Genomic DNA, 57671 nt, shown 5'->3' with positions numbered 1-57671 from the left:
TTATCGTATTGCGGTTTTCGGTCATTTCCACAATATCTATTGAATGCCCGTCATTTGGCTGGGTTTTATCAATAACAGCAATAACCTGATATTGGCTAAAATCAATATTCTTTTCTATCGAAAAGTTCATTTCTTTCATGAATTTATTCCAAGTCTTGGCATCTTTAATAACCAAATGCCTTTGGGCAATACTTTGGTCATTAGGAAAAGAATCTCCTTTGGCTACTAATGCAAATGGAACGTCAGACTGCGGCAATTCATCATTGTCACAGCTCACCAGCAAAAGCAGGATGCTAAAAATTAATAAAATCTGTTTCATGTTTTTGGTTTTAGCTAGGAGAACTTTGGTGTAAAGTCTTATTTCTTAAACAGATATGCTTTTTTATAAATGGTTGCTTAAAGGTAGTCAATTTTTGACGAACTTTTTAATTTATATTGATAACGGGAATTTTTGTTAAAGATTGTAAGGGCAAACGATGAAAAACCAGAAAAATTGTATTTAGGTTAAAAAAGATTACAGTCTCAGGCGTTTATGGAGATCAAACTAGGCGAAAAATAACTCAAAACATTCAATTATTTCCCGCAACTTTGCAAAACAATCTTTTAAATAAAATTCAAATGGAATTCGGTAAAATCATTATTTCAGAAACGGCCGCAAATAGCGAAAACCCTCAAGACGTTGTCAATTCGAATATTTCGGTAATCAATTTAATGCGTGAAGAAAAAATTGACGACGACTTAATTCACGAAGATGCTTTGATGAGCTATTATTTAGACTTTTATGCTTCAAAATATGCCGAAGGGAATTTTTCGAAGTTTGTTCATGATTCGGGTTGGAACAAAGAATTGAACGAATTGATTGAAGAAGGCTTGGCTCTGATTGGGGCAGAAAAGCATTTGGAGTTATTTAAAGAACAATGCCGAAAACTGCGTTTGCAGAGCAATATTAAATTAGGGAAATTTCTAAAAGACAAGTATGAAGCCCCAAACGCTTTTAAAGATTTGCTGAATAATAATGCTTATTTTGAGTTGGATGAAAATCTGGCCGAACTAAATGCCGCATTTTTAAAATCGCATCCCGATACAGAAGTGCTTTCGGTTGAAGAAATGTTTAAAACACTGGAAGAGTTTGTTGGACACGAAATCAAGAGAGATTAAATTTTGTTTTTTCTGCTGAGGTTTGTAAGAAAATTATATATTTGAAATGCCCTAAAATTTCTAACAAATCAAAACCTATGAAAAAAACGATTCTTTTAAGCGGAGTCTTAATGTTTCTGTTTTCCTGCGGGAAAAATGAAAAGGTTCCAAACGAAGCAGAAATTCAGAATCAGGAGCTGTTTTCGCAGACAGAAAAAGATTTTGGACAAAAACAACTGAAAAAACTCATTTTTAAAAATCTGGATGAAATTGAAGATTCAAAAGAAATGAATCTGCAGCTGCTCTCAAAAGTGGCGTCAAATCTCAATGTGAAATATTCAGATATTAAAGTCAACGAGTCAAGTTCAATCAACTATGATGATCAGACGGCATTTTTTGTCCTGACCATGGTAACGCACGATAAAAAAGCATTCAAATCGGGCGATGATGACGAATTGGGAAATTATTATCAGCGCAAATACTTGTTTGTAAATCGTGAAAACGGAAGTGTAATTGCCGAAGAATTTGATGAAAATCTAGGCTATTATGATAATGAAGCCATTCAGTTTTCGAAATCACATATTTTAAAAGACTTGGTTTACCTAAACGAAAATACGCCAGCGATTGCTTTTTATACCGAAGCCAGCGCTAGAAGCAGAATCGTTTTGTATTCGGAAAAGAAATTTACTCTGATTACTCTGGGAGATAAAGAAATTAAAAAGGTTTTGTACGAATATCCTATCCGATTGACCAATGGGGATTCTAACGGAAGCGGGACTTTTCAAATAGAAACTTTAGAAACCGGAATGAGCTTTTCTGACCATAAAACAAACGGCTATTTTGACTTGATCATAACCAAAAACTTCTCGTATGAAGAAGCGGTCGAAAATGATTTGGAAAACGGAATTTCAGAAAAAAGCGATCTCAAAATCAAAAAAGAATTCGAAAAGCTAAAGTATAACGGTAAAGATTATGCTTTTCATAGAGACGACAGGCTTCGTTTTTTGGAGTAAACTTGACAAAACAGAAATAATAGCAGAAGCACTTTTAAGGTGCTTTTGCTGTTTATAAGAGATTTCGGTTTTCCTGAAAAACTTTGTCCTTTTGTTAACAAACATTTCCTTAAATTTGCTTCCGTTATAAAAATACAATAGTTATAAAAATCAAGCTATGTTACAAATCGCATTTATTAGAGACAATCAAGAGAAAGTAATCAAAGCTTTAGCAAAACGAAATATCGATGCTAAAAGCGTTGTGGAAGAGGTGGTTCAATTAGACGAAAATCGTCGTGCTGCACAGGTAGAATTAGACAATACTTTATCAGAATCTAATAAATTGTCCAAAGATATTGGTGAATTGATGAAAGCTGGCGAGAAAGCTAAAGCGGCAATCTTAAAAGAAAAAACAGTTTCACTAAAAGAAAAAAGCAAAGAACTGAGCGAAAAGGCAGAAGCTTTGGCTGTTGAGTTAACCAATAAATTATATACTTTGCCAAACCTTCCGGCAGATATTGTTCCTGAAGGAAAAACTCCAGATGACAATTTGAATGTTTTCCAAGAAGGAGATATTCCTGTTTTACATGAAGGCGCACAGCCGCACTGGGAATTGGTTAAAAAATATGATATTATCGATTTTGAATTGGGTGTAAAAATCACTGGAGCTGGATTTCCTGTTTACAAAGGCAAGGGAGCAAAGCTTCAACGTGCTTTGATCAACTACTTTTTAGATAAAAATACTGCTGCAGGATACAACGAAGTTCAGGTTCCTCATTTGGTAAACGAAGCTTCAGGATACGGAACAGGACAATTGCCAGACAAAGAAGGGCAGATGTACCATGCGGGAGTTGATGATTTATATTTGATCCCGACGGCTGAGGTTCCAGTTACAAACTTATTCCGTGATGTTATTTTGAACGAAAGCGAATTGCCGATCCTGCAAACTGCGTATACGCCATGTTTCCGCCGTGAAGCAGGTTCTTACGGAGCGCACGTTCGCGGATTAAACCGTTTGCACCAATTTGATAAAGTAGAAATCGTTCGCATCGAGCATCCTGATAACTCTTATGCGGCGCTTGACGGAATGGTTGAGCACGTAAAAGATATTTTAAAAGAATTGAAATTGCCTTACAGAGTTTTACGCCTTTGCGGAGGAGATATGGGATTCACATCTGCGTTAACGTATGATTTTGAAGTGTTTTCTACAGCACAAGATCGCTGGTTAGAAATCAGTTCTGTTTCTAACTTTGAAACTTTCCAGGCAAACCGCTTGAAATTACGTTTTAAAGACAAAGAAGGAAAAAATCAGCTGGCGCATACGCTTAACGGAAGTTCTTTGGCGCTTCCTAGAGTTTTGGCCGGAATTATTGAAAATTACCAAACTCCAGAAGGAATCGTAATTCCAGAAGTTTTACGTCCTTACTGTGGATTTGATATTATAAACTAAAAAAAATAGTTTTTAAGATATAAACCTAACAGCCCCGAAGCTTCGGGATAAAATCTGTTAGGTTTTCTTAATTTATAGAAATTAAAAAACGGAGCATGATGAATGGAATTTTAAATTGGAACGTAGATCCGGTTATTTTCTGGATTACAGATAGTTTTCCTCTTAAATATTACGGAGCTCTTTTTGCCTGCGGGCTTCTTTTAGGTTTTTATATTGTTAGAAACATTTATAAAAAAGAAAACCTTTCTTTGGACAATCTCGATTCTTTATTGATTTATGTTATTGTCGGAACTGTTTTGGGTGCCAGACTTGGGCATTGTTTCTTTTATGAGCCCGATTATTTCTTCAAACACCCGATAGAAATTCTTTTGCCAATCCAGAAAATTAAAGGAGCTTACCAGTTCGTGGGCTATCAAGGTTTGGCAAGTCACGGAGGATCGATTGGAGTTATTACAGCAATGATTTTGTACTGCCGTAAATACAAAGTGCAATTTTTAGGGCTTTTAGATAAAATGGCAGTTGCAGTTCCTGTGACGGGGGCATTTATCAGAATGGGGAATTTTATGAATTCTGAAATCTACGGAAAACCAACCAACGGAAATTGGGGAGTAGTTTTTCAGAGAGACGATCTGATTCCGAGACATCCAACACAATTGTATGAAGCTTTTGCTTATGTATTGATTTTCGTGATTCTGTTTTATATGTACAAATCTGAAAAAATCAGAAATGCAAAGGGATTAATCTTTGGAACTTTCTTAACTTTATTATTTACAGCTCGCTTTATAATTGAATTTTTCAAGGAAAATCAAGAAGCTTTTGAAAATGATATGCTGATTAATATGGGACAGATTTTAAGCGTTCCGTTTATATTGATCGGTTTAGGCTTGATCTTTTGGAAATCGAAAAAAGAAGTAGCAATTTAAAGTCTTAAGTTTTTAGTTTAAACTTGGCTAAAAACTTAAAAAAAACTGCAATATGAAAAACATATTGATTTATATAGTTTTGTTATGTTCTGGTTTTGCGTTTGGCCAAAACGAGCAGCTGGCTCAATATTACTATGACAAAGGTGATTTCGAAAAAGCTAAAATCAGTTACGAAGAGCTTTTGCGAAGTGCGCCATCCAATACGCAGTATTTTTTAAGAACCGTCGATTGCTATCAGCAATTGCAGCAATTTGCCAACGCAGAAAAAGCTATTCAAGATCGTTACAACCGCTACAAACAAGGCGTTTTTTTGGTTGAGTTGGGATATAATTTCCAGTTGCAGAAAAACGATTCGAAAGCTAAAAATTATTACGAACAAGCCATCGAGAAAATAAAAGCAAACCCAAATGACGTTTACGGAGTTGCCAGTTCGTTTGAGAAAAAAGTATTGCTGGAATATGCCTTAAAAGCGTATCAGACCGCAATGCAGGTGCAGCCCAATTTTAACTTCAATTTTCAAATCGGAATGCTGTACGGACAATTGGGAAAAACCGATTTGATGATCGATTTATTGTTGACAGAATCTTTTACAAATCCTCAAAACACCAATCTGATCCAGACGCAATTGTCCCGATTCATGAATGGCGAAACAGACAATACAGCTTTTAAAGATGCAATGCGTAAGGCGTTAATTCTGAAAACTCAAAAAGATCAAGATGTTTTCTGGAATCATTACCTAAGCTGGTTTTATGTGCAGCAGAAAGAATTTGGAAAAGCATTTATTCAAGAAAAAGCCATTTACAAGCGTGAGCCAGAATCGTTGATGAGCATTGTCAATTTGAGCCAGTTTGCGATGAATGAAGGAGATAATGATACAGCAGAAGAAATTCTGAACTTCATTCTCCAAAACACAAAAGATTTAGGCTTGCAGATTCAGTCAAACGCCTATTTAATGCAGATTAAAATTGATAAAGCCCAGGAAAAAGATTATCCAATTATCGATCAGGAATTAAAGCAATTGCTGGCAACTTACGAAATCAGTCCTTTTACCTTATCTTTGCAAATCATTCAAGCCCATTTTTTGGCTTTTAATTTAAAAAAGACAGAAGAAGGAAAGGCAGTGGTCAAAAAAGCTTTAGAATTAAATCTAAACGAATATCAAAAAGCCGACGCCAAAATGGAACTGGCCGATATTTTGCTTTTGGAAGAAAAATACAATCAGGCGCTGATTTACTATTCGCAGATTCAATTGGATTTAAAGAATGATGTCATGGCGCACGAAGCAAGTTTGAAAGCAGCAAAGACGAGTTATTACAAAGGCGATTTTGAATGGGCGAATAAACAATTCAAAGAGTTAAAAGCAGCAAACACGCAGTTGATTGCCAACGATGCTCTAGAATATTTTTTACTGATTAATGACAATACTGCCGCAGACTCGACTCAAGTCGCTTTGAAGCAGTTTGCAAAAGGAGATTTTTTAATTTATCAGAATAAAAAACAAGAAGCGATAGCACAGTTTCAGAATATCCTAAAAAACTTTAAAGGTCAGGAAATAGAAGCTGTAACGTTATTGCGTTTAGGAAAAGTTTACGAAAGCCAGAAAGATTTTGCTTCTGCTTTAAGCCAATATCAGCAGATTATTGACAATCACAGCGACGGAATTTATGTGGATGAAGCACTGTTTTTCTCAGCCGAAATTTACAATGACGAGCTAAAAGATGTAGAAAAAGCAAAACCGCTTTATGAAAAGGTAATTTTTAACCATCAAGACAGTATTTACTTTGTTGATGCTAGAAAAAAATACCGCGAGTTAAGAGGGGATAAGAATTTATAAATAAGATTTTTAGATTGTTAGATCTTTAGACTTCTTAGATGAAAAATCGGAAAGTCTAAAAATCTAAGATGTCTAAGGAGTCTAAGAAAGTCCAAAAAAAAATGATTATTTACAACGTTACCACAAACATACACGAAAGCGTTCACGACCAATGGTTAAAATGGATGCAGGAAAAACACATACCAGAAATTCTGGCGACCAATAAATTTTCTTCAGCACGAATTGTAAAAGTTCTCGTTGAAGAAGAAATGGGGGGAATTACTTATTCTGTTCAATATGTTACAGACAGCAAAGAAACGCTTGAGAAGTTTTATATCGAAGACGAACCAGAATTTCATAGAGAAGCTTTAGGTTTATTTGCCGATAAAATGCTTTCTTTCAGAACAGAATTGGAGGTTGTTTCGGAGCACTAATAATTTTTGATTATCAGTTTTCATTAAAAAAAATATGATGGAGATTCGATTTCAAACAAAAGAGGAACGTAATAAACCGCAACAAGAAGATTTTCTAAAACTGTCAAAATTGAAAGATTTTATAGTTTTTTGCGTTTACGTGAAAGGATGTGCAAATTTCCCGTTGAGAAAAATAGAATAAAATAAAGACCAATTTTCTTATTGTAATCGAGAGAAAAGAATAAAACTTTGGGTCTTTGTGCCTTAGTGGCAAAAAAAGTAGTAGAAGCTTAGTGCCTTTGCAACAAAAAGAATACTTTTGCAGCCTCGTGGCAAACAAGAAATGAAATGGAAAAAGTAAAAGCAAAAAAACATTTAGGACAGCACTTTCTTAAAGATGAAAGTATCGCAAAAGCTATTGCAGACACTTTGACCTTTAAAGGATATGATGAGGTTTTAGAAATAGGACCAGGGATGGGTGTGCTAACTAAGTATTTGCTTGAAAAACCAATCAACACGCACGTTATTGAAATCGATACCGAATCGGTAGCGTATCTGGATGCCAATTATCCGAAATTAAAAGACAAGATTATCTCTCAGGATTTCCTGAAGTATAATATAAATGAAGTTTACCACAATAAACAGTTTGCCATAATTGGCAACTTTCCGTACAATATTTCTTCTCAGATTGTTTTTAGGACATTAGAGCTTAGAGACCAGATTCCAGAATTTTCAGGAATGTTTCAAAAGGAAGTAGCCGAACGCATCTGCGAAAAGAAAGGCTCAAAAACGTACGGAATATTATCAGTTTTAGCTCAGGCTTTCTATGATACAGAGTACCTGTTTACGGTTAATGAAAACGTTTTTATTCCTCCGCCCAAGGTGAAGTCGGGTGTGATGAGAATGACCCGAAAGGAAGATTACAGTCTTCCTTGCAGCGAAAAGTTGTTTTTTACAGTTGTAAAAACCGCTTTTCAGCAGAGACGAAAAACATTACGTAACAGTTTGAAAACATTAAATTTATCAGACAATTTGCGAGAAGACACTATCTTTGATAAACGTCCGGAGCAGCTTAGCGTAGATGAATTTATTGAACTAACTCTAAAAATAGAAGCCAATGGAGTTCAAAGTTAGTAAAGAATTTATACATCAGTTAGAGGAGCTAATCAATAAGAAAAACGACAGTGAACTGGAAGTTTTGCTTAATGATCTGCATCATGCCGATATTGCCGAAATTTTAGACGAATTAGATTTCGATGAGGCAACCTACATCTTTAAGGTTCTAGATAGTGATAAAACGGCAGAAATTCTTCTGGAACTGGAAGAAGATCTGCGTGAAAACATCTTAAGCCGCCTTTCGCCAAAAGAAATTGCAGAAGAGCTTGATGAGCTTGAAACCAATGACGCTGCCGACATTATCGCCGAACTTTCGCAGGAAATAAAAGCAGAGGTAATCTCTGAGCTTGTCGACGTTGAACACGCTAAAGACATTGTTGATCTTTTGCGCTACGACGAAAACACTGCTGGTGGTTTGATGGGAAAAGAGCTTGTAAAAGTGAATGAAAATTGGACTGTCTTAACCTGCGTGAAAGAAATGCGAATTCAGGCAGAAAATGTTTCTAGAGTACATTCAATTTACGTAGTAGACGATGAAAACCGATTAAAAGGCAGATTATCGCTTAAAGATTTATTGACTTCTTCGACCAAAACGCAAATTGGCGACGTTTATATCCGAAAATTAAATTTTGTAAAAGTTGATACCGAAGACGTTGAGGTAGCTCGTATCATGCAGAAATACGACTTAGAAGCTATTCCGGTAGTTGATGAGTTAGGCCGATTGGTGGGAAGAATTACCATCGACGATATCGTAGACGTAATCAAGGAAGAAGCTGATAAAGATTACCAGTTAGCAGCCGGTATTACGCAAGACGTTGAATCGAATGACAGTGTTTACGAACTGACAAAAGCGCGCCTGCCTTGGCTTTTGATAGGAATGGTGATCGAAATTGTAGCATCATTTGTTTTAAAAGGAAACGAAAGCACTTTTCAAAAATATTCTACTTTAATCATATTTGTGCCATTGCTTTCTGCTACTGCAGGAAATATTGGGGTTCAAGCTTCGGCAATCGTTGTGCAAGGTTTGGCCAATGGAACTTTAAAAGATTTCAGCCGTGGTTATTTTACCAAAGAAATTACCGTTTCGATGATTTCTGGAAGCATCATTTCGCTGCTTTTATTAGGGTATCATTCTATTATGTATCAGCAGTATTTAGTAGGATTTGCGATTTCAATTTCGATGATTGTGGTAATTCTTTTTGCAGCAACTTTAGGAACTTTAGTCCCGCTTTTCTTGAACAAAAATAAAATCGATCCCGCAATCGCGACCGGCCCGTTTATTACAACGACCAACGACGTATTCGGAATTATGCTCTACTTTGGAGTGGCAAACCTGATTCTTGGATTCTAGATTTTTGCCACAAATTAGCCGTTTGCAGTGATTTAAAATCTCTAAAATCTGCGTAATTTGCAGACGGAAAATGCTGTTTACCAACCAGAAATATTTTAAAGCGAACCAAAATGAAAGTACACATTATTGGAGGAGGAAACCTTGGGGTTTCTATTGCCTTGGGAATTGCTAAATTCTCGAAAAACAACCAAGTTACTGTCACAAGGAGAAACACTGCAAGTATTCAATATTTATCAGAATACGGAATTACGGTTTCTAACGATAATAAACACAACATTCAAGAAGCTGATGTTGTAATCTTAACCATTAAACCTTATCAGGTAGATACGGTTTTGGCCGAAATTCTGCCCGTTATCCAAAACAAAACAATTGCTTCAGCTGTTAGCGGATTGTCTTTGGATATGCTTCAGTCTAAAACTAATTTTGAATACCCTGTAGTGCGCATTATGCCAAATATTGCTGCGCAGTTTGGAGAATCGGCAACTTGTATTTCCTTCCCAGAAAAATACAAAGAAAATGCCTCGCCGGTTGTTGATCTATTTCAAGATTTAGGAACAGCTCCTGTAATCGACGAAAAATTAATGGATGCAGCGACAGTTTTGGGCGCGTGCGGAACGGCGTATGCATTGCGTTACATTCGTGCGTCTATGCAAGCAGGAATCGAAATTGGATTTGATTCTAACACGGCTTTAGCAATTGCGGCTCAAACGGTAAAAGGAGCGGCAAAAATGCTTCTGGAAGAACGAGTGCACCCAGAACAATTAATCGACCGTGTAACAACACCGCAAGGCTGTACAATCGTTGGTTTAAATGAAATGGAGCACAATGGTTTCAGTTCATCATTAATTAAAGGAATCAAAACTTCTTTGAAACAAATCAAAGGTTAGATCTATTAATATTCAATATTTTAAATTACAAATTCCAATTTTATCCTGAGTTTTCGGGAAGATTGGAATTTTTTTTGCAGTTTAACGATTGTCAGTCTGAGCGAAAGTCAGTCCAAACAGGAACAGGCATAATGGCTAATCTGTAATTGCTGGTCATTTTTTGCTAGTTTTTTTATTCAGAGTATATTTTAAATACACAAATCCCAAAAGCCCGGCTAAGAAAGAAGCGATTAGAATCGCGATTTTAGAAAAAACAACAATTTCAGGATTTTTGAAAGCAAGAACCGTAATAAAAATTGACATGGTGAAACCTATTCCGCCCAGCATTCCCGCACCCAGAATGTGCGACCACTTTAAATTTTTAGGCAAAATGCATAAACCTGAGGTGACACCAACAGAAGAAAAAAGTAAAATTCCAAGCGGCTTTCCAACTACAAGACCCAGAATAATTCCGTACGTATTGACATGATCAAGACCTTCGTGCCAGTTTTCGGTAATTGTTATAGCAGTATTGGCTATTGCAAACAAAGGCAGTATAAAAAAAGCAACCGGCTGGTGTAAAAAATGCTGTAATCGATATGATGAAGTTTTTTCTCCACCATCGCCAAACGGAATTACAAATGCCAAAATCACTCCCGTAATGGTTGCATGAACACCAGAATTAAGCATAAAATACCACATTATTGCTCCACCAATAAGATATGGAATCAGATTGTGGATTTTCATTCGGTTTAACACAAATAAAAGACCCCAAATTCCGAGAGCAATTCCAAGATTCAGAAAAGAGATTGATGTGGTGTAAAAAACGGCAATAACAATTATAGCGCCCAAATCGTCAATAACAGCCAAAGCAGTTAAAAACACTTTTAACGAAGTCGGAACTTTGTTTCCGAGAAGCGATAAAATTCCGATTGCAAAAGCAATATCAGTTGCCATAGGAATTCCTGCTCCGTTTTGTGTGGTTGTTCCGTAATTTAAAGCCAAAAAAATTGCGGCCGGAACCAGCATTCCTCCAAAAGCTGCCATAATTGGCAGAGAAGCATTCTTAATATTGGATAATTCACCATGATAAATTTCGCGTTCCAGCTCCAATCCGATCAAAAGGAAGAAAATAGTCATCAATCCGTCATTGATCCAATGCGTTAGAGAATGTCCCGAAATTTCTTTTTCCCAAAAAGCAACATACGGAATATGAAAAGAAGAGTTGGCTAGATAGAGAGATAAAATCGTGACAAAGAGCAAGATAATTCCTCCCGATTTTTCGTTTTCAAAAAAGGCTTTAAAAGTCTTGGTAAGTTTCATTAGGGAAAATTTTCTGGAGATTGATATGATGGATTCTGGAATCCTTATTCTTTCAAAGTTAAAAAAAAATCTCCGCAATAAAAAGTTTAGGAGCAAAGGCGTAAAGATTCAGTGATTCAAAGTTTATTGCAATAAGAAAAACTTTGCGGCTTTGTGACTTTGCGAGATTAAATTAACCGTATTTTTGTTTGTATAAAAATTCAATTAAAAATGAGTGTAAAAATTCTTCATATCGATAGTAATAATCCAATTCTTTGGAATCAATTGGAAGAAGCCGGTTTTGAAAACCACGCCGATTTTAAATCTTCAAAAGAAGAGATAGAAGCAAAAATTCAAGAGTATAATGGTATCGTAATTCGAAGCAGATTCAAGATTGATAAGGCTTTTTTGGATAAAGCAACAAAGTTGCAATTTATTGCAAGGGTTGGCGCAGGCCTTGAAAGTATTGATTGTGAGTATGCTTCTGCAAGGGGAATTCACCTGATTGCCGCTCCTGAGGGAAATCGCAATGCTGTTGCAGAACATTCGCTTGGCGTAATTTTATCTCTCTTTAATAATCTGAATCAAGCTGATGCAGAAGTGAAAGCAGGGCATTGGAATCGTGAAAGCAATCGCGGTCATGAATTGGATTTAAAAACAGTTGGAATCATTGGCTACGGAAACATGGGAAAAGCTTTTGCTAAAAAACTGAGAGGTTTTGACACAGAAGTTTTATGCTATGATATTTTGGACAATGTTGGTGATGAAAATGCGAGACAAGTTTCGTTGGAAGAATTACGCGAAAAAACAGATGTTTTAAGCCTTCACCTTCCTTGGACACCAGAAACGGATAAAATGGTTAACAAAAGCTTTATAAATGCGTTTAAAAAGCCATTTTGGATCATCAATACTTCTCGTGGTAAAAACATCGTTACAGCAGATTTGGTTGAAGCCATGAAAGAGAAAAAAGTGCTAGGAGCAGGTTTGGATGTTTTGGAATATGAAAAACTTTCGTTTGAGACTTTATTCCAGGAAAATAATACGCCAGAAGCGCTTCAATATCTTATGGAGGCCAAAAATGTCTTGCTGACGCCTCATATTGCAGGTTGGACTTTTGAAAGTCATGAGCGTCTGGCACAAGTAATTGTAGATAAAATTAAAGCTGTGTACGGTAAAATCTAGGCTACAGCCTTTAGGATTTAATAACGAGTTTTTTCTTGTAAATTTTATTTAGTGAGATTAGCTTTATTTGTTAATTTTTAATAATATTGTCTCCGAATTTTAAAAGAATGAGTCTAAATAGGTTCTGTTTTTGAAGTTTGGAGAAAACCGAAAATCCTAAGAGTAGGTGTAAGAATAAATTATCCTAAATATGATTGAATGGTATAAAATTGCCATGTTTGAGAACTATGCAAATTTTAGCGGCAGGGCTAGAAGAAGTGAGTATTGGTATTTCCGTCTTGCAACAACATTAATCTTTTTTGTATTTATTTTTTTAGCGGTCATAGCTTCAATACTTGGAGGCGTAACTTTAGGTCTTCCAATTGCAATAGGATTGTTTGTTCTTTATGCGATTGCTTCTATAATCCCTTCGTTAGCAGTAACGGTGCGAAGAATGCATGATTTAGGCAAAAGCGGTTGGAATATTTTAATTTCTTGCATTCCGCTAGTAGGTCCTATCTGGTTTTTGGTTTTATTGGCTACTGAAGGAGAACAGGGAGAAAACTATTACGGTCCAGATCCTAAAAGTACGATTGAAGAAATTGATGAAATAGGAATTAATAATTAACTAAATAATATAAAAAATGGAAACTACAAAACCAGAAAGCTGGAATACTCCTTCTCAGCCAAAACAGGAGAACAAAAAAGTATTAGCAGGACTTATGGGTATTCTTTTTGGATCTTTAGGGATTCATAAATTTGTCTTAGGTTATACTCAAGAAGGAATTATACAAATCGTAATTAGTGTAGTTACTTGCGGAATTGGAAGTATTATCGGATTCATTGAAGGAATTATCTACTTGACAAAATCAGACGAAGAGTTTTACCAAACATACCAAGTTGGTAAAAAAGGCTGGTTCTAAAAGAAAAATATATTTAGATGTTAAATCCCGTTCAGAGATGAATGGGATTTTTTTTGCTTAAAAAGGCATTTTGATGCCATAAAAAAAGCCGTTTCAAATTTTGAAACGGCTTATGCTTTGTATTAATTATTAATCTTCTTTCTCAGATAATTTCTTTTCCAGTTCAATCTGAAACTCTTCAATTACGGGTTTCATCGTGCTTTCTGGAATGTCTGCAATTCGAATGTACATTAAACCATCAATGGCATTGTTGAATAACGGGTCAACGTTGAAAGCGACCACTCGCGCATTCTGCTTGATGTATTTCTTAATTAAAACTGGCAGACGTAAGTTTCCAGGTTCCAATTCGTCAATGATTTTATCAAACTTATTCAAATCAGACTCTGCTTCGTCAAAAATGAAATCTTTATCGGCATCTTTCAGTTTTACTTTGTAAGCCTTTTTCGGGTGTATGTATTGCGCAATATATGGGTCGTAATAGTTAGATTTCATAAACTCAATCATCAATGATTTAGAGAAATCTGAAAACTGATTGCTGATGCTTACGCCTCCAACCAAATATTTGTGTTCAGGATGACGCAAAGTAGTATGGATAATACCTTTCCACAACAAGAATAAAGGCATCGGTTTTTGCTGATATTCTTTCACGATAAAAGCGCGCCCCATTTCGATCGACTTGTGCATCATATCATGCAGTTCTGGTTCGAATCTGAAAAGATCGGTCAGGTAAAAGCCTTCAATTCCGTATTTTGGATAAATTTCAGAACCTAATCCCATACGGTATGCCCCTGCGATCTTTTTAGTTTCATCGTCCCATAAAAACATATGGTGATAGTACTGATCGTATTCGTCAATATCAATAGATTCGTTTGTTCCCTCGCCAACTTCACGGAACGTGATTTCGCGCAAACGGCCTATTTCGTGCAAAATGTTCGGAATTTCTTTTGCACTTGCAAAGAAAACCTCATAGTTTTTGCTCTGTAAAAATCGGCTGTCGCTGTCACGCAATGCTTGAACTTCGTCTATTAGTTTTGACTCGTTTGCAGGAGTAACTATTTTCTTAGGAGCTTTAGGTATTTTTAAGCTCGCTGTATCGATCAGTTTGGTGTCTTTCTCAAACGGATTGGCAAGCATATAGGTTTTCTTTCTTAAGAATTCTGAATATTCTTCAAAAGATTCAATTTCGTTCTGTTCACTTACAGAGATTGGTTTTCCGATACGAACTTTAATTACACGATCTTTCTGCGTAAGCAATTCAGACGGAAGTTTTGCAGTGCGCAAAGTGTCGTCAATCTTAGAAAGCCAGTAGAATAATTTACTGTTTTTGGCATGAAAGTAAATGGGAACAACAGGAACTTTAGCTTTTCTGATCAATTTCAGAGCACCTTCTTCCCAAGGTTTGTCTACTACTAATTTACCGTCTTTGTAAGTCGAAACTTCACCTGCAGGAAAAATTCCTAAAGGCTTGCCGTCACTCAAATGGCGTAAAGTTTCTTTAATGCCAATTACGCTCGATTTTGCATCCTTATGGTTTTCAAAAGGATTAACCGGCATAATGTATTTTTTCATCGGAACAATTCTATGTAATAAGAAATTGGCAATGATTTTGAAATTTGGCTCTCTTTCAAGCATCAGTTTCAAAAGCAAAATTCCGTCAATTCCTCCAAGCGGATGATTAGAAATGGTAATGTACGCACCATCTTTTGGCAGACGCTTTAAATCTTCTTCTGGGATTTCGAACTTAATTTCCATTTCGTCCAAAATTCCATTCAAAAAGTCAAGGTCTTCCAAATGTTTATTGCGATCGTAAATTTTATTAAGGGTCGAGATCTTAAGAACCTTCATAAGAATCCAGCCAGAAAAGGTACCGAAAACTCCGTACTTTTCAACATTTATTGCTTTTGCAACTTCTTTCGCGGTAACTAAACCCATGTACTACTTTTAATTTATTAGAACAGCGAACAAAGATAACAAAAAAGTCTACTTTTCGCTGTTTCCAAGACAAACTTTGCACTTTTTTATTACATTTGGAATCCTAAAAAAATCACTGATGAAAATAATTTCTTATAATGTAAACGGAATTAGAGCGGCAATAAACAAAGGGTTTATCGAGTGGCTGCAACAAGCAAATCCTGATGTAATATGCCTTCAGGAAATAAAAGCGACACAAGATCAAATTCCAGTTGATGATATTACGGCAGCCGGCTATCCGTTTCAATATTACTATCCTGCAACCAAAAAAGGGTACAGTGGAGTAGCGATTCTTTCTAAAACGAAACCGAATAATATTGTTTACGGAACAGGAATTCACCATATGGATTTTGAAGGCAGAAATCTTCGTGCCGATTTTGATGATGTTTCTGTAATGAGTCTGTATCTTCCATCTGGTACAAACATTGAAAGACTGGATCATAAATTCATGTTTATGGATGATTTTCAGAATTACATTAACGAATTGAAACTTACGATTCCAAATCTAATTATCTGCGGAGATTATAATATTTGTCACGAAGCGATAGACATTCATGATCCGGTTCGCAATAAAACCGTTTCTGGTTTTCTTCCGGCAGAACGCGCTTGGCTAGATGCATTTATGAAGTCTGGGTTTATTGATAGTTTCCGTCATTTCAACAAAGAACCGCACCATTATTCTTGGTGGAGTTACCGCGCAGGAGCAAGAGGAAATAATAAAGGCTGGCGTATCGATTACAATTTGGTGAGCAATGTGTTAGAAAGCAGACTAAAAAGAGCTGTTATACTTCCAGACGCTATGCATTCAGATCATTGTCCTATTTTAGTCGAGATCGATTAATTTTTGGTATTGTTCTTGCTGAAAAGTTTTAGTTTCAAAATTGATATTGCCATTGGCAGTGCATTTTAAAAACTTAAAAATTATTAAATGCCTAAAATAAAAACCAATTAAAGAGATGATTAAAAAAGCCTCCATTGGATTATTAGCACTAGCTTTATCCACGACGTCATGTGTTTCTAAGAAAATTTACAATGATTTAGAAACCAAATATTCAGATTTAAAGAAAGAGAACCGTTCTATTGCTGATGAAAATGAAAATTTGAAGAAAGCGAAGAATCAGCTGGAAATCGATCGTGATAAACTGACAAAAGATTTAGCAAATGCTAATGATGATTTGGCAAAACAAAAAGCAGATTTAGCAGCGGCTCAAAATAAATACAAGGTTTTACAAGATTCTTATAATGCATTGGAGAAAAACAGTAATGATGCATTGGAGAAAAACTTGGCTAAAAATCGTGAATTGCTGGCGCAATTGGAAGCAAAAGGTAAAGCTCTTGCAGAGGAGCAGGCTCGTCTAGACAAAACGGCAAACCGTTTGAAAGAACTTGAAGATATGATTGCGGCCAAAGAAGAAGCAATGCGCAAATTGAAAGAAACTTTGTCTAAGGCTTTGACTGGTTTTGAAGGCAAAGGTTTGACAGTAGAACATAAAAACGGAAAAGTATATGTTTCTATGGAAAATAAATTGCTTTTCAATTCAGGAAGCTGGGCTGTAGGGGCAGAAGGAAGAAAAGCAGTTGTGGAACTTGGAAAAGTCCTAGGCGATAATCCAGATCTCTCTGTTTTGATTGAAGGGCATACAGACGATGATCCGTATGCGGGTTCTGGACCAATTGCAAACAACTGGGATTTATCGACTAAAAGAGCAACTGCAATCGTAGCTATTTTAAGCGAAAACCCAAAAATCAATAAACAAAAATTAACCGCAGCGGGACGCAGTGAGTTTTCTCCTCTGGCGAGCAATGCAACTCCAGAAGGAAAAGCTAAAAACCGTAGAATCGAAATTATCTTGACACCAAGATTAGATGAAATCGCGGAGATGCTTAATAGTATAAATTAAGGTTCAAAGTCGCAAAGATACAAAGGCTCAAAGATTTTATTTTTGAGCCTTTTTTTTTCTGCAAGGTTTATAAAACCTTGTAGGTATAAATATTTCATCTCAATATAAAAAAACAAACCTACAAGATTTTAGAAACCTTGTAGGAGAACCAAAAAATCTTGTACTTTTTTTAACCTTTGACAAATTTAAATTTGAAAAATCCCTTTGTACCTTTGTGACTTTGCAACTTTGAACCTATAAAAAAAATGAAATACACTACATTACCTAACACCGATATAAAAGTTAGTAAAATATGCCTCGGGACAATGACTTTCGGGCAGCAAAACACAGAAGCAGAAGGACACGAACAAATGGATTACGCCCTAGAAAGAGGAGTTAATTTTTTTGATACTGCCGAAATGTATTCCGTTCCAGCGAGTGAAGCGACTTACGGAAGCACTGAAAAAATTATCGGGACTTGGTTTAAGAAATCAGGAAACAGAGATAAAGTGGTTTTGGCTTCTAAAATCGCAGGTCCAAATCCGAATTTTGGTTATATGCGCGAAAAACTGGATTTTTCTCCAGCAAGCATTAAATATGCTGTTGAAAACAGTTTAAAAAGGCTTCAAACAGATTATATCGATTTGTATCAAATGCATTGGCCAGAAAGAAAAACCAATAATTTCGGCCAGCGCGCTTTTCATGGACATGATGATGTTTGGGAAGATAATTTCAGAGAAATTCTTGAAACATTCGACGGACTAATCAAAGAAGGCAAAATCAAACACATTGGGGTTTCAAATGAAAATGCTTGGGGAATGATGCGTCTTTTGGAAGAAAGCAAATACAATAATCTGCCAAGAATCAAAACCGTTCAAAATCCGTATTCTTTATTGAATCGTTTGTTTGAAGTGAATTCTGCAGAAGTTTCAAAATATGAAAATGTTGGATTGTTGGGATATTCGCCATTAGCCTTTGGAGTTTTAACGGGCAAATTCTTAACTGGAGAAAGTCATCCGAAAGCGAGAATTAATCTTTTTCCGCAATATAAACGTTACAGCAGTGAACAATGTACGCAAGCGACAAAATTGTATCAGGAAATCGCTAAAAAACACGGTTTAACGCTAACGCAGTTGGCAATGGGATTTGTGTTGCAGCAGCCATTCTTGACAAGTGCCATTATCGGCGCTACAACTATGGAGCAGTTAAAAGAAAATATCGATACGATTGATGTTAGGCTTTCGAAACAGATCTTGGCAGAAATTGATGCGGTTCAGGCTATAATTCCAGATCCTGCGCCTTAAGTTTCTTATTATTAAGACGCTAAGTTTTTTTTGCCACGAAGGCGCTAAGGCACAAAGTTTTTTATCAATAGCCCCTAGCTTTAGCTAGGGGAATAAAATTGACAAAGAAAAGGGCTTTAGCCAAACTAGTAAAGTTTGGCTAAAGCTCTTTTATATTTACGCATATATTCAATCCAGCTAAAGCTGGACGCTATTGAGATTAAAAAACAAAAACTTCGTGCCTTAGCGCCTTCGTAGCAAAACACTTTATAAATCAAATTCATCATCAACAGCCAGAGAATCTGTTTTGATCGCTGTTGAATCTGGGACTTTAATTTTGATTAGCGAACGTGCATTTCCAGAAATGTAAACCGGCAATAAGCCAATTGTATCCTCAGGAACCAAAAGCCCTCTTCTAAACATCAGATTCTTTAAGAATTTTTGGTTTTTAATGGCGTAATCTTTCAAATTGCCTTCATCATTAAACTGATACATGAATTTTCTCGGCTTCGGAATAATGGTTGCTAAGTACAAGCATTCGTCTACATTTAAAGCCGAAGGACTTTTTTGGAAATAGAAGTGGCTTGCTTCTCCGATTCCGTAAACATTTGGTCCCCATTCGATAATGTTGAAATACACTTCCAGCATTCTTTCCTTGCTTACAATTCGGTTGTTTTCTAAAATGTAAACCAATAATATTTCTTCGAGCTTTCGCGAAAGCGTTTTTTCACGAGTTAAAAAGACATTTTTAATCAGCTGCATACTAATTGTACTAGCCCCGCGCGAGAATTTTTTGGTTCTGATATTTTTTAGAATCGATTGTTTGAAAGCTTCATTAATGAATCCGCGGTGTGAGAAGAAAGATGGATCTTCAGTCGTTAAAACGCATTTTCTCAAATAAGGAGAAATCTGATCTAAAGGAGTGTAATTCGGATTTGCATTTCCAACTAAAATAGGTCTTTGCAATACGTTTTGAATAATCGCACGATAAACAAACTCGCCATTTAGCTTATTCAGATCGGCTTCGCCGTATTTGGTGATTCGTAAATCTTCTTTGTTCAGTTTGCTGTCAAAAACAAGAGTGTTTGGCTTGTTTTTATTGAATTTGAAATCCAGTTTGTAATCAAAATTTCCAGTGGCCTGCATTCCTTGAAAATGTGTAAATAATCCGTCTGGAAGCGAAACGATAAAATCCTGCGCTTTCATTTTCGGAATGTTTACTTTCAAAGTATAAACAGTATCTTTTTCAGTATCATAAGAAACGTATGGACGAACTTTGATCTTATTCAATTGCATTGTCGAACTGCTGTCAATAGAGATAAAGCTATCGCCCAATAAAAATCGGTAATCAAAACGTGCATTTTTTATGACCACATCTTTGCTGGCAATTTTTGGGTGATTGATTTTAAGGTTGGCAATTGAAGTGTAGCCGTCAATATGAAGTTCGCTGCCGCTTTTGTCAATATTTTCAAGATTTAATCGAATAGAATCAAAACTGGCTTTAAGGTTATAGCGTTCATCGAGATAAGGCACTCGAATTGCGCCTGTGTCTAGATTGAAAAATCGAATATCGGCTTTTTTATTTCTTGGGTCGGCAAATCCTTTAATGTTCCAGCGCTGGTCAAAATCTTTTGCTCGAACGTGAAGATTTGTCTCTAATTGTTTATTGCTCAAAACCAGTTTGTCTACATCAATAGTGGTTTGTTTTCCGTTGTCATCGATTTTGAATTTGAAATTTTTCAAATCCATATCGGTTGGAACCAAATTCAATACTTTAGAAATAATTCTGTAGGCAAACGAAGCATATTTGCGTTTTTCATTAGATTCTGTTTCTTCTCGATCTCTTTTTAGAAAAGCGTCAAAATTTCGTTTTTTGCCTTTTTTGACTAATTGGATGTAGCCATTATCAATTTTTAAAGTGCCAACCTGAACATCTCCAATAAGCAGATTGCTTAAACTGATGCTGGTTTCTACGTTTTTTACTTTTACGAGCGTGTCAGCGTTTATAGGAGCCAAAACAACATCTGTCAATTTTATGGTCGATAAGCCATCAAACGAAGCCGATTCTACAGAAAAGTTGCTGTTGTATTGCACCGCCATTTTATGGGTTACTTTTGCAATGGCTTGTTTTAAGAGCGAATCGCGAAAGTAGTAAAGCGCGATGCAAAGCAATACTAGTATTATTCCGAGTATTTTTAATGCTTTATATATTTTTTGTTTTGGAATATTCATAGTGTTTGGTTTTTTGCCGCGAATTAAACTAATTTCTCGAATTAAGCTTCGGGCGAATAAAATTCAATAAAAAATAAAAATCGTGCAAATTTGCGTAATTCGTGGCTAATATGAAATCAGCCAAAAAGTATGCTTGCAACATCTTCAATTTTTGCGACAAGTTCAATTTTGATTCCTGTATTTTTTAAAGCAATTTTGTTGTATTTGGAAACAAAGATGGTATCAAAACCTAATTTTTCAGCTTCCTGAATGCGCTGGTCAACGCGATTTACAGGACGAATTTCGCCAGAAAGCCCCACTTCGCCCGCAAAACAGAAACCTTTTCCAACCGGAATATCTTCGTTCGAAGATAAAATTGCGGCAACAACGGCCAAGTCAATAGCAGGATCATCAACAGAAATTCCTCCCGTTACATTTAGGAAGACGTCTTTTGCGCCAAGTCTAAATCCGGCTCTTTTTTCTAAAACAGCCAAAATCATATTTAGCCTTTTGGCGTTGTAACCTGTTGTGCTTCGTTGAGGAGTTCCGTAAACAGCTGTGCTTACAAGAGATTGTATTTCGATCATCAAAGGGCGCATACCCTCTAGCGTTGTGGCAATTGCTGTTCCCGAAAGTTCTTCGTCTTTGTGCGAAATCAGAATTTCTGAAGGATTGCTGACTTCTCTCAAGCCGCTCCCGAGCATTTCATAAATTCCAAGTTCTGATGTAGAACCAAAACGGTTTTTAAGCGAACGCAAAATTCGATAAATATGATTTCTATCGCCTTCAAACTGAAGAACGGTATCAACCATATGTTCTAGAATTTTTGGTCCAGCGATATTTCCGTCTTTGGTAATATGTCCAATCAAGATTACAGGAATGTTGCTTTCTTTGGCAAATTTGATCAATTCTGCGGTTGTTTCGCGAATCTGAGAAATACTTCCCGCAGTAGATTCGATATAATCGGTGTGTAAAGTCTGAATCGAGTCAATAATGACCACTTCAGGCTGAATGGTTTCAATCTGTTTGAAAATGTTCTGCGTTTTGGTTTCGGTAAGAATATAACAGTTGTCACTGTTCGGTGTAATTCTTTCTGCACGCATTTTTATCTGTTTCTGACTTTCTTCTCCAGAAACATATAATGTTTTGTAAGGTAACTTTAATGAAACTTGAAGTAAAAGTGTGCTTTTTCCGATGCCGGGTTCGCCTCCCAAAAGTGTCAATGATCCTGGAACGAGTCCGCCCCCTAAAACACGATTCAATTCGCTGTCGGTAGTATCCATTCGGACTTCTTGGGTAGAATCAATTTCGTTAATTTTTAAAGGCTTTGGAGCTTTGCTTGTTGGAGTAGGCTCGCTTTTCCAAGCTACTTTATCCTGTTTTTGGATAATTTCTTCGGCAATCGTATTCCATTCTTTGCAGGCGTTGCATTGCCCTTGCCATTTGGCATATTGGGTTCCGCAGTTTTGGCAGAAAAAGGAAGTTTTAACTTTTGACATTATTTACTTTTTTTAGCAAGTGTATTCATTTCGTCAATTTTCTCATACATCAAGTCCTTGTTCAAATCTCCAATTGGCTCCATTTGCGAAGCATTCTGGTATTTTTTTGAAGCGTGTTTAGGATCACCCATTTTTTCGTACATCAAGCCCAATTCATATTCGCCTAACATGGCTTTTGGATAATTTACATTTCCAATTTCGGCCATTTTTCCTAGCTCATCGTAGGCGTTTCTTTTTAGAATAAGATTTTCCATTACTTTAAAATCGCTCATTCTAACAGGAATTTGAACCCCTAAAACTTCAGACATTGTAGCGTATTTTTTTTCTAAATATTCAGCATAACCTGTTTGAAGAACTGCAATCTTGTCGTTGTATTCGGCAGAATTTATAGGTCTGTATACTTCAAAAATTTGATACAATGCACTTGGTATAGAATGCAGAACTTCTGTATAATGTGTTGCTCCTTTGAATACATCGTATTTATAATTCACTAACGGATTATTTGCAATTTTAATATTGCTGTTCAATTTATCTATAGGTTCTTTAATTTTCTTAATATCTCCTTCTCCCGCAGAAAGGTAATAGAAAATTGGGCTTTTTATTTTAGCAAACTTCTCCGCAATACGCACTTCCATCTTAGGCGCAAGTTCTGGACTCAAACAGATGTAGGCATTAAAAAGCGGAATTTCTTTATACAAATAAAAATTGGCAAAACTTGCTGTTACATCATGACCTGCAATAAGTCTGAAAGGTGAAGTGCGATATTTTTTTTCGATATAAGGAATTAATTCTGCTCCGATAAATTCAAAAAATTTGGCCCCTTTTTCAAAAGGAAGACCTTCATTTTGATCTATTGTGGTGTCATCATAGCGTTCTTCATCTTTATTTTGATGAATTCCGATGATGATCATTTCTGGAATGTCATCCCAATAAGTTCCATAGCTTACAGCTCCAGAAAACGGATCGAATAAATAATCTCCATCCAATAAATAAAGAACTGGATATTTTTTGTCTTTGTTGGCTTCGTAAGAAGCTGGAAGTCCGATCGTAATTCTACGCTCTTCTCCCAATTTTTCCGATTTAATGTTATCGAACGTTTTTTGGGCAAACGACGAGAACGAAATCAAAAGTAGTAGGTAAACTTTTTTCATGATTGGTGGCATTTCAGTAAATTAAAAAAGTATTGAAAATAGTGTAGCAATATACTATTTTATTTGCTTCTTTGCTAAGTAGGGTAAAAATTGAAGCAGAGCATTTTAGAGTCAAAACCATTTTGGGTTAAGACAAAAGAAAGGCGCTTTGTGCAAAAATAACTTTTGACAAAGACAGTAAATTCTTAAAAAGAAAGAATTGATTTAAGTTAGTGAATTATCGTTTTCATTAGGGAAAATAATCCACGGTTTGAAGGTTTTAGCTTCTTCAAAATCTAAGGTTGCGTAAGAAATAATAATGATGATGTCATCTTTCTGAACTTTTCTTGCTGCAGGGCCGTTTAAAGTGATTTCGCCTGAATTTTTTTCACCTTTAATAGCGTAAGTTTCAAAACGTTCGCCATTATTAATGTTAACAATAGATACCTTTTCGCCTTCAATAATGTTTGAAGCCTCTAGTAGAGTTTCATCAATAGTAATGCTGCCAATATAATTTAAATCAGCTCCCGTTACTTTAACGCGATGAATTTTTGATTTTATAACTTGAATTTGCATGCTGCAAAGTTAGATTAATTAAATGAAATGGTGTCTATCAGTCTTATAGAATTAACAAATACCGCTATAAATGCGCGATATTTTTTATCATTCTCTTTCTGATCGATAGATAAAAGTGTAGATTCGTCAGCAATAACAAAATACTCGAGTTCAAACTCCTTGTTGTCTTTGAAAGAATTTTCTACAAATTCGATTGTTTCTTGCGGACTGTGGTTTTGAAAAATCTCTTTTGCCTCCGTTAAAGTTTTAAAAATAATCGAAGCATCTTTTCTTTCTTGAGAAGTCAAACGTTCATTGCGAGAACTCATGGCAAGCTGATTTTCTTCTCTAAAAATAGGACAGCCAACGATGTTTACCGGCAATTCTGTTTTTTCGACTAATTTTTTAACGATTTGAAGCTGCTGGAAATCTTTTTCTCCAAAATAAGCGTTTGTTGGCGTCACGATTTCAAATAATCGCTTAACAATCGTTCCGACGCCGTTAAAATGACCAGGTCTGAATTTTCCTTCCATCTGGTTTTCTAGTCCATCAAAATCAAAAGTCTGCGAAACGGTATTTCCTTCATAAATATCATCGACAGAAGGTGCATATAAAATGATTTTATCACTTAATGTACGCATTTTCTTAACATCTTCTTCTAGTGTCCTAGGATATTTTGCTAAATCTTCTGGGTTATTAAATTGTGTTGGATTGACAAAAATGCTCACTACGGTGTCATCGTTTTCTTTTAGCGAACGTTGCATTAAAGCCAAATGGCCTTGGTGTAAAGCGCCCATTGTAGGTACAAATCCGATGGTTGAATTTGAGGTTTTGATAGTTTTAAGATAGGCTATCAACGCTGCTTTACTGTAGAAAATATGCATTGAGGTATTATTAAAATTTATGCAAACATAATATATTAGTTATAAACTGCATAAAATTTTGTAATTTTGCGACGTTTTTATTACCAAAATTAAGTAAAATACTATTATGAAAGATAAGAGGATATTATATGTATCATCTGAAGTCGTGCCATATTTGGCTGAAAATGAGGTTTCTTTAATGTCTTATGACGTTCCGAAAATGATTAATGACCAAGGCGGCCAGATAAGAATTTTCATGCCTAGATATGGGAATATCAATGAGAGAAGACACCAATTGCATGAAGTGATTAGACTTTCAGGGATGAATTTGGTAGTGAATGACTTAGATATGCCGTTGATTATTAAAGTAGCATCGATTCCGAAAGAAAGAATCCAGGTTTATTTTATTGATAATGATGAATATTTCAAACGTAAAGCTACTTTTACAGATGAAGAAGGTGCTTTATATCCAGATAATGACGAGAGAGCCATTTTCTTTGCAAAAGGTGTTGTAGAGACCGTTAAAAAATTAAACTGGGTTCCAGATATCATACATGTTCACGGCTGGCTTGCAGCAATGCTTCCAATTTATATGAAGCATTTTTATAAACATGAAGCATTGTTTTCTGAAACTAAAATTATCACTTCTGTTTACGGACAGTCGTTTGATGAAAATTTAGATTTAGAAATGATCAATAAAGTTAAATTTGATGGCGTTCCTCATGAAGCTGTATCAGATTTAGAAACTCCAAATTACGAGAATGTTTTAAAAGCTAGCATTTTACATTCTGATGGTGTAATTATTGCATCAGAAAATGTTTCTCCAAGTTTAACAAAATTTATAGAATCTTCAGGAAAACCTTTTTTACCTTTCGCCGGGAAAGATGGATTTGCAGATGCGTATACAAATTTCTACAGAACATTTGGACTTTAAATTTTAATTTTATTATTAGACATGTATAAAACTTCTTTTTTTAAGAAATCTCTTTTGGCTTTAATGGCTGTTTTTCTATATTCTTGTGACAAAGATTTTAATGCAATTGGTGATGGTTTGGTTGGTGATGATCACTTTGGACTTGAATCTGAAAAATACGATGTTCTAGCTTTTAATCAAGAAGTTACTCCTATTCAGTCAAATAATATGACACCAAATGCGCTTGGTATTTTTAATAATCCGCTTTTTGGAACTACAACGGCAAACTTTGTGACTCAGCTAGGGCTTACGTCATATAGTCCTACAATTGGTGAGGCTCCAGTTGTTGATAGTGTAAAAGTTGAAATTCCTTATTATAGCCATATAACCGCTACTGACAAAGAAGGGAATAATACGTACGAGCTTGATTCTATTTATGGTGATAAAAACGGGAAACTTAAACTAAGCGTTTACGAGTCTGGCATCCAGATGAGATATAGTTATTTTAGTGGTGGTAACCAGTTGCCTCAGTTGTATTATACAGATCAAAATACTGATTTTTTCAACAATAAAGTGGGAAATCGCTTGAATGATGAAAAAGCGGCAGATGGAACTTTTAAAGATGATCAATTCTTTTTTGATGCAAAGGAAGTGGTTATAAAAACTACAGATCCTACTACAAAAGTGGTGACAACAGAAAGAAAAAAACCTCAAATGACGCTGCATCTTAAAAAAGAATTTTTTCAGGATAAAATTTTAAATGCTGCTGCTTCAAAACTTTCTTCAGAAGATGTTTTTCAGGAATATTTTAGGGGGCTGTATTTTAATGTTGAAAAATCAGGGTCTAGCCCAAGCAATATGGCGCTGATAAATTTTAATGAGGGTAAAATTACAGTTTATTATACCGCTAAAACTGCCTCTACTGCAGATGATCCGGAGAATAGGGAAGTGAAACAAATAGTGTTGCCATTAAAAGGTCTTTCTGCAACAACATCAAACACGGCCAATTTCCTTCAAGATGTAAGAAATCCTGATTATGAAAGTGCTATAACCACAAATGTGAATAAAACAGAAGGAGACGAAAAGCTTTATCTAAAAGGAGGGCAAGGATCTTTAGCTGTCGTAAGGCTTTTTAATCAGACGGATGTTTTGAGTTATGATTCTGCTGGTGTACCTGTTAGTGGAGCAAATGGCGTTCCGGACCAATTGGATGAAATTAGAAAGAATGTCGTGCTTAAGAATTGGAAAGTTAACGAAGCAAATTTAGTGTTCTATATTGATGCTGATAAAATGGTTGGCACTGAAGAGCCAAATAGAATCTTTTTATACGATTTGACAAATAACGCCGTTTTATTAGATTATTCTACAGATGCTTCTTCAACTTATGGAGGATTGATTACTGTGGGGTCTGATAAAAGAGGAAAGAGTTATAAAGTTAGAATCACAGGCCATATTCGTAATCTGATTAAGGATGCGACGGCTAAAAATGTTGATTTAGGACTGGTTGTTTCTCAGAGTGCAACAACGCTTACATTTAATGCGTTGAAGAACAAGATTCAAATTAAAGATAATCCAATTGAATATTTTTCTGCAGCACCAAGAACATCAGTTATGAATCCTTTGGGGACAATCTTATTTGGAGGAAAAGCTTCTGTTCCAGAAGATAAAAGATTGAAACTGGAGGTGTACTACACGAAACCAAATTAATAAATATATATGTGTGGAATTGTTGGATATATCGGTCATCGAGAGGCTTATCCTATTGTAATAAAAGGATTAAAGCGTCTTGAGTACAGAGGATATGATAGTGCCGGCGTTATGTTGTATGACGATGAGTCGGGCATTAAAGTTTGCAAAACAAAAGGTAAGGTTTCTGATCTTGAAGCTAAAGCCAATGAAGGTTTTACGACAAACGGAAATATTGGAATTGGACACACGCGTTGGGCAACTCATGGGGTTCCTAATGATGTGAACTCACACCCTCATCTTTCTAATTCTGGAGATTTGGCAATTATCCATAACGGAATTATAGAGAATTATGCGCCTTTAAAAGAGGAGCTTATCAAAAGAGGCTATACTTTTAAATCGGATACAGATACTGAAGTTTTAGTTAATTTAATAGAAGAAGTTCAAAAGAAAGAAAATATTAAGTTAGGTAAAGCTGTTCAGATTGCATTGAATCAAGTTGTTGGGGCGTATGCTATTGCTGTTTTTGATAAAAAAAATCCAAACGAACTTGTAGCAGCTAGATTAGGAAGTCCGTTGGCAATTGGAGTTGGAGAAGGAGAGTATTTTGTTGCTTCTGATGCTTCGCCATTTATTGAATATACTTCTAATGCAGTTTATTTGGAAGATGGCGAAATGGCAAATATCAGACTGCATAAGCCAATTAAAATTAGAAAAATTCAGGATGACTCTTTAGTAGATCCTTATATTCAGGAACTTCAAATGAACTTGGAGCAGATTGAAAAAGGCGGGTATGATCATTTCATGCTTAAAGAAATCTACGAACAGCCAAGTGTAATTAAAGATACGTACAGAGGAAGGCTTCATGCAAATGAAGGCATTGTTCAGATGGCTGGAGTTGAAGACAACCTAGAGAAATTCTTAAATGCAAAAAGAATCCTGATTGTTGCGTGCGGAACATCATGGCACGCAGGTTTAGTGGCAGAATATATCTTCGAGGAATTTACACGTATCCCGGTAGAAGTAGAATATGCTTCTGAGTTTAGGTACAGAAATCCAATTATCAATAAAGATGACGTGGTTATTGCGATTTCACAATCTGGTGAAACTGCAGATACTATGGCGGCTATTAAATTGGCCAAAGAAAACGGAGCGTTTGTATTTGGAGTTTGTAATGTTGTTGGTTCTTCTATTTCTAGAGAAAGTCATGCAGGTGCTTATACACACGCAGGGCCAGAGATCGGGGTGGCTTCTACAAAAGCATTTACTACTCAGATCACTGTTTTAACAATGATTGCTTTGAAATTAGGAAAGGCTAAAGGAACATTATCAAATACAGATTTCCATACGTATCTTCAAGAATTGGAAATTATTCCAGATAAAGTTTCAGAAGCATTAGAAACTAATGATAAGGCAAAAGAAATTGCTGCTGCATTTAAAGATTCGCCAAACTGTCTTTATTTGGGTAGAGGATACAATTTCCCTGTTGCTTTAGAAGGAGCATTGAAATTAAAAGAAATTTCATACATTCATGCAGAAGGTTACCCAGCTGCAGAAATGAAACACGGTCCGATTGCTTTAATTGATGAATTTATGCCAGTTATTGTTATTGCTCCAAAACAAGGGCATTACGATAAAATTGTAAGTAATATTCAGGAAATTAAATCAAGAAGCGGTAAAATTATTGCTGTAGTTACCAAAGGAGATACTCAAGTTCGCGAATTGGCAGATTATGTAATCGAGATTCCAGAAACTTCTGATGCATTATCGCCATTGGTTACAACAATTCCTTTACAATTGCTTTCGTATTACATTGCAGTTATGAGAGGATGTAATGTTGACCAACCTCGTAACTTAGCGAAGTCGGTTACAGTAGAATAGATTCTATTTTAAAATATTAAATATGTTAAATAAGCGAGATTTAGGTCTCGCTTTTTTTTATTGTCAAATTTTTTTTTGAGCATATGTATTTTTATGAATTTTTCAATTTTTTGATAAAAAATTATATGTATGCATAGTAAATTGATTTTTCTTCAGGTTTTATTTGTTTTTATTTTAATAAATTGAATTGATGAATAGTTAAAATATTGTCTAAAAGAGTGATGAATATTAATTTTATTTAACGTTTTTTTATGCATATTAAAATATTTATGTATTTTGGCTATATATACTAACAAAAAAACTAACCCAAAATGAGAGTCTACTTGCTAATTATGTTGTTATTCAGCGGAATATCCTTTGCGCAGAATACAATTACAGGTTCGGTTACAGATAGTAACAAACAATCTATTCCAGGTGCTAATGTTGTTGTTGTAGGAGAAAATACCGGTGCTTCTACAGATTTTGACGGATCGTTTAAATTGACTACCAATACTAAATTGCCTTTTTCTGTAAAGGTTACTGCGGTAGGATTTGAATCTAAAACGGTAAACGTAACAGCGGCAAATCAAAAAGTAAATGTGATTTTAAAAGGTGAAGAAACTAAACTAGATGAAATTGTTGTTTCAGCATCAAGAACGCCAGAGAGAGTTCTAGAATCTCCAGTGACTATTGAACGAATGGGAGTTCAAGAAATCAAAAAAACGGCATCTCCTTCTTTTTATGATGGTTTGGAAAATATGAAAGAGGTTCAGATGAATACGAGTAGTATGTCGTTTAAGTCAATCAATACTAGAGGATTTGCTACGGTTGCCAATACTCGTTTTATGCAGTTGGTGGACGGAATGGATAATGCGTCTCCGTTATTGAACTTTGTTTTAGGAAACATGATTGGGGTGTCAGAGATAGATGTTCAAAGTGTCGAATTGCTTCCAGGAGCATCGTCTGCATTGTATGGAGCTAATGCTTTTAATGGAATTTTATTTATGACAAGTAAAAGTCCGTTTACAAATCAAGGCGTTTCTACTTATTTTAAATATGGAGCAACTTCGCAAGAAGCTGCGGGTACAAATAGTTTTTATGATTTTGGTATTCGATTCGCTCATGCATTTAATAAATATTTTGCTGCCAAAGCAAACTTTACTTATATGCAGGCTACAGATTGGTATGCTACAAATTATGATGATAAAACAAGAGCAGGTATTGACAGGACAAATCCTAGTTATGATGGAATAAATGTTTATGGAGATGAGGCTGCAACAAATATTAAAGGTGTAGGTCAGAAATTAGAAGCAATGGGATTGATTCCAGCAGGAGCCTCAAACCTTTTGCCAAACTCTATGGTTAGTAGAACTGGGTATAATGAAATTGATTTAACAGATAATAAAGCAGCAAATAAAAAAATCGACTTCTCTTTGCATGGAAGACCTTTTGGAGACGAAAGATTGGAAATTATCTGGCAGAGTAAATTTGGTACAGGAAACGCTGTTTATCAAGGAGCAAATAGATATTATTTAAATGACTTTTTTATGCAGCAGCATAAATTAGAGTTTAAGGGGAAAAACTTTTTCTTAAGAGGCTATATGACTGGTGAAGATGGAGGCCACTCTTATGATATGATTTTTACGGGTATCAACGTAAATAGAAAATGGAAAGACGACAATACTTGGTTTGGCCAATACGCAGGAGCATTTATTCAAGGAACGTTAGCGGGTATGACGCCAGCACAGGCTCATGCAGCTGCGAGATCTACTGCTGATACAGGCCGTTTTTTACCTGGTACGCCAGAGTTTAAAAATGCATTTAATGCGGTTATAAGTGATCCAGATGTTTTGACAGGATCAAGATTGGTTGATAATTCTAAAATGTATCACTCAGATGCAAATTATAACTTCAGAGATATTATAAAATTTGCTGAAATTCAAGTGGGAGGTTCTTTTAGAGCGTATGAGTTAAATTCTCACGGAAGAATCTATACAGACGCTAACAGTCAGATCAATTATAATGAATATGGCGCTTATGCACAATTGATGAAGAAATTTTTAGACGACAGATTGAAGTTTACAGGATCTCTTCGTTATGATAAATCTAAAAACTTCGATGGTAATTATTCTCCTCGTTTGTCTCTTGTGTATTCTGCAGGAGAGAAAAGAAATCATAATTTCAGAGGATCTTTCCAAACAGGTTTTAGAAATCCTACAACTCAGGATCAATATATAGGGTTTAATATTGGAAATGCTGTATTGCTTGGTTCTGCTCCAGATAACTTAGTAAGATTTAATGAGACATTTAATCTTAGCGCAGAAGGGCAGTCATACACAGGAAGTCCGACAAAAGTTATGAATGGGAACGATGCTTACGGGAACTCTTACATAGCTAGTTCAGTATCTGCGTTTTCTGCAATGGCGGGAACTGATCCGGTTGCAGCGGCAGCACTGTTAAAAAAATCTAGAGCTAATTATGTTAAGCCAGAAGAAGTGAAGGCTTTTGAGTTAGGGTATCGTTCTGTTTTTGAAGGTACATCAATAGATATTAATGGATACTATAATATTTACAACAACTTTATTGGTAATTTAAATGTAATTTCTCCTTTCTACGGAACTGCTCAGGATAATCCTAATATTGCTGCAGGAACTGGCGATCCAGGTGTTCAGTCAATTAGAGCGCTTCAAAACGGAGAATATAGAACGTATCAATTGTATACAAATTCAGATGTAGAAATACATTCGTTAGGATTTGGAGTTGGACTTTCTAGAAAAATTATTGCTGACTTCGAATTAGGGTTGAATTATAACTATGCCCAGTTTGATTTTGATCAAGAAAAAGACCCAAGTTTTGAGGCTGGATTTAATACGCCAAAACATAGAATTAAAATGTCGATTGGAAATGATAAGCTGTTTAAGAATTTTGGATTTAATGTTAGCGGAAGATGGAACAGCGAATATCTATGGCAAGCTGGTTTTGCTGATGGTATGATTAAATCTGCTACAGTAATTGATGCTCAGGTTAATTACGGAATCCCAAAATTGAAATCGGTTGTAAAATTGGGAGCGGCTAATATCGGCGGTAAAGAATATTATCAGGTAATTGGAGCCGGATTAATCGGACAGCAGTATTTTGCTTCTTGGACTATTAATCCATAATTGATTGTTAACTCTAAGTCAAATTCATTATTTATGTTTCTAAATGCCAAGTTTAGAAGCGGATAATTATAAAAAATATAAATTATGATAAAAAATTTCAAGTGGCTTTTATTGGTTTCGTTAACCTTTATGGCTTGTAATAGTGATGATGATGTGGCTCCGGTAGTAGAGTCATCTGATGGTAAGCCTTTAACTGCTGGAAGTGCTGACTTTTCTAAATATGTTGCTTTAGGAGATTCTTTTGCGGCGGGATTTAGCGATAATGCTTTGTTTATTAAAGGACAGGAAGGCGCTTATCCGAATATTTTAGCGCAGCAATTTGCATTAGTTGGCGGGGGTGACTTTAAAACGCCTTTGGCTAACGATAATATAGGAGGATTGCTGTTGGGAGGAAATGTTATTGCTGGACCGCGTTTGTATTTTAATGGTGCGCCTGTTCCGGTTGAAGGAGTGCCTACAACAGAAGTTACGGCACATTTGTCTGGGTCTTTTAATAATTTAGGAGTGCCAGGAGCAAAAAGTTTTCATTTGCTGGCGCCTGGCTATGGTAACGCAGCAGGTGTTGCAACGGGAACAGCAAATCCTTATTTTGCACGCTTTGCGTCTAGCGCTACAACTACAGTTTTAGCAGATGCTTTAAGTCAGAACCCAACTTTCTTCTCTTTGTGGATTGGAGGAAATGACGAATTAGGCTATGCAACTGCAGGTGGAGATCCGGCAGTAAATCCATTAACGCCTCCTGCAAATTTTGAAGCGGCATACAAAGGTTTGATTGCGCAGCTTGTTACGGGCGGAAGAAAAGGAGTGATAGCAAATTTGCCAAATATTACAACGCTTCCTCATTTTCATGTGATAACTTATAATCAGCTTACTCAGGCAAATTTAACGGTTGGAGGTGTTAGCATGGTTAGTACTTTAAATGCTCAGCTGTATGGTCCTTTGCATAATGCATTAGCTTTTTTGGGACAAGGAGATAGAATTAAATTGTTGTCTGCAACAGGAAACAATCCGTTATTAATTGTAGATGAAACGCTGCCAGACTTATCTGCAAATTTAAAAGCCGTATTAATGGGTGGCGGATTAGATGTTAACACCGCTACAGCAATGGGGATGGTTTTTGGAAGAGCAAGACAGGCGCTTCCTACTGATTTGATTGTTTTAGGAGCTTCTTCAAGAATTGGAAAAGTGCCAACAGTACCAGCTGATGGTGTCGCTTCGCCTTCGCCTTCTCTGTCTCAATTAGGGATTACCTTTCCATTGCCAGACAGATATGTTTTACTGCCATCTGAAGTGGCAGAGATTGAAGTGGCTACTACAGCATACAATGCTGTGATTAAAGCGGCGGCTGAAGCAAATGGCTTGGCAATGGTGGATGCTAAATCGATTATGGATGATTTGAATAAACCAAGTGGAATATCAATGAATAACTTTACATTGAAAGCGACATTTGTTACAGGCGGAATGTTCTCTTTAGATGGAGTCCATCCTTCTCCAAGAGGATATGCTTTTATTGCCAATAAATTTATTCAAGCTATAAATGCTAGGTATGGTTCAAATTTAAAAGGAGTGGATATTGGTAATTATCCAGTTTTATTTCCAGCGAAATTATAATCAAAGCTATTTCCAGTTTTCAAAAAAAAACCGCTCATTTTTAAGAATGTTGCGGTTTTTTTCTTTTACTAAAAAAAATGCCGTTTTTGTTGTTTTTTGGACAAGTTTTATGAATCAAACAAAATCATGCTATTTTTTATGAAAAAAAAATTGATTTTATATTTTAAAAAATTATCTTTGCGCTCTGAAAAAAGAGGTATTTTCGATAAACCTAAATAGCTATTTAATAAATACATAAGTAATGTCAAAAGTAATAGGAAAAGTTGCTCAAATCATTGGACCAGTAGTAGACGTAGTTTTCAACGGTAAAGATGTTGAACTTCCAAAAATTTATGATTCACTAGAAGTCACTAAAAAAGACGGGACTATCTTAGTTCTAGAAGTACAATCTCATATTGGTGAAAACACTGTTCGTACAATCTCTATGGACTCTACAGACGGTTTGTCTAGAGGATATGAGGTAGTTGGAACTGGAAGTCCAATCCAAATGCCAATCGGTCCAGACGTATATGGAAGATTATTTAATGTTGTTGGAGATGCAATTGATGGTTTAGGTGATTTGCCAAAATCTGGAGAGAACGGTTTACCAATCCACAGACCAGCACCAAAATTTGAAGATTTATCAACTTCATCTGAAGTTTTATTTACAGGTATCAAAGTAATCGATTTGATCGAGCCTTACGCAAAAGGAGGTAAAATTGGATTGTTCGGTGGTGCTGGAGTAGGTAAAACTGTATTGATTCAGGAGTTGATCAACAATATCGCAAAAGGTCACGGTGGACTTTCAGTATTCGCAGGAGTAGGTGAAAGAACACGTGAAGGAAATGACTTGCTTCGTGAGATGTTAGAGTCAGGAATTATTAAATACGGTGAAGATTTCATGCACTCTATGGAAAATGGAGGATGGGATTTATCTAAAGTAGATATGCCAGGAATGAGAGAGTCTAAAGCTACTTTCGTTTTCGGACAAATGAATGAGCCACCTGGAGCTCGTGCACGTGTAGCACTTTCAGGATTATCTATCGCTGAGTATTTCCGTGATGGAGCAGGATCTGACCAAGGAAAAGATGTATTATTCTTCGTTGATAACATCTTCCGTTTTACACAAGCAGGTTCTGAGGTATCGGCACTTTTAGGTCGTATGCCATCTGCAGTAGGTTACCAACCAACTTTGGCAACAGAGATGGGTGCTATGCAAGAGCGTATTACATCTACAAACAAAGGATCTATTACATCTGTACAAGCGGTTTACGTACCTGCGGATGACTTAACTGACCCTGCGCCAGCTACAACTTTCGCGCACTTAGATGCAACAACTGTATTGTCTCGTAAAATTGCTGAGTTAGGTATCTATCCTGCGGTTGACCCGTTAGATTCTACTTCAAGAATTTTAACTCCACACATCTTAGGAGATGAGCACTACAACTGTGCACAAAGAGTAAAAGAAATTCTTCAAAAATACAAACAATTACAAGATATCATCGCGATCCTTGGTATGGAGGAGTTATCTGAAGAAGATAAACTTGCAGTAGCAAGAGCACGTCGTGTACAACGTTTCTTGTCTCAGCCATTCCACGTAGCAGAGCAATTTACAGGTATCCCAGGTGTATTAGTTGATATTAAAGATACTATCAAAGGATTTAACATGATCATCGATGGTGAGTTAGATCACCTTCCAGAAGCAGCTTTCAACTTGAAAGGTTCTATTCAAGATGCAATCGAAGCTGGAGAGAAAATGTTAGCTGAAGCTTAATATAAATTATGAATTATGGGTTATAAATTATGAGTTTCTGCTCACTTATAACTCATAACTGATAACTCATAACTCAAAAAAAATGATTTTAGAAATAGTATCACCAGAAGCGAAATTATTTTCAGGAGAGGTAACATCAGTTAGCTTACCGGGAGTTAATGGAAGCTTTCAGATTTTAAATCATCACGCCCCAATTGTTTCTATTTTAGAAGAAGGAACAATTAAAATTGCAGCTCCAAGCTTCAGTTTTTCTAAAGAGGCTGCTGATAAGTTTACGAGAGTTAACGACCAAACTTATACTTTAGAGATTAAGTCAGGAACAATCGAAATGAAAAACAATAAGATAATTGTATTAGTTGACTAAAACAATTTCAAAATAAGCCAAAAAAGCCAGACAGTATTGTCTGGCTTTTTTGTTTTTTAGATTGACGATTTCCCATTATTTTATGATTCCCCAGAAACCACTCGAAACATAAGCATTTACTGTAGATGCTGAGATAATTATCCAAGAGATAATTCCGAAAGCACTTACGGAAAAAGCTTTTAATAACTGAAGTTTGGTGCTTTTATTTATAAACTTGTAATAAAAGAGCGTAAAATAAAAGAGTTGAAACAGTAGAAAAAACAAAGCCTGATAATTGGTCGACAGATGGAATGATAATGAAATCGGCAAGATTAATAGCGCATTGACTAAAATGCAAAAACCAAGCATATACATGCCCGCAACAAGATGTTCTGTATAATTGTAGTTCTCTTTTTTGTAAAACAGCCAAAAAAAGAATGCTGTGAGAGGCAAAGCCATCATTGCCATTAAATTGGAATATTTTCTCATGAAATGAGTCATTTTTTCTTTTCTCTCATAAAGATGCGCGATTTTTTCTTTTTGAATAGGGTCAGAAATAGCACTAAGTTCTTGATTTTCTTTTTGAATGTCAATTGGAGGTGTTTCTTTGGGTATATTGGAAATGAAAACAAAGACAGCAGCAATTAACAAGAAAAAATTAAGAGGAGGAAAGTATTTTTTTCTTTTGCCATTGATGTATTCCTTAGCAACAACTCCACTTTTTAAAGTCAAACTTTTGATGAGTTGAAAAATGCCTTTGTCAGCATGTGTAAAATAATGAATTGCTTCATGAAAAATCTCGTGCGGACTTATGCGATGCAGATTAACTTTTTGACTGCACTCAGGACAATAATTAAAATTTGGGTAATTGTGTGTTTCACAATTTTTACAAATGATCTCCATTTTTTTTCTTTTTTAATGCAATATACAAATTAGTGAGAATCAGTTTATAATTTAAAAATTAGAGATATTAATGTTTTAATTAACAATACTATTCATGCTAAGGTGAGATAATCCAGAAGAATTTTAAAATAACCTGAAAGGCATACAGTGTTGTCTGCCTTTTTTTATTTTATTACTTTTGAAGTATTAAAATCTCTTTATAAAATATTTGGTCAATAGTAAAAGCTCAGTAAGCTTTTGCAGTTTTGCTTCATGATTAGCTAATGAAGCACAATTTTTTATGTCAAATTTTATAAAGAATATACAATGAAAAATATATCAAAAGTTGCCGTTCTTGGCGGCGGAGGAAGAACTGGGAAATATCTTGTAAACCAGTTATTAGAAAACGGATTTAGTGTAAAACTTTTAGTAAGGAATCCAGATAATTTTACAATCCAAAATTCAAAAATAGAAATCATTAAAGGCGATGCGGTTAATGAAGAATCTATAAAGTTATTGCTTGCAGACTGTCAAGCGGTAATCAGTACTATTGGTCAGAGACCTGGAGAACCAATGGTGGCAAGTCGGGCAACAGAGAATGTTCTGAAGGCTATGAATGAATATGGAATTCAAAGGTATATTCTTCTTGCAGGACTGAATATCGATACTCCATTTGATAAAAAAAGTCCAAAAGCAATGATGGCAACCAACTGGATGAAAACTAACTTTCCCGAAATCCAAAAAGACAGACAATTTACGTACGATCTTCTGAGCGAGAGCAAGGTGGATTGGACGCAGGTTCGTGTGCCTTTAATCATTTTTTCTGATGAAAGTGCTGAAATTTCGGTAAACCTTGAAGATTGTTTAGGAGAGAAAATCACAGCACTGGATATCTCCAAGTTTCTAGTAAAAGAAATGGTAGAGTCAAATTACATTAGACAATCACCTTTTATAAGTGCTATTTGAGTTTAGAAAAACAGCGGATTACTTGAATCCGCTGTTTATTTTATTTGCCTAACTTTGCTTTTATGGAACTGCCAGAAAATCTTAATCGGAAAATAGAAAGCTGTAAACAGGCAAAGCTGTTTAGAAAACTTCCTGTGTTTAATAATCTGATTGATTTTTCTTCTAATGATTATATCGGATTTTCTAAGTCAGAAACATTGTATAAACATACTCATGCTTATCTGCTGGAAAACGAGATTTTTCAAAATGGAGCCACAGGTTCCAGATTAACCACGGGAAATCATTTGCTTTATCCAATTGCAGAAAGTTTTATCGCTCAATTTCATGAAGCAGAAGCGGCTTTAATTTTCAATTCGGGCTACAATGCCAATTTGGGGTTTTTTAGCGCTGTACCGCAAGAAAATGATGTTGTTTTGCATGATGAATTATGCCATGCTTCCATAAAAGATGGCATTGCCATGTCTAAGGCCAAATCATTTCCTTTTATTCACAACGATTTTGAAGATTTGGAAAATCATATTCTTAAATTTCCAAATTCTACAATTTACATCGTGACCGAAACGGTTTTTTCTATGGATGGCGACAGTCCCAATTTAGAAGAATTGGCGCAGCTTTCAGAAAAATACAACTGTTATTTAGTTATTGATGAAGCTCACACGGTGGGTGTCTTTGGAGAAAAAGGAGAGGGCTTAACTCAGCATTTGCAATTGCATCATAAATTTTTTGCCCGAATCGTAACTTTTGGGAAAGCTCTAGGATGCCAAGGCGCAGCCATATTGGGAAGTGTCGAGCTAAAGGATTATCTAATCAATTTTTCCCGAAGTTTGATTTACACTACAGCATTGCCTCCTCATGCTATCGCTTCGATTTTTATGGCTTATCAGCAGCTGGAAATTGAAAAAGAAGCTATTGAAAAGCTTCGAGAGAATATCATTTTCTTTAATCAGCAGAAAAATTTACTGGGTTTAAAACCAATGTTTGTCCATAGTAAATCTCCAATACATTCTGCTATTGTTCCAGGAAATGAAAATGTAAAAGAATTGTCCGAACAGTTGCAAAGTAAAGGATTTGACGTACAGTCTATTCTTTCTCCAATTGTTCCAGAAGGTCAGGAACGTCTTCGTTTCTGTATTCATAGTTATAATTCACAAGAAGAAATTAATCAGGTTTTAGAATTGGTTAGAGACTTTGTTTTTTAGATTTGATTTTCTTCAAAATTCAAATTTCAAAAAATAAGCAAAGTTTTTTGTAACGTTTTGTTTATTTGATTACTTACAAGCTGTAACCAAATTTATTAAACCATGAAAACCAGATTTCAATTTATATGTGCCGTAGTTGCATTTTTCTTTTTTGTTTGCAATGATATTTCGGCACAGACAAAAACTTCAAAACTAGAAAACAGTCTTCTTTGGGAAGTTTCGGGAAACGGATTAAAGAAACCTTCTTATTTGTACGGAACGATTCATATGATTTGTGCCAAAGATTATTTTTTATCAGAGAAAGCCAAAACTGCTTTTGAAAAATCGGATAAATTAATTTTAGAAATCAATTTTACAGATCCGAACGAAATGAGCCAAATGCAGCAATTGGCCATGGGAAAAGAGCCTTTGAGCAAAAAGCTGACTCCAGAACAGCTTGCAAAATTAGATGTGATTTTAAAAAAGAGTACCGGAATGTCGGTGCAGCAGGTCGACAGTTTTAGTCTTTTGACTGTTTTGAGTTTGATTTCGATGAAAAGCTTTGGGTGTTTAGATTTGAAGTTCTATGAAATGGAATTTTCAGATGCGGCCAAAAAAAGAAATATTCCCATTGTTGGATTAGAAACTGTTAAATCTCAGTTTGAAATTCTTGAAAAAGCGTATACAAATGATGAAATGCTGGGGCTTTTGGAAGAATCGACTCCAGAAGAAGCGGTGCAATTGGTTGATGCATATAAAAGTGAAAATATTGAAGCGATGTATGCCTTTAGTACAGATAAACGATTTACAAGCGAGAAAACTAAAAAGCAGATTGTTGACGATAGAAATTTAGATTGGGTAAAGCAAGTGCCTGAGTTAACAAAGCAAAATAGTGTTTTTATGGCCGTAGGAGCAGCACATTTAGGAGGTGAGTTCGGAATTATTAATTTATTGAGAAAAGAAGGATATACTGTAAAACCTGTAATGAACTAAAGCTGCCTTGAAAGAGAAAGAACAAGAGTTTTTAAACCGTATAGAAAACCATAAAGGAATTTTGCATAAAGTTTCTAAGATGTACATGGACAATTCTGATGATCAGCAAGATTTGTTTCAGGAGATTGTATGCCAGCTTTGGAAGTCGTATGAGTCTTTTCGAAATGAAAGCCAGTTTTCAACATGGATGTACCGGGTTGCGGTAAATACAGCAATTGTTTTTTTGAGGAAAGAAAAACGGAAGGTAGACAAATATGAAATACCTTCAGAAAATGTGAAAGATGATGAAGGTGATTCTCAAATAAAAGAAAGTCAGCTAGACCATTTTTATAAAGCGGTGCAAAAACTCGAAAAAATAGATAAGGCTATAATTTTTTATCAGTTGGAAGGTTTCTCTCATAAAGAAATAGGGGAGAATCTTGGAATTTCTGAGGGGAATGCCAGGGTAAAATTGAATAGGGCCAAAGAAAAATTAAAAGAAATTATTAAAAATCAGGGATATGGATTTTAACGATATACAAAACGCTTGGAACAACGAAAAAACTCAAGATGTTGTTCTGCCAACAAATTTAGAAAAGATTCAATCTGCCAATACGCCATTAGACAAAATCAGAAAAAACCTTAGGAATGAATTTGTGTATCAAATTGTATCGATGCTTTTTATCGGAACGATTCCGTTGATTTGCCATTTTAACGAGCAGATGTTTTTTTTGTATTATTTAATTTACAGTTTGTTTTTAGGAGTTTGCATTTATTATTTAGCGAAATTATATTTCTTTTTTAAAAGGCTAAATGCAACAACTTTAAGAACAAAAGATAGTTTGTATGAGACTTATTTTGATATTAGGCTGAATATGGAATTATACAAAACATTTGGGTTTTCGCTAACGCCTTTTTTAGTCATTTATTTATTGGGCTTTTATTTTTATGGCATTTCTAAAACCTCTAATTTATTAAGCCATGAATTCTCTAAAGGACAATTATTTGGGTTTTTTGCCATTGTAGTTTTTACAGTAGTGTCTATGGGAGTTTCTTTAGAATGGTGGGTTCAAAAGTTTTATGGCAAATACGCCAAAGAGATCAAAAAAGTAATAGACGAATTGAAAGAAGAATAAAAACAGAAAAACCATCAACTGCTGATGGTTTTTCTGTTTTTAAGCGCTAAGAAGTATAATTTTACTAATTGAAAATAATCTTTTTAGTAACTGTATGTTCGTTTTCTAAAATTACTTTTACCAATAAAACCTGATTGCTAGAATGCAAGTTTGCTATTTCTAATTCTTTTGCATCAATTTTAGCTTTATTGTAAAGCAATTGTCCGCCAATCGTGTAGATTTGAACTTCTTTAATGTTTTCTGCTCCGCTCGTTACATTTAAGACTTTAGATTTTACAGCAACTAGAACTCCGTCTTTTGCATTTTCAAAATCATCTGTACCTAATGTTTTGTTGGTATAACGCAATGAAAAACGTGCTGTAAAAGTTCCGATAGCAGTTTTAAAAGTATAATTCTCTTTTCGCAAGTCTATTATTTGACCAGTTGTTTTGTCTTCTAAGTAGACAGCCTGTGCACCAAAGAATCCGTCAGCGTGATCAATCGAGATCGTAAGATTACCCTCTATAGTGCTCTTATAGCCTAAAGGTACAGTGTCTGTATTGTCAAAAGGCAGGGCACGGCCTTGAACAGTTAATTTTTTAGCTTCGTTGATGCTGTAAAAATCAAGGTAAGTATTGCTTCCCATTGAAGTTGCGTCGTAATTGTAATCCAGACTGTTGGTTGCTCCAGTTGCATAACCAACCAGTATTTGTTTGAAAGCCCCATCTGTATTGGTCAGATTTAGCCATAAACGATTTTTTTCTATGTCACTAGTCTTTTCAGTTACTTTAAAGAACGAAGTATTATTGGCCTTAACTCTTTGAGAGTTTTTAAATAAAGCAGAACTCACTTTTGGCAGAATAAAGAAACCTTGGCCAGCACCAATATATCCCGTAGGAGCTTGCCCTTTTGGAGACGGCTGAGTTTCTCCCATCAGTGTGTAGACAGCAAAATCTGCGCTATCATAGGTAAATGTATTTGTTCCTTCAATTTTTTTCGGAGGCGTATTATGTGACCAGAAATATAAAGGTCCAATATCTCCATTGTTTCTAATGAATTCTGCTGCATCAATAGAAGAAGGATAAGGGTTGCCTAATAAATTCAGTTTTCCGCTTGTAAGCTGAACTGGAATATCTCCATTGTTTGGTGCGCCTGTAAATTTTGCAGTAAAATCTTTTGGATTGGTAAGATCATACGTCTGTGGCGCCCTAATGCTGTATCCATTTCCAGCGATCATCGTTTTCGTTCCATAATTGTTAGGAACCCATGTGTTATTTGTAGAATTCCAATAATGAAATTTGTCAAACAAAGTTTCTGGCGACAAATCATGCATTGATAAGCCGCTTACTGGCGATGACCAATATGTTACGTCATAACGAACGACATTGACCGTTCTTTGGATTTCAAAAGCATTTTTGCTTCCGGTAAACAATTTATCACTGGTCGAAGTTTGAAGCAATGATCCTCCATTTAGAATGAGCAGTTTTCCTTCTCCAAGAACCTTTATGTCTTCGTCAACCGTTAAGGTAATGTCTTTTGGAACAGTCAAAGTGATTTTGTCGTTTATTGTACAAGAACAAACGGTAAGATCAGCTTTTAACTCTGTATTTGTACTTATTACTAGTGCGCTGCCATTTGCATTGCCGCTTCCATTATTTGGAACGTTAATAAAAATAACAGAAGATTTTGCTCCGCCACCATTCTCTTTTAAGCGTATTTCTATTTCGGTTTTGCTGTTTAAAGAAAAAATCTTTCCATTTTTGACCAATACAGGCGTATCTGTGTTGCCTTTTTCGTAGAAAACTTCAATGCCATCTACAAAAATTTGAAGATCGTCATCGTAATTCGCCACTTGTATTTGGTATTGGCCACAAGCAAAACCTTTACGTTTTGAAACTACAGTAAAATAGTCATTCGGCATTGGAGCTCCTTGCCAGTTGCTTGCTGTAGAAGGAGATGTTGCAGTTGTCCAGAATGCTGTTGAATTAGCATTTGGATTAGGATCAACGTAATATCCTGCGTAGACTGCAGACTGTAAAGTTATATCGCTTTTATTATAACCGTACACATTCCAGACTTTATCTCCAAATACTGTTGGATCTCCTTTTGGCAAGCCAAATGAAAATGCAGCTCTGGCATCGTCTTTTACTTCATAATAATCTATAACAAAGTCATAATCTTTGTTTGCTTCAAGGCTAAATAAAACAGAGTTGACCGTCGGATTTCCTCTGCCCCATCTTTCCAAAACGATTTTGCCATTAATATATAATCTGATTGCATCATCTCCAGCTATCATGAAATTGTAAAGGCCCGCTTCTGTAACTTTTGTGCGCATTTTGTAGCGCACCAAGAAATTGTCGATAGGAGGCGTTTCGCATGGGAAATTTTCAGTTACACCTGTTATGGCTCCTTTTTTAACATCTCTGTCAAAGTTTTGGTTTTCAGTTACAGTTCCAATATAGGTTGCCAAAGAGGTGTTTGGCGTTTCATTATAGCCAATAGTTGGAACAACATCAGTATCTGCCCATTTGTAAACATATCCAATCCATTTGTTGTCTCCAAATACAGAAGGATCCTGAGTTGGTGCACACGGGATAAGTTCATGTGCTCCCATATATGGTTTTAGCCTTGTGTTGTTGTCAATATCAGCTGGTACAATTGCTATTGGAGTTCCTACCAGTGTTTTATTAGCGGCATTATTCGCATTTAAATACAAGCTGTTGTTCAGAAACAGAGGGTTTTCATTTTTAGAATTAGTCTCTTTGTTTGTCGCTTGTCTCCACTCTTCAAAAGTGGTTTTTTTGTTTGCCGAACTGTAATAGCTTCCCAATGTGCCCACATATTGCGAGCTGTAGTAGTTATTATAGTTTAACGTTGGTATTTTTGAAATATCTGCTGATTCAAAATAAACGGCAAAACGTTCGCTTCCCGAAGTTTGCGCATTTACAAAAATATTGTTTCTGATGTCAAGTCCAGAAGCACTTCTTACATATAAGGCAGAAGAACATCCAGTAGGCTGGTTTGTAACAAGTTTTACGGTGTTGTGATATAATTTGACAGTAGTGCCATTATCGATATAAATACCAAAAGCATTCTGGCTGCTTACACCGCCGCCTCCAGCAGAAGCTACATCGAGTACAAAGTTGTTGTATATTAATTGATTGTTTCCTGTGGTGTAAATTCCGCTGGCAGTTACTGCTTGATCGGAAATTATAGAACTGATTTTATTGTTAAATATCGACGCATCATCTCCTTCTACTTTAATTCCTAACGCACTTCCAGCGTTTGTGAAAAAATTAGAAACTATGTTTTGAGAAACAATCGCACTATTTCCTTTAATGTAAACGGCATAGCCAGTAGGGTAGCCTCTACGGTTTTCTATATTTGAGACCGTATTATTTGAAACAGTTCCATTATCGGCGTCTTCTAAATATATCCCAGAGAAAGCAGACGATCCATCAAAATTTGAAGGTATTTTTATTCCGTCTACTATATTTCCAGTTACCGTATAATTAGTAACGTTTGAAATTGAGATACCTAAAAATGGTCTCGTAGTCTGAGTTGCAGATGATATTTTGTTGTTTACAATTTTCCATCCTGTATTGGTTTTGTTTTGGCCCTTTACAACAATAGCTTGCTTGACATTTGCAAAAGTGACATTTTGGATGGTATTGTTGGAGTTATTTCCGTTACTGTCAAAGCTATCTCCAGAAGCTAAAATTCCAGTTGATATGGTTCCAATTTCAGCTCCTATTGGGTTTAATTCGACAGTTAAATTCTGAAATTTATTATTCTCAGACTTTTTGTAAAGCCAAATGCCAACTCGTTTTGCATAGTTGTTACTATTGTCATTAAAATTGTTGTAAATCTTTAGCTTATTGTCTGCAGTTCCATTATTTCCGTCAATAGTAACATTGTCCGCATTATTAAGCGCGATCAATCCGCCATCACGAACTTTTCCAGTTATGATAATGTCTTTCCCTGCATTTGGTTTTATAGTAACCGTGTTGCCGTTTTTATTTTTAAAGCGGGTAATGGTTAACTGGGAAGTTAAATTTTGATTTTCATCTAAAAGAAACTGAACATTTCCTTCTATTCCAACATCATTCAATTTTGCAATTGCTTCTGTAAGGGTTTTGAATTGTGAGTCAGTTTTAGTCGAGCTAATGACATAATTGCCGCTCAACTGAGCAAATCCAAAAAAAGGCAACAATAAGAATAAAAGTAAAGTTTTTTTCATGTTAAATGTTTTCTATCAATTTGTTATGCTGGCATAGGATTTTTTGAACCGCCGCAAAGATAGATACATCTACGAGCTCAAGATCGGCGAGGTTTTGAGAACCCCGATATAATCGATGAACTGAAAAAATAGTCGATGAATTGCATTAAAAATTTTAATGTTCGGCAAGTATTCTTATAAAACACTAAAAAATATTATAGGAATAATCTCAAATAATGGCTTTTTTTGAGACTCTTTTTTGAACTTTTAGACTAAAAAACGTCTAGTTTGGTATAAATTCTTCAAAAAAGGAATATTTTATAACTGAAAGTTGTTTTAGTTTCTGTGGAGTAATTTAGGATTTTTAAGAAGAATGATTGAAGTGGTTTTGGCGAGAGGTAAAAACGTTTTTTTAAAGTAAAAATCGAAGATTATTTTTCTTCTAATTCCTTAACTTTTTCATACACGAGACCGCTTTCGTAACCTCTTCGCAGCATATAGTCGCAAAACTTTTTGCGTTTTTTAAGAAGATTGTTTTCTGAAATACTATTCCAACATCTTTCCGCTAAATTTTCAAAAGTTTCAAAATACTCTTCAGCTGAAATTTCTTTCAAAGCCAAGGTAATATTTGTTGAAGAAATATTTCTTGCTTTGAGTTCATTGGTGATTCTGATTTTTCCCCAATGTTTGATCCTGTGTTTGCCTCTTGCAAAGCTGCAGGCAAAACGGGTTTCGTTTAAAAAATTTCCTTCAATGAGCTGTACGACAATACTGTCAATCTCGTCTCGAGTCATTTTTAGGGTGTATAATTTGGCCACTACTTCGTCATGACAACGTTCTTGATAGGCACAAAAATGCTCTAACTTTTGTAAAGCTTCTTTGATGGTAAAAGTGCTATTCGTCGGGTTTTTCATGCGTTTTAACGTTTAAATTGAGTAATGGTCAAATAGTTATAAATTAATTCTGAAATTTGTTAATATTTTATAAAAAGAAATAAATTATAACCTTGTGTATTAGGCTAATTTAAATATTTTTGTACGGAATTTTAACATTTTTAAGTTTTGGCAAAAAGCCTAAAATCTAAAAATTTGGAATCCAATATAATACCACAGGAACATTTAGTTTCTTGAAAACAATGCCATTTTGCTTTAAGCAAACCAAAAACAAATTTAAAACAAATACCTACTGTTATATGATGAGAAAATTACTTTACTCGTTTTTATTTTTCATTTCCTCTAAATCTTTCCTCAAAAGATTAAGTACACCAAGTTTAGGATTACTTTGTGTTGGGATGTTTTTTGTGTTTACGCAGACTATTTTTTCTCAAAGCAGAACAAGTGCTACTTCTGGAAATTGGAGTGCTGCGGGAACTTGGGTTAACGCTAATTTAAATAGAACAGGTACTATTACTTCTTCTACAGGTACTAATACTGTTACAGGAACTTCAACGCTTTTTTTAACTCAGTTGTCAATAGGTTCAGTTATAACCACTCAAGGGGGAACAGCAATTGGTACTGTTGCATCTATAGCGAGTAATACAAGTTTAACCTTGACAGCAAATGCATCATCTAATAATACAGGACAGACTTACCGCACAACCGGAGGGCCTCCAAGTCCAGTTGACAATGTCCTTATAGTTTCAAATCATAATGTAGTGGTTGATGGAACATTTACTTGTGCGTCATTATCTATGTCTCCAACTAGCTCTAATACTTCAACGTTATCATATACTGGCTCTACAGGCCGACTTACAGTAAATGGTATTGTAACATTAGGAGAAAGTAATGCTAATAATAGAAGAGGAGCTTTGAATATGACAAATGGAGGATTACTCGTTTGTCAGGGCTTTGCTCTCGCAAATAGTAGTAATTCAAATAGTTTTATTCCTGGATCAGGAACAGTTCAATTAACAGCAACGAATACTTTACCTACTAATATATTTGATACTTTTAATAATTTAACGATTAGTTCTGGAACCACTACATTCAGTATAGGACTAACAATAACTGGTACTTTGTCTATCGCCTCCGTAGCTAACTTAGGTGGGGGTTTAACACATACTGCCAATAAACTTATATTAGGAGGAGCCGATACAATAGCAGGATCATGGGGTAGTACAAGTTCAGTAGCAACGAATCAAAACAACACCTATTTCTCAGCAGTTAGTGGAATTGTAAATGTAAGTGCTTCAAATTGTTCATTAACATCATTTACAATGACTGGAACTAGTGGAGGTTACTGTAGCACAGTTGCAGGAACGCCAATAGGGTTATCAGGATCAGAAACAGGAGTTAGTTATCAGTTATATCGTGGGACAACTGCGGTTGGGTCTGCTATTGCAGGAACAGGAAGTGCAATAAGTTTCGGGACGTTTAATACTACCGGTGATTATACAATTGTGGCAACAAAATCTTTTTGTAAGCTTACTTTCGGACCTGTTTCTATTTATAACTATAGTACACCGCCTACACCTACAGCAACAGTGGGAAAAACAACCTGTCCAGCATCTGCTGATGGATCGATTACAATTACAAATGCTTTAACGCCAGCTTCGTTGGCTTTTACAAGTGCAAACAATCAATATGTTAATTTAGGGACTTCATTGCTTTCAAACAGAGCGGCCTTTACTATTGAAGGGTGGGTAAAATTTGATCGAGCTACAGCCATAGCAGCAAACAGGATGTCACTTTTTGGACAAAATGATGCTGTAGAAATTGGTTTTATAAACGGAAACTTAATTTGTTATACTCTTAATGGAGGTCAGGTTGATATGTCTTTAAGCGCTAATTATCCTAATGATAATGGTTGGCATCATATCGCAGTAACAGCAGATGGAACAACAAACGGAATTAAAATTTATGTCGACGGTTCTAAAAAAGTTGAAGGGGGTTCGGCCGTTACAAATTACGGATCAAGTAGTGATCCTACAAGATTTGGCTGGGGAACAGTGGATGCAACTGGTGGAGGTTATACAGGAGAAGTTTTTAAATTAGGATTTTGGAATAAAGCTCTTTCTCAGGCCGAGGTTACTAGCATGGCATCAGGTTTTGTTGTTTATAATGCATCACAAACTGGTCTGCTAGCGGGTTTTAGTTTTAATGAAGGTACGGGAACAACAGTTGCGTCTGTTGGAAGTGCGGGATTGCCAGCATCAAGCCTTGTTAACTCTCCAGTTTGGACAGATCCATATTCTTATTCTTGGACTTCTAATCCAGCAGGTTTTACTGCAACGACTAAAAATATAACAGGTTTAACTGCGAGAACTTATAATTTGACAACTTCATTAAAAGGTTGCACTAATACGGGGACTTGGAATGTAACTTCAAACAATTCAAACAACACAATAACGTTAAGTTCAGCTACAGGCACAGATACGCAGATAGCTTGCCTTAATACACCCATTACAAATATTAGGTATGCTACAACAGGAGCAACAGGAGCAACTTTTTCAGGTCTGCCATCTGGAGTTACAGGAAGTTGGACGGCAAATGTGGTTACCATAAGTGGAGCCCCAACAGTAAATTCAGCAAGTCCTTATAATTATACAGTTACTTTAACAGGAGGATGCGGAACAATAACAGCTTCAGGAACAATAACGGTTAATCCGAATAATACAATAGCATTAAGTTCAGCTGTAGGTACAAATGCACAGACAAAATGTATTAATACACCGATTACAAATATTACGTACAACACAACTGGAGCAACAGGTGCAACTTTTACGGGTCTGCCATCTGGGGTTACAGGGAGCTGGGCCGCAAATGTGGTTACAATAAGCGGAACTCCAACAGTAAGTGTTGGAAGTCCATATAATTATACAGTTGCTTTGACAGGAGGCTGTGGAGGTGGTTCTGTTTCAGGTACAATAGCGGTTACTCCAGACAATACGATAACATTAAGTTCAGCTACAGGTACAAATGCACAGACAAAATGCATTAATACACCGATCACAAACATTACGTACAACACAACAGGAGCAACAGGTGCAACTTTCTTAGGTCTGCCATCTGGAGTTACAGGAGGCTGGGCGGCGAATGTGGTTACGATAAGCGGAACTCCAACAGTAAGTGCTGGAAGTCCATATAATTATACAGTTACTTTAACGGGAGGATGTGGAAATGTATCAACTTCAGGAACAATAACTGTTACTCCAGACAATACGATAACATTAAGTTCAGCTGCAGGTACAAATGCACAGACAAGATGCATTAATACACCGATCACAAACATTACGTACAACACAACTGGAGCAACAGGTGCAACTTTCTCAGGTCTGCCATCTGGAGTTACAGGGGGCTGGACTGCAAATGTGGTTACGATAAGCGGAACTCCAACAGTAAGTGCTGGAAGTCCATATAATTATACAGTTACTTTAACGGGAGGATGTGGAAATGTATCAACTTCAGGTACAATAACGGTTACTCCAGACAATACGATAACATTAAGTTCAGCTACAGGTACAAATGCACAGACAAAATGCATTAATACACCGATCACAAACATTACGTACAACACAACAGGAGCAACAGGCGCGACTTTCTCAGGTCTGCCATCTGGAGTTACAGGTGGTTGGGCGGCGAATGTGGTTACGATAAGCGGAACTCCAACAGTAAGTGCAGGAAGTCCATATAATTATACAGTCACTTTAACGGGAGGATGTGGAAATGTATCAACTTCAGGAACAATAACTGTAAATCCAAACAACACCATAGCATTAAGTTCAGCTGTGGGTACAGATTCGCAGACTGTATGTGCTAATACAGCAATTACAAGTATTACATATGCTACAACAGGAGCAACAGGCGCGACTTTCTCAGGTCTGCCATCTGGAGTTACAGGAGGTTGGTCTGGAAATGTAGTTACAATTAGTGGAACTCCTACTACAGAAGTTGGCAGTCCATTTAATTATACGGTAACTTTGACTAATGGTTGCGGAAATATTTCGGCAACTGGTACGATAACAGTAAACCCACAGCCTACAACCCCATCAGTTTCACATACCAATGTGTCTTGTGGTACTTTAGGAAGCATAACACTAAATAATTTGCCAACAGGAAACTGGAGGGTTAATCAAAGTGGGCAAAGATCAAATCAATATTATCGCGTAAACATAGAAACGACACTGGTTATTGGTCAATTACAGGCAGGAACATATGATTTTACGGTTACAGATATGAATACAGGATGTGTATCAAATGTAGCATCTGTCGTAATACTTGACACTAGTTCAAGTACTGAGTGGGATGGTAATGGATGGACAAATGGAGCCCCAAACCAAAATTCAAGTGTGACAATTTCTTCAGTTACACCAAATCAGCCATTTGAAAGTATGGTTGGAGCTGATTTGACAGTATGTTCTTTAATTGTTAATGTTCCAAATGGACCATCAGATCCAGATGTAATTATTCCGCCTACAATGACTTTAACTGTTACAAACGATATCACAAGTAATGGTAAATTGTCATTTGAAAGCGGTTCAAGTTTACTGCAATCAGAAAGTGCTGTAAATACTGGTACTATTTCTTATAAGAGAAAAGTTAGTATGCGTCGTTTCGATGTAGTGTATTGGGCAACACCAGTAACAGATGCTGGCCTTACGATGAGAAAGTTTTCTCCAAACACCTTGTTTGATAAATACCATTATTGGAATGCGACCACTTCGCAATGGGTTCTTAGTAATTATGGAATAGAGGTTATGAAAAAAGGTCAAGGTTATAGTATCAGAGGGCCACAGAATTTTGACTTAGTCACTCCTTCTACATTTGAAGGGATATTTGTAGGTACACCAAACAATGGAGATGTCTCTGTTCCAGTAGTGCAAAATAAATTGAATTTATTGGGTAATCCTTATCCTTCTCCGATAAATGCAAATAAACTATTGCTGGAGAATAAAGATGAAATCGGAGCATTATATTTTTGGACGCATAATCAGCCTCCGCAAGTTATTCCAGGAACTAATACCTTCAAATACAATAGCTCAGATTTTGTTGTTTACAACGGAGTAGGATCGACAAGGGTAAGTGGTGATCCTGTTACAGGTCCAGATGAGTTTAAGGGCTATATTGGAGCAGGTCAAGCTTTCTTTTCAACAACACCAGGAACTGTAATTAAATTTAATAACGGTCTTCGTGAAAAAAGCACACAGAATACCCAGTTTTATAAAACAGCCAATGAAGTTGAAAAAAATCGTCTTTGGTTAAATATTGCCAATACTCAAGGTGCTTTCAAGCAATTGTTAATTGGTTATGTTGAAGGAGCAACAAACGGTATTGACCCAATTTTTGATGCTACTACAATGGGAAGCAACTCGTATCTTGATTTTTATAGTATTAACGAATCTAAAAAACTTACTATTCAAGGCCGTTCACTTCCTTTTAATAATGCAGAAGTAATTCCTCTAGGATACAAAAGCGGAGTTGATGATAAAGGTGATCGCAACTTTACGATCTCTATTGACCATGCAGACGGATTATTTACTACTCAGCCAGTATATTTAGAAGATAAAGAAACGGGTAAAATAGTAGACTTACGAAAAGAAAATTATACTTTTTTCAGTGTAGCAGGTACAAATACAACTCGTTTTACACTTCGTTATACAAATAAAACTTTAGGAACAGATGATTTTGAGAACCTAGAAAATACGGTTTTGGTTTCGGTTAAAGACAAAACACTAAAAATCGTTTCATCAAAAGAAACCCTAAAAGAAGTGCGTATTTACAATGTTGGAGCACAGTTATTGTATAGCAAAGACAAAATAAATGCTTCAGAATTACAGATTGCAAATCTGAATTCTTCTGATCAGGTAATACTGGTGAAAATCACTTTAGAAAATGGTCATACCATTACTAAGAAAGTTATTTTTTCTAATCTGTAGAAAATAAACCAGCAAATAATCACAAGCCCATTCATTTACGAATGGGCTTTTTTTTGCCTAAAATATCCCTAAATCTGGGTATTGTATGTGTTATGGCAACTTTTTAATTTTAGTCTAATTCTTACAATATTAATTTAAATACCATTGTTTTGATTAGAAATTTATTTTATTGCCTAATTCTCTTTTTGTTTTTACCGAACACAAAAATTCTATCGCAACAAGGAAAAGTCGATTCTTCTTTTAATGTTTTTGATGATGGACAAATTGGAGATGGTTTTGATGGAGCGGTGCGCACGCTACTTTTGCAAAGAGATGGCAATTTGATTGTTGGAGGCGATTATCTCAGTTTAAATGGCTCTCCTGTTTCTTATCTTACCCGCTTAAACCCCAACGGATCTATAGACGAAAGCTTTAAGACCGGAACCGGTTTTAATGGCAAAATTTATGCGTCATATTTGCAGCCGGACGGTAAAATTATTTTAGGAGGAAGTTTTACAATGTATAACGGAATTATCGTTGGAAGGCTCATCCGTTTGAATTCTGATGGGACTTATGATGCTACTTTTAATACGGCCGTTGGAGCCGCAACCGGAATCGTTTACGATATTGCAATGCAGGCCGATGGCAAAATTATAGTCGTTGGAAGTTTTGCAAAATATGCAAATGCTACGGTAAATAGAATAGCGCGCTTACTTCCAAACGGCACGCTTGATGCTTCATTTTTAACAGGCTCAGGTTCGATATTAAATATTACCCACGTCAAGATAACTGAGAATGAGAAAATAATTCTAACAGGAAATTTTATAACGTTTAACGGAGCTCAGGCAAATAGAATTGTGCGTTTAAATAATAATGGAAGTTTAGATTCTACTTTTAAATGCGAAAAAGGCTTTAATGATGATGTGAATGCCATAGCGCTGCAATCTGACGGGAAAATGGTTGTAGGAGGAAACTTTACCGCTTTTAATGATGGTATGGCCAATCGTCTTATTCGTTTGAATGCTGACGGAACAAGAGACGAAAGCTTTTTGACGGGAACAGGCTTCAGCAAGGAAGGAGTTCAAACAATCAAAATAAATTCGAGCGGAGATGTAATGGTGGGCGGATCTTTTACGGGTACCTATGACAACATTGATGTTAACAGACTGGTTTTTCTGAATGGGAACGGAGCTTTAAAATCAAGTTTTGATATTGGCTCAGGACCTGCTTCGGCTTCTGTACTAACGTTGGAGTCTGACCAAGATGGTTCTTGGTTTGTTGGCGGTTCTTTTGCGGTATTTGACGGACAAAATCAAGGCAGGTTAGCCAAAATTGATAGCGACGGAGAACACGATACTGGGTATTTGTCCTCAGGGATAGGTTTTGATAATTCTGTTTTGAGTATTTTGCCCCTTCCCAATCAGAAAGCTATTATTGGCGGGAATTTTAATCGATTTAATGGCAAATCGGTTTCCAAAATTGCCTGCCTTTTAGAAGACGGTTCTATCGATGAATCTTTCAATAATGGAAATTCTGGGGCAAATGGCTTAGTGAAGACTGTCATATTGCAAGCAGATGGAAAAGCAATTATTGGAGGAAATTTTACAAAATACAATGACAAACTCAGTAATAGGACCGTTCGAGTTTTATCAACAGGAGAAATTGACAATTCATTTAATAGTGGAGACGGATTTAATGGACAAGTTTATAAATTGGCAGTTCAGTCTGATCAAAAAATAATTGCAGCGGGTGCGTTTACAAAGTACAATGGATCAAATTTAAATGCAAATAGGGTCGTGAGACTTCTTCCTGATGGTACAAAAGATATGGATTTTAATATCGGTTCTGGTGCTGATGGAACTGTTGAAGTAGTGGTAATACAGTCTGACGGGAAAATTCTCCTCGGCGGCCACTTTAAAAACTTTAATGGACAGCCATTTTCGGGTATGGTTCGTTTAAATGCTGACGGAAGCATTGACCCAAGTTTTAATATTCGAAATGGATTTGATAAAAATGTCTATGCAATCGCACTTCAATCCGATCAAAAAATTATTGTTGGAGGTTCATTTTTGGCCTTTGATGGTATTTCCCAAAAGAAAATACTTCGCCTAAATAGCGATGGAAGTCTTGACACTACATTTGAATCTGGAACTGGTTTTAGTAAAGGCGATGTGCGTTCTATTTTAGTCCAGCCAGACGATCGAATTTTGATTGGCGGTTCTTTTTCGGGCACATATAAAAATGTCGCATCTTCTAGACTTATTCGATTAATGCCTTCGGGAACTATTGATAATTCCTTTAATGCACCACTGAACAATACCCTTTTTGATATGAAATTTACTGAAGATTATAAATTGCTTATTGGTGGTAATTTTAACTCGGTGGCAGGCATTTCCAAACATAGAATCGCTCGTTTGAAGCTTTGTGTAAATACTACAGTTTGGAATGGTGTTTCTTGGTCAAAAGGCCCACCTTCAGCTGGAAAGGATGTCTATTTTAAAGAAAATTTTCCGCAATTAACTACAACTGCTGTTTGCGGCTGCAATATTGATCAAGGTAAGACTGTAACCTTGTTAGAGAAAAACACGCTCGCTGTAGAGTTTGCGTATACTGGTTCGGGAACTTTGGTTTTGCAAGATGGAGCAAGTCTCTATCAGTCAGATGATGATATGATCAATACAGGAGTTATTCAGGTAATAAGAAAAACAACGCCTGTAATTCGCTATGATATTACGTATTGGTCTTCACCGGTTGACAATCAGACCATGCATGATTTTTCGCCAAACACGCTCAGTGATAAGTACTATTGGCATGACCCAATTTCTCGATGGAATATTAACTATAATGGCACTATGACTATGGTTCCTGGTCAGGGCTACTGTATTAGAGCTCCGCAAAACTACTCCATTACTGAACGAACAATATTTGAAGGAGTTTTTAAAGGAATTCCAAACAATGGAAAAATTGAGGCTAAACTTAAAGCGGCAAATGCTTATCATTTAATAGGAAATCCATACCCATCAGCGATAAGTGCTGATCTTTTTATAAAAGCCAATTCTTCCAAAATAAAAGGAGCGCTTTATTTTTGGACCCATGGCACACCGCCTGTAAATGGCAAATATTCAGAAAATGATTGCGTGGCATATAATCTTTTAGGCGGAGTTGGGACGACTTCTTCTCTAAATTCAAATAATTACAATACTGCGCCTGATGGGACAATAGCTTCTGGACAAGGATTTTTTGTACAAAGCAGTTCGGAAGGTTTTATAGAATTTAATGGGAAAATGAGAATTAAAGGTCGAAATAGTGCTTTTTTTAGACCTGCTAACGCTACTTCTGTGACTGAAAAAGAAACTGAAAAGCTTCGATTCTGGTTGAATCTTCATAATAATGGAAATGCGTTAAAACAAATATTATTGGGATATGCTAAAGAAGCCTCCAATTCTTTAGACTATTACGATGCATTGTCTTTCAGTTCAAGTCAGGAAATAGATTTTTATAGCATTTTAGAAAATAATAAACTGGCAATTCAAGGAAAAGCTATGCCGTGGCTGGAAGACGATTCGATTCAATTAGGATATAAGTCAAATGCAAAAACGACATTGAATGTAGAAATCGATCATCAGGATGCTTTGTTTAATGAAATTAATATTTTTTTGGTGGATAAAGCGCTGGATAAAGTTCATAATCTTTCTGAAAGCCCTTATCAGTTTGATTCTGAAGCAGGAACTTTTGACAATCGTTTCTCAATTGTGTACAATAGCAAAACCTTAGACAATAAGTCTTTTGATGCAAATTCTAAAGGAGTTATAGTATCCGTTAAAAATCATGTTATAGCTGTTGAATCTTTTAATCAGAATATAAAAGAGATTAAAATATTTGATGTTTCCGGAAAGCAATTATACAAAGAAGATAAACTGGGAACTAAAAATGCTTCTGTTCAGAATTTGTTCTCCTCACATCAGGTTTTGATGGTAAAAGTCATTTTAGAGAATGGCCAATCAGTCTCAAAAAAGGTAATTTTTTAGAGGTTGAGAAAAAATGCTCTCATTTATGGTTTTTTATTTGTAAATAATTGATTTTTAGTTTATTAAGTTTAGTTGTTTTTAAAATTAACAGTTTTTTCCTATTTTTTATGTTTTTAGCATTTTAGGTGTTAAAATCAGCTGGTTATTAGTTTATTACGGGTTTTAATGTAAATAAAATCGTACCTTGTAGTTGTGTTTAGTCGATAAAGCGCATATTAAATCGACAAAACGTTCTCACTACAAGCCTTTCAATTATTTTTTTTCTTCAAAAGGGGCAGTTTTAAAAACTGTCATGTATCAGCCTTAAGTTGACTGTTAAGCTGGAATACTTTTTAGTTCTATAGTGAATATGGTCTTACTTGTATTTCCTTAAAAAGATCTTCCCAAGCCTACAGTTAATCTTGTTTTGAGTTTGAATTTATTTTTCAATTACTAAAATGCCACAAGATGAAAAAAGATTTACTTACTATGCTGAATTTCTTCAGCTTTTCAACTTTAGTAACTTATATTGAGAAACCCTTAAAATCTAGTAGAAAATTTAAAATCCTCCTGATTTTAGCTTTATCATTTTTCTATACCGTTTCAAAAGCGCAAACTTTAGCGCATTCATTAACAGCTAGCAATTCGTCTTTCCCTCTTCCAGCAGGGATGGACGAAGTTACGGTTGAAGCTTGGGGAGCTGGAGGTGCAGGAGGGGGCGCCACGGCTGGCGGAGGAAACGGAAGAGGTGGAGCAGGTGGTGCTGGAGGGACTTATGCTTTAGGAAAGATTTCTACAGTTGGAAGGCAAAGTTTAAATGTTGTTGTTGCCAAGGCTACAGCGGGAGCATCAGGTAATGGAGCTACAGGAGAGGCGTCTTATGTAACAAATTTTGAAGGTGTTTTTTATGCTCCTGGTGGTCATGGAGGTAATGCTAACCCAGCAACAGGACCTACTCCAAGTGCCGTTGCAGGAACCACAGGCGCTATTGGAAGTATAAGCACAATGAATGGCGGAGCTTCAACTGGAGGTGCTACTACTTTATTAGGTTTACTTCTTTCATCAGGAAATGGAGGTCGAGGAGCTAATTTTGGAACTGGACTAGGAGGAGCTGGAGGAGTAGGTTTTGCGAGTGTCTTAGGCGCAAATGGTCCAGGAGATTCTGGAAAAGAGTATGGAGGGGGAGGTGCTGGAGCAGCAAGCTCTGTAGATGCGCAAATTGGAGGAAGTGGCGCAAGAGGTCAAGTTAATATTACATACACTTGTAAAACATATAGTATTACGTCAATGTCAGCGACAAATGTTTGTACGTC

General features: G+C 35.9%; 41 protein-coding genes (2 of these 41 only partly in view). 30 read left to right on the top strand and 11 right to left on the bottom strand.

Annotation, left to right across the window (positions count from 1 at the left end):
* Positions 1-319 carry the 5' portion of a protease complex subunit PrcB family protein gene (locus tag N4T20_RS04160; RefSeq protein ID WP_260671845.1) on the bottom strand. It extends 110 nt beyond the left edge of the window, so 319 of the gene's 429 nt are visible here — the first part of the coding sequence; it begins with the start codon at positions 317-319; its stop codon lies off the left edge, out of view.
* A 299-nt stretch (positions 320-618) separates the two neighbouring features.
* Between N4T20_RS04160 and N4T20_RS04155 the strand changes: the two genes are divergently transcribed.
* From N4T20_RS04155 to proC, 9 genes are all read left to right on the top strand, one after another.
* Positions 619-1158 (top strand): hypothetical protein, encoded by a 540-nt coding sequence (locus N4T20_RS04155; RefSeq protein WP_260671844.1) that lies wholly within the window; start codon positions 619-621, stop codon positions 1156-1158.
* Positions 1159-1235: 77 nt separating this feature from the next.
* Positions 1236-2150 carry a hypothetical protein gene (locus N4T20_RS04150; protein ID WP_260671843.1) on the top strand — a complete coding sequence of 305 codons (915 nt, stop codon included), beginning with the start codon at positions 1236-1238 and terminating at the stop codon, positions 2148-2150.
* A gap of 157 nt (positions 2151-2307) precedes the next feature.
* Positions 2308-3579, top strand: coding sequence for a serine--tRNA ligase (serS, locus tag N4T20_RS04145; RefSeq protein ID WP_260671842.1), 1272 nt, complete (start codon positions 2308-2310; stop codon positions 3577-3579).
* 95 nt (positions 3580-3674) lie between these two features.
* Entirely contained in the window at positions 3675-4502 is an 828-nt protein-coding gene (gene lgt, locus N4T20_RS04140; protein ID WP_260671841.1) for a prolipoprotein diacylglyceryl transferase, read from the top strand.
* A 52-nt stretch (positions 4503-4554) separates the two neighbouring features.
* Complete coding sequence (locus N4T20_RS04135; protein WP_260671840.1) at positions 4555-6336, top strand: tetratricopeptide repeat protein; 1782 nt, start codon at positions 4555-4557, stop codon at positions 6334-6336.
* A gap of 101 nt (positions 6337-6437) precedes the next feature.
* Positions 6438-6749, top strand: a complete 312-nt coding sequence (locus N4T20_RS04130; protein WP_260671839.1) for a DUF4286 family protein — start codon at positions 6438-6440, stop codon at positions 6747-6749.
* Positions 6750-7076: 327 nt separating this feature from the next.
* Entirely contained in the window at positions 7077-7862 is a 786-nt protein-coding gene (gene rsmA, locus N4T20_RS04125; protein WP_260671838.1) for a 16S rRNA (adenine(1518)-N(6)/adenine(1519)-N(6))-dimethyltransferase RsmA, read from the top strand.
* Positions 7846-9195: a magnesium transporter gene (gene mgtE / locus N4T20_RS04120; protein WP_260671837.1), complete on the top strand. Its 1350-nt coding sequence runs from the start codon at positions 7846-7848 to the stop codon at positions 9193-9195. The genes rsmA and mgtE overlap by 17 nt, the downstream gene beginning before the upstream one ends.
* Before the next feature lie 110 nt (positions 9196-9305).
* Positions 9306-10082: a pyrroline-5-carboxylate reductase gene (gene proC / locus N4T20_RS04115; protein ID WP_260671836.1), complete on the top strand. Its 777-nt coding sequence runs from the start codon at positions 9306-9308 to the stop codon at positions 10080-10082.
* Positions 10083-10235: 153 nt separating this feature from the next.
* Here the strand turns inward: proC and nhaA are convergent, their stop codons facing one another.
* Positions 10236-11384 (bottom strand): Na+/H+ antiporter NhaA, encoded by a 1149-nt coding sequence (gene nhaA, locus N4T20_RS04110; protein WP_260671835.1) that lies wholly within the window; start codon positions 11382-11384, stop codon positions 10236-10238.
* A 210-nt stretch (positions 11385-11594) separates the two neighbouring features.
* Here nhaA and N4T20_RS04105 point away from each other — a divergent pair, with 210 nt between their 5' ends.
* The 3 genes from N4T20_RS04105 (at position 11595) to N4T20_RS04095 (ending at position 13447) form a co-directional block, all read left to right on the top strand.
* Positions 11595-12545, top strand: coding sequence for a 2-hydroxyacid dehydrogenase (locus N4T20_RS04105; RefSeq protein WP_260671834.1), 951 nt, complete (start codon positions 11595-11597; stop codon positions 12543-12545).
* A gap of 190 nt (positions 12546-12735) precedes the next feature.
* Positions 12736-13152, top strand: a complete 417-nt coding sequence (locus N4T20_RS04100) for a DUF805 domain-containing protein (RefSeq protein ID WP_260671833.1) — start codon at positions 12736-12738, stop codon at positions 13150-13152.
* A gap of 16 nt (positions 13153-13168) precedes the next feature.
* Positions 13169-13447, top strand: a complete 279-nt coding sequence (locus tag N4T20_RS04095) for a TM2 domain-containing protein (protein ID WP_260671832.1) — start codon at positions 13169-13171, stop codon at positions 13445-13447.
* Between the two features lie 129 nt (positions 13448-13576).
* Here N4T20_RS04095 and N4T20_RS04090 read toward each other — a convergent pair whose 3' ends face one another.
* Positions 13577-15379: a lysophospholipid acyltransferase family protein gene (locus tag N4T20_RS04090; RefSeq protein ID WP_260671831.1), complete on the bottom strand. Its 1803-nt coding sequence runs from the start codon at positions 15377-15379 to the stop codon at positions 13577-13579.
* A 118-nt stretch (positions 15380-15497) separates the two neighbouring features.
* Here N4T20_RS04090 and N4T20_RS04085 point away from each other — a divergent pair, with 118 nt between their 5' ends.
* The 3 genes from N4T20_RS04085 to N4T20_RS04075 all read left to right on the top strand — a co-directional run bounded on the left by N4T20_RS04085 (position 15498) and on the right by N4T20_RS04075 (position 18602).
* Positions 15498-16259: an exodeoxyribonuclease III gene (locus tag N4T20_RS04085; RefSeq protein WP_260671830.1), complete on the top strand. Its 762-nt coding sequence runs from the start codon at positions 15498-15500 to the stop codon at positions 16257-16259.
* Positions 16260-16374: 115 nt separating this feature from the next.
* Positions 16375-17319 carry a flagellar motor protein MotB gene (locus N4T20_RS04080; protein ID WP_260671829.1) on the top strand — a complete coding sequence of 315 codons (945 nt, stop codon included), beginning with the start codon at positions 16375-16377 and terminating at the stop codon, positions 17317-17319.
* 245 nt (positions 17320-17564) lie between these two features.
* Positions 17565-18602 carry an aldo/keto reductase gene (locus N4T20_RS04075; protein ID WP_260671828.1) on the top strand — a complete coding sequence of 346 codons (1038 nt, stop codon included), beginning with the start codon at positions 17565-17567 and terminating at the stop codon, positions 18600-18602.
* Between the two features lie 246 nt (positions 18603-18848).
* Here the strand turns inward: N4T20_RS04075 and N4T20_RS04070 are convergent, their stop codons facing one another.
* The 5 genes from N4T20_RS04070 to panC form a co-directional block, all read right to left on the bottom strand.
* Positions 18849-20813 carry a transglycosylase domain-containing protein gene (locus N4T20_RS04070; protein ID WP_260671827.1) on the bottom strand — a complete coding sequence of 655 codons (1965 nt, stop codon included), beginning with the start codon at positions 20811-20813 and terminating at the stop codon, positions 18849-18851.
* Positions 20814-20929: 116 nt separating this feature from the next.
* Positions 20930-22291 carry a DNA repair protein RadA gene (radA, locus tag N4T20_RS04065; RefSeq protein ID WP_095930311.1) on the bottom strand — a complete coding sequence of 454 codons (1362 nt, stop codon included), beginning with the start codon at positions 22289-22291 and terminating at the stop codon, positions 20930-20932.
* A complete protein-coding gene (locus N4T20_RS04060; RefSeq protein ID WP_260671826.1) occupies positions 22291-23442 on the bottom strand; it encodes an alpha/beta hydrolase in 1152 nt (383 codons plus the stop codon). Before N4T20_RS04060 ends, radA begins: the two co-directional genes overlap by 1 nt.
* A 204-nt stretch (positions 23443-23646) precedes the next feature.
* The gene (gene panD, locus N4T20_RS04055; RefSeq protein WP_008465481.1) at positions 23647-23997 is read right to left on the bottom strand and encodes an aspartate 1-decarboxylase; all 351 of its coding nucleotides are present in this window, start codon (positions 23995-23997) and stop codon (positions 23647-23649) included.
* 14 nt (positions 23998-24011) lie between these two features.
* Entirely contained in the window at positions 24012-24860 is an 849-nt protein-coding gene (gene panC / locus N4T20_RS04050; protein ID WP_260671825.1) for a pantoate--beta-alanine ligase, read from the bottom strand.
* 106 nt (positions 24861-24966) lie between these two features.
* Between panC and N4T20_RS04045 the strand changes: the two genes are divergently transcribed.
* The 7 genes from N4T20_RS04045 (at position 24967) to N4T20_RS04015 (ending at position 36187) form a co-directional block, all read left to right on the top strand.
* On the top strand, positions 24967-25773 hold the full coding sequence (locus N4T20_RS04045; protein ID WP_260671824.1) for a glycogen/starch synthase: 807 nt from the start codon (positions 24967-24969) through the stop codon (positions 25771-25773).
* 21 nt (positions 25774-25794) lie between these two features.
* A complete protein-coding gene (locus N4T20_RS04040; RefSeq protein WP_260671823.1) occupies positions 25795-27459 on the top strand; it encodes a DUF4270 domain-containing protein in 1665 nt (554 codons plus the stop codon).
* Between the two features lie 9 nt (positions 27460-27468).
* Positions 27469-29319, top strand: coding sequence for a glutamine--fructose-6-phosphate transaminase (isomerizing) (glmS, locus tag N4T20_RS04035; protein WP_260671822.1), 1851 nt, complete (start codon positions 27469-27471; stop codon positions 29317-29319).
* Between the two features lie 311 nt (positions 29320-29630).
* Entirely contained in the window at positions 29631-32459 is a 2829-nt protein-coding gene (locus tag N4T20_RS04030) for a TonB-dependent receptor (RefSeq protein WP_260671821.1), read from the top strand.
* An 84-nt stretch (positions 32460-32543) separates the two neighbouring features.
* Positions 32544-34070: an SGNH/GDSL hydrolase family protein gene (locus tag N4T20_RS04025; RefSeq protein ID WP_260671820.1), complete on the top strand. Its 1527-nt coding sequence runs from the start codon at positions 32544-32546 to the stop codon at positions 34068-34070.
* Positions 34071-34311: 241 nt separating this feature from the next.
* Positions 34312-35823, top strand: a complete 1512-nt coding sequence (atpD, locus tag N4T20_RS04020) for a F0F1 ATP synthase subunit beta (protein WP_008465465.1) — start codon at positions 34312-34314, stop codon at positions 35821-35823.
* A gap of 82 nt (positions 35824-35905) precedes the next feature.
* On the top strand, positions 35906-36187 hold the full coding sequence (locus N4T20_RS04015) for a FoF1 ATP synthase subunit delta/epsilon (RefSeq protein WP_129747880.1): 282 nt from the start codon (positions 35906-35908) through the stop codon (positions 36185-36187).
* A gap of 75 nt (positions 36188-36262) precedes the next feature.
* Here N4T20_RS04015 and N4T20_RS04010 read toward each other — a convergent pair whose 3' ends face one another.
* Entirely contained in the window at positions 36263-37069 is an 807-nt protein-coding gene (locus tag N4T20_RS04010; protein WP_260671819.1) for a DUF3667 domain-containing protein, read from the bottom strand.
* A 306-nt stretch (positions 37070-37375) separates the two neighbouring features.
* On the opposite strand from N4T20_RS04010, the gene N4T20_RS04005 reads away from it, so the two are divergent.
* The 5 genes from N4T20_RS04005 to N4T20_RS03985 all read left to right on the top strand — a co-directional run bounded on the left by N4T20_RS04005 (position 37376) and on the right by N4T20_RS03985 (position 41300).
* Entirely contained in the window at positions 37376-38014 is a 639-nt protein-coding gene (locus N4T20_RS04005; protein ID WP_260671818.1) for an NAD(P)H-binding protein, read from the top strand.
* Positions 38015-38076: 62 nt separating this feature from the next.
* On the top strand, positions 38077-39213 hold the full coding sequence (locus N4T20_RS04000; protein ID WP_260671817.1) for an aminotransferase class I/II-fold pyridoxal phosphate-dependent enzyme: 1137 nt from the start codon (positions 38077-38079) through the stop codon (positions 39211-39213).
* A 102-nt stretch (positions 39214-39315) separates the two neighbouring features.
* The gene (locus N4T20_RS03995; protein WP_260671816.1) at positions 39316-40185 is read left to right on the top strand and encodes a TraB/GumN family protein; all 870 of its coding nucleotides are present in this window, start codon (positions 39316-39318) and stop codon (positions 40183-40185) included.
* Positions 40186-40192: 7 nt separating this feature from the next.
* Complete coding sequence (locus N4T20_RS03990) at positions 40193-40696, top strand: RNA polymerase sigma factor (protein ID WP_260671815.1); 504 nt, start codon at positions 40193-40195, stop codon at positions 40694-40696.
* Positions 40686-41300 carry a hypothetical protein gene (locus N4T20_RS03985; RefSeq protein WP_260671814.1) on the top strand — a complete coding sequence of 205 codons (615 nt, stop codon included), beginning with the start codon at positions 40686-40688 and terminating at the stop codon, positions 41298-41300. The genes N4T20_RS03990 and N4T20_RS03985 overlap by 11 nt, the downstream gene beginning before the upstream one ends.
* A gap of 64 nt (positions 41301-41364) precedes the next feature.
* Here N4T20_RS03985 and N4T20_RS03980 read toward each other — a convergent pair whose 3' ends face one another.
* Together N4T20_RS03980 and N4T20_RS03975 are read right to left on the bottom strand one after the other, a co-directional pair.
* Positions 41365-45519 (bottom strand): T9SS sorting signal type C domain-containing protein, encoded by a 4155-nt coding sequence (locus tag N4T20_RS03980; protein ID WP_260671813.1) that lies wholly within the window; start codon positions 45517-45519, stop codon positions 41365-41367.
* 410 nt (positions 45520-45929) lie between these two features.
* Positions 45930-46412 (bottom strand): regulatory protein RecX, encoded by a 483-nt coding sequence (locus N4T20_RS03975; protein WP_260671812.1) that lies wholly within the window; start codon positions 46410-46412, stop codon positions 45930-45932.
* A 278-nt stretch (positions 46413-46690) separates the two neighbouring features.
* Here N4T20_RS03975 and N4T20_RS03970 point away from each other — a divergent pair, with 278 nt between their 5' ends.
* The 3 genes from N4T20_RS03970 to N4T20_RS03960 all read left to right on the top strand — a co-directional run.
* Positions 46691-52372: a T9SS sorting signal type C domain-containing protein gene (locus N4T20_RS03970; protein WP_260671811.1), complete on the top strand. Its 5682-nt coding sequence runs from the start codon at positions 46691-46693 to the stop codon at positions 52370-52372.
* Positions 52373-52557: 185 nt separating this feature from the next.
* The gene (locus tag N4T20_RS03965) at positions 52558-56379 is read left to right on the top strand and encodes a T9SS sorting signal type C domain-containing protein (protein ID WP_260671810.1); all 3822 of its coding nucleotides are present in this window, start codon (positions 52558-52560) and stop codon (positions 56377-56379) included.
* Positions 56380-56826: 447 nt separating this feature from the next.
* Positions 56827-57671 carry the 5' portion of a T9SS sorting signal type C domain-containing protein gene (locus N4T20_RS03960; RefSeq protein WP_260671809.1) on the top strand. It continues 5437 nt past the right edge of the window, so the window shows 845 of its 6282 coding nt (coding positions 1-845); the start codon lies at positions 56827-56829; its stop codon lies beyond the right edge, outside the window.

The organism is Flavobacterium sp. TR2 (assembly GCF_025252405.1).
Lineage (GTDB): Bacteria > Bacteroidota > Bacteroidia > Flavobacteriales > Flavobacteriaceae > Flavobacterium.
The sequence above is the reverse complement of the archived record's forward strand: the minus strand, read 5'-3'. Positions and strand labels throughout refer to the sequence as shown.

Excerpts from the sequence above, each read along its gene's own strand:
- N4T20_RS04155 (WP_260671844.1), top strand. The coding sequence starts at position 619 with ATGGAATTCGGTAAAATCATTATTTCAGAAACGGCCGCAAATAGCGAA.
- N4T20_RS04150 (WP_260671843.1), top strand. The coding sequence starts at position 1,236 with ATGAAAAAAACGATTCTTTTAAGCGGAGTCTTAATGTTTCTGTTTTCC.
- serS (WP_260671842.1), top strand. The coding sequence starts at position 2,308 with ATGTTACAAATCGCATTTATTAGAGACAATCAAGAGAAAGTAATCAAA.
- lgt (WP_260671841.1), top strand. The coding sequence starts at position 3,675 with ATGATGAATGGAATTTTAAATTGGAACGTAGATCCGGTTATTTTCTGG.
- N4T20_RS04135 (WP_260671840.1), top strand. The coding sequence starts at position 4,555 with ATGAAAAACATATTGATTTATATAGTTTTGTTATGTTCTGGTTTTGCG.
- N4T20_RS04130 (WP_260671839.1), top strand. The coding sequence starts at position 6,438 with ATGATTATTTACAACGTTACCACAAACATACACGAAAGCGTTCACGAC.
- rsmA (WP_260671838.1), top strand. The coding sequence starts at position 7,077 with ATGGAAAAAGTAAAAGCAAAAAAACATTTAGGACAGCACTTTCTTAAA.
- mgtE (WP_260671837.1), top strand. The coding sequence starts at position 7,846 with ATGGAGTTCAAAGTTAGTAAAGAATTTATACATCAGTTAGAGGAGCTA.
- proC (WP_260671836.1), top strand. The coding sequence starts at position 9,306 with ATGAAAGTACACATTATTGGAGGAGGAAACCTTGGGGTTTCTATTGCC.
- nhaA (WP_260671835.1), bottom strand. The coding sequence starts at position 11,384 with ATGAAACTTACCAAGACTTTTAAAGCCTTTTTTGAAAACGAAAAATCG.
- N4T20_RS04105 (WP_260671834.1), top strand. The coding sequence starts at position 11,595 with ATGAGTGTAAAAATTCTTCATATCGATAGTAATAATCCAATTCTTTGG.
- N4T20_RS04100 (WP_260671833.1), top strand. The coding sequence starts at position 12,736 with ATGATTGAATGGTATAAAATTGCCATGTTTGAGAACTATGCAAATTTT.
- N4T20_RS04095 (WP_260671832.1), top strand. The coding sequence starts at position 13,169 with ATGGAAACTACAAAACCAGAAAGCTGGAATACTCCTTCTCAGCCAAAA.
- N4T20_RS04090 (WP_260671831.1), bottom strand. The coding sequence starts at position 15,379 with ATGGGTTTAGTTACCGCGAAAGAAGTTGCAAAAGCAATAAATGTTGAA.
- N4T20_RS04085 (WP_260671830.1), top strand. The coding sequence starts at position 15,498 with ATGAAAATAATTTCTTATAATGTAAACGGAATTAGAGCGGCAATAAAC.
- N4T20_RS04080 (WP_260671829.1), top strand. The coding sequence starts at position 16,375 with ATGATTAAAAAAGCCTCCATTGGATTATTAGCACTAGCTTTATCCACG.
- N4T20_RS04075 (WP_260671828.1), top strand. The coding sequence starts at position 17,565 with ATGAAATACACTACATTACCTAACACCGATATAAAAGTTAGTAAAATA.
- N4T20_RS04070 (WP_260671827.1), bottom strand. The coding sequence starts at position 20,813 with ATGAATATTCCAAAACAAAAAATATATAAAGCATTAAAAATACTCGGA.
- radA (WP_095930311.1), bottom strand. The coding sequence starts at position 22,291 with ATGTCAAAAGTTAAAACTTCCTTTTTCTGCCAAAACTGCGGAACCCAA.
- N4T20_RS04060 (WP_260671826.1), bottom strand. The coding sequence starts at position 23,442 with ATGAAAAAAGTTTACCTACTACTTTTGATTTCGTTCTCGTCGTTTGCC.
- panD (WP_008465481.1), bottom strand. The coding sequence starts at position 23,997 with ATGCAAATTCAAGTTATAAAATCAAAAATTCATCGCGTTAAAGTAACG.
- panC (WP_260671825.1), bottom strand. The coding sequence starts at position 24,860 with ATGCATATTTTCTACAGTAAAGCAGCGTTGATAGCCTATCTTAAAACT.
- N4T20_RS04045 (WP_260671824.1), top strand. The coding sequence starts at position 24,967 with ATGAAAGATAAGAGGATATTATATGTATCATCTGAAGTCGTGCCATAT.
- N4T20_RS04040 (WP_260671823.1), top strand. The coding sequence starts at position 25,795 with ATGTATAAAACTTCTTTTTTTAAGAAATCTCTTTTGGCTTTAATGGCT.
- glmS (WP_260671822.1), top strand. The coding sequence starts at position 27,469 with ATGTGTGGAATTGTTGGATATATCGGTCATCGAGAGGCTTATCCTATT.
- N4T20_RS04030 (WP_260671821.1), top strand. The coding sequence starts at position 29,631 with ATGAGAGTCTACTTGCTAATTATGTTGTTATTCAGCGGAATATCCTTT.
- N4T20_RS04025 (WP_260671820.1), top strand. The coding sequence starts at position 32,544 with ATGATAAAAAATTTCAAGTGGCTTTTATTGGTTTCGTTAACCTTTATG.
- atpD (WP_008465465.1), top strand. The coding sequence starts at position 34,312 with ATGTCAAAAGTAATAGGAAAAGTTGCTCAAATCATTGGACCAGTAGTA.
- N4T20_RS04015 (WP_129747880.1), top strand. The coding sequence starts at position 35,906 with ATGATTTTAGAAATAGTATCACCAGAAGCGAAATTATTTTCAGGAGAG.
- N4T20_RS04010 (WP_260671819.1), bottom strand. The coding sequence starts at position 37,069 with ATGGAGATCATTTGTAAAAATTGTGAAACACACAATTACCCAAATTTT.
- N4T20_RS04005 (WP_260671818.1), top strand. The coding sequence starts at position 37,376 with ATGAAAAATATATCAAAAGTTGCCGTTCTTGGCGGCGGAGGAAGAACT.
- N4T20_RS04000 (WP_260671817.1), top strand. The coding sequence starts at position 38,077 with ATGGAACTGCCAGAAAATCTTAATCGGAAAATAGAAAGCTGTAAACAG.
- N4T20_RS03995 (WP_260671816.1), top strand. The coding sequence starts at position 39,316 with ATGAAAACCAGATTTCAATTTATATGTGCCGTAGTTGCATTTTTCTTT.
- N4T20_RS03985 (WP_260671814.1), top strand. The coding sequence starts at position 40,686 with ATGGATTTTAACGATATACAAAACGCTTGGAACAACGAAAAAACTCAA.
- N4T20_RS03980 (WP_260671813.1), bottom strand. The coding sequence starts at position 45,519 with ATGAAAAAAACTTTACTTTTATTCTTATTGTTGCCTTTTTTTGGATTT.
- N4T20_RS03975 (WP_260671812.1), bottom strand. The coding sequence starts at position 46,412 with ATGAAAAACCCGACGAATAGCACTTTTACCATCAAAGAAGCTTTACAA.
- N4T20_RS03970 (WP_260671811.1), top strand. The coding sequence starts at position 46,691 with ATGATGAGAAAATTACTTTACTCGTTTTTATTTTTCATTTCCTCTAAA.